Below are 55,926 nucleotides of genomic sequence, written 5' to 3'. Positions count from 1 at the left end.
CGAAATCGAACAAGGCGATTTCGTTGCGCTGGTCGGACCGAGCGGCTGCGGCAAATCCACCATCCTGAAGCTGGTGGCGGGCCTGATTCGCCCGACATCCGGTGCGGTGATCGTCGGAGGCCGCGAAGTCGGCGCCCCGGGCACCAAACCGATACGCATCGGGCTGGCGTTTCAGAATCCGACCATGCTGCCGTGGCTGACCATCCGCGAGAACGTGATGGTTCCGCTCAAGATCGTCGAACCGTTCCGGTCGCAATTTCGCCAGAAGCGCAAGGGCGAGTTCGCGGATCGCGCCGACGCCCTGCTGGCCCAGGTCGGCCTGAAGGAGTTCGGCCACAAGCGCCCGTGGCAGTTGTCGGGCGGCATGCTGCAGCGCGCGTCGCTGTGCCGGGCGCTGATTCACGAGCCGGAGCTGTTGCTGCTCGACGAGCCGTTCGGCGCGCTCGACCAGTTCACCCGGGAAGAGCTGTGGGACATCATGCAGACGCTGTGGATGAAGCGCAGGCCCACCGTGCTGCTCGTCACCCACGACCTGCGCGAATCGGCTTATCTGGCCAACCGGATCTGCGTGATGAGCTCGCGCCCGGGACGCATCCTCGAGGATCGCCATGTGACGTTCGACCGGCCGCGCACGCTCGAAGCGAGCTATGCCCCCGAATTTGCGACGCTGGTCCAGCAATTGCGCATGCGCATCGCGCAAGCACGTTCATCCGGGGTCGTCGCGGCCCGCGCGGCGTCGCCGGCCATCCCGATCGACACGCCGACATTCGAAGCAACGGAGCAAGCATGAGCCTCGGAACCGTGCGGCTTCGCCGCAACCTGCTGTCGTTGAGCGCACTGATCGGCTTTTTCGCGGCGTGGGAGCTTGCCTGCATCGCTTTCCACGTTTCCGATCTGGTCTTGCCGCGGCCCAGTCAGATCCTCGTCGTCATGGTCACCAAAATGCCGCTGCTGTGGCCGCACGTCGTGCAGACCGTGATGACCACGCTGATCGGCTTCTTCCTGGCCGTCGTGTTCGGCGTGCTGATCGGTGTGGTCATCGGCTCGTCGCGGCTTGCCTACGACACGGCGTATCCGCTGCTCGTGGGCTTCTCCAGCATTCCCAAGGTCGCACTGGTGCCGATTTTCGTGGTCTGGTTCGGTTCAGGCACGGTACCGGCGATCCTCACGGCGATGGTGATCAGCGTGTTCCCTGTCGTGGTCAACGTGGCGACCGGCCTGGCCACCACCGAACCGGAACTGGAAGACGTGTTCAGGGTGCTCGGCGCAAGCCGCTTCGATGTGCTCCGCAACGTGGGCCTGCCGCGTGCGATGCCGTATTTGTTCGCATCACTGAAGATTGCCATCACGCTCGCCTTCGTGGGCGCGGTGCTGTCCGAGACAGTCGCATCGAACAAGGGAATCGGCAACGTGATGATGATCGCGAGCGGCAATTTCGACGTGCCGCTGGTGTTTGCCGGCCTGTTCATTCTCGCGGTGCTGGGCGTCGTGCTGTATGCCATTTCGGCGCTCGTCGAGCGCCGGCTGACCGGCTGGACTCAGCGCAGGACCGACGGAGCCGTGTCGTGACCGGCCCCACCTCGCCAGCGCATTACAGCGTCGCCGTGTTCTGCGGTTCGAATTTCGGAACCCGTGCCGACTATGCCGAAGCCGCTCGCGAATTGGGCGATGCGCTCGGCCGGCGCGGTTGGCAACTCGTGTATGGCGGAACCGACAAGGGCCTGATGGGCATCGTCGCGCAGGCCGCGCTGGCGGCCGGCTCGCCCGTGCACGGCGTCATCACGCGGCGTCTGGCGGATCGGGGCCATCTCGCGCCCGGACTCACGCGGCACGAGATCGTCCCCGACATGTCGGCACGCAAACGGCGCATGGCCGCGCTGGCCGATGCGTTCATCGCATTGCCTGGCGGCCTCGGCACGTTCGAGGAATTATTCGAAGCCGCCACGCTCACTCAATTGGGCGAACATGCCAAGCCATGTGGCGTGCTCGATGTGTCGGGGTTTTTCGCGCCGATGCGCGCGTTGCTCGAACACGCAACGGCCGAGGGCTTTCTCAAACCCGAACATCGAGACATGATTGTCGCAACGTCCAATCCGGACGACCTGCTGAACCAACTCCAAGCCTGGATGCCTCCTGTCGTGAGCAAATGGATCGATCAACCCGACGCCTGATCACGGCTGCCATCCTGCCACCCCAAACCTGACCCATCATTCACCATGACTCGACTTCGCATTACTGCTGCCGGCCATATTTTCGAGGCGGAAACGCATCCGGATGCCCCTGAAACGGTTCGTGCCTTTCTCAAGCTGCTGCCTTATCGCCAAAAACTGATCCATGTGCGTTGGAGCGGCGAAGGATGCTGGGTACCACTTGGCGATTTCAAGCTGGAAAACGACGCAAAAGCGGTCGGATTCGAGAATCATACGAGCCACCCTTCCGTTGGCGATGTCCTTTTTTATCCTGGCGGATACAGCGAGACCGAAATCATTCTCGCCTACGGATCATGCTCGTTCAGCAGCAAGATGGGCCAATTGGCCGGCAATCATTTTCTGACGATCACAAAGGGGCGGGAAAACCTGCGCACGCTGGGCGTGGAAGTCCTGTGGAAGGGCGCACAAGATATATTGATTGAACTGATATGAAATCGCGATACGAGCTTGTCTGGCTGGCGATGGCGATCGACGCCAATGTACCGCCCGACCGGGTGTGAATCGCGCGGGCCGTCAACGCCTTGTCGATACCTGACGCCGCAGCGGTTATGTGCCTTTTATCGCGCCAAGGCAAAACCCTTCATGGTTGGCCGACGCCACCTCGTACCCTGCCGTACTGCAGAAAGCACTGTCTCGTAGCGGACAGACACGCCGCGCATTCGCAGGCAGCATCGTTGTCGGGCCACAGTGGCAAGCCGCGCATTGATGCGCGTGATTCAGGCCATGCCAATACCGTTAAAAATAACAAGCCGGCGCCTCGCCGGCTTCGACATCCGCCTCGCCAGGGCGGCTCCGCGCGCTGTTTGAGCGTGGAGAGGTTGGACGGTATCGGGTATCGAGCAGGCAACCCAGACAGCATTTGAATGCGGTTCATCGCCGCGCTTCCTTCGCGCGGCGTTTCTCCATTCAAGCAGCATCCGGATGCGATCGCATGACAGGCACCATGGCCCACACCGTCCGACGCGGATGGTGTTAGGCTCCGCCAATGACAGAGAGGTGTTCATGCAGAGGACGATCGCGTATCGCGGCTTTGAGATTCATGTCCAATTGACGCCAGCCGATCGGGATACGTTCGATGTGAGCTTCCAGATCAAAGGCGGCACAAACCTCGAAGTGCTGGGCGCGCGAGGAGGCCTGATCCCGGTGCACAACGGCCCCTTCACTTCTCGATGGGCTTACCTGGTCGCCGAAATCGCGGGCCAGGCGGCCATCGACGTGATCCTTGGCCCAGCCGGATGAGTCCTACGTTTCGCCCCGCCCACCTCCGCATTACCGTTTCGGTTCGTCATGCCGACCAAGCGCTGCCCGGTGTTCATCAGGTTCCGAAAGCTGTCGACGACATCCGGGCTTCCTGGCGGGCGCCCCCGGCCGAGGCATCGCGATGATGCATCGTCCGATCGCGGGGCAGGCCGACGAAAATGGGCGCGGTTGCCGCGCGCAACATCCGATACTCGACAACGACGATTCTGGACTCGACCGCATCAACATACCGTTGCCATCGCAGGATGCGTCACGGCCCACTCCATGAATTCCGCGCCTGGTGGCGCTTTTTCAACATCGAACAGAAGACGTGGGGCTTCGACAACTCGCGTGAAATCATCCATTTGATTTCATGATCGGCAGGCTTGCTCCCGTAACGCCTCCAGATCGAGCCATATACGCGCCAAACCACGGTCTTGTGAACGATTATTCACCCATCGCGTGCATGCCAAGCCGCTTTCGAGATTCGCAAATATGCTGCCCCGGACTGCGGGCGACGGGGACTTCCCACCATATCGGCTGCGCAACAGGCATACCATCATCGGTCGAACGCGCATCCGCCTCGATCTGTTGCATGATGTCGTCCTTCGTCGTACGGACAAGCTCCTTTTCCATCCAAATACGCCTTATTAACAATAGCCGGCTCACGCCCGCGATATTCGGCCGTCCCGCTTGCGCAGGGGAAATACGGCCGCTGCCGTTGAACGTACTCGCCGTTCTCGCCAGAGAGCTCATGTCAAAGGGTGTCGTCGAATCGTATTTCATCGCGCTCTCGAAACAGGGAATGGGGGAGATCTCGTGCCTACATGGCGGCACAAGCAGCATGAGTCAGATTGGCGCAGCAGCGTCTTGCCGTCGACGATGTCCGCGCTGAATTGCGCGGATGGAGTCGGGGCCGCGCGGAACCCTTGATACGTTGAACAGACCGGGCCAGCCTGCGCGCTTCGCTACCGATAAGCAAGAACAAATCCGGTCGGAAGCTGCCCACATGTTTTGCATCGAGATGCGAAGAGGGCCGAACGGCGCGACAGCCGGCATGCCCTCCGATCGTTAGGAGACCGTGGATACCCTTCCGCGTCACGCGCCGGTACCTCCATCAATCCGAGGAATTCGTACGATGCCGTACCGATTCAACGACCGGGTGCGCGCACAGTCGTTACTGAGCCTGCATGCGCCCGCGTTCGACAAGAACGCAGGCCGTTGATGGTCGACCCCGAGTGGGGCCGCCAGGTGCACGCGTATTATCAGCGCCGCCCTTACTGGCTCGCTGCCACACTTGGATCACCATGGCGACAGCAGCCGATGGTTTTCCTCGCGCACCACCTGATAGCACTCGCACACATGATGCTCCAGCGCGGCGCGATCGAGCACTTCGATCTTGCCGCTCGACTAGCGGATCAGGGCCGCCTCCTGGAGTTTTCTCGCGGTTTCCGTCACGCTTGCACGGCGCACGCCGAGCATGTCGGCGATCAGCTCCTGGGACATCTGCACGTCGCTTGAATCGAGCCGGTCGAGGCTCGGCAGCAACCAGCGGCAGAACTGCTGCGAAATCGAATGGTGCCGATTGCAGACGGCCGTTTGCGCCAGTCGCGTGATGAGCGCCTGCGTGCAGCGCAGGAACAGGCGCTGCACCGCACCGCCACGTGCGAACTCATCCTTGACGACCTGCCCGCCGAGTTTGAACGCATCGCCCCCGCTCTGGACGATCGCGCGATTCGGCATCGTCTCGCTCCCATGAACAGCGCCGCCCCCACGAGACCGTCGCGCCCCGCCACCGCGATCTCGGCCAACGCGCCGTTCTCCACCACGTCGCGCATCGAGATGATCGCGGTGGTCGGCAGGGCGATATGGCTGAGATGGTCGCCGGATTCGTAGACGACATGCCCGAGCGGCATCGTGATGGGCGCCAGATGCGGCTCGGTGCGCCGACGCGCGTCGCCGGGCAGCGCGGCCAGCAGATGATTGAGCTGCACCGACGGATCGCCGATTTCATACGGCGCCCGGCCTTCCTGTTCGTGGTAATCCCGGCTCGGCAGCAGGCTTTGCACCGACGTTCGCAACGTGTCATGGCCGAGTGCAGCCCGAGACTTTCCGCCACCTGTGCATCGCTTGCGAATCGCCCTCCGCGCTTCAATTCGTCGAACGTTTCAAACCAATCGAATTGCATGAGCCGATCATCAAAATGAAGTCAAATACATTTGACTTCATTCCCTGAATCAAACGCAATCAAGGAGCGCTATCGGCGTGTCAAATGCGTGGGCCATAGGTAGTCCATGCGCCTTTGTTCGCCACGCCGCTTTTGCGCGCACGTCGCGTTCGTGCATATTTTGAGATTCATGCATGAGCGATCCTCTTTCGTATTTCCGTTTGCCCGCCTCGTTGTCTCAGCAAACCGTTGCAGCCGTTCCCGCACCGATCGCCGACGACGAATTTTCCGCGTCCCAGGTCGATTTCATCCGTAACGTCTTCGCCTACGCGGAACATCTGCGCGAGCATGGACGGCCCACGCCACTCTCCGATGCCTTCCTCGGCGCGTTCGTCGGCCTGCTCGAAGTCATCGACATGAATTCGCGCGAAGACGCGGTGCGCTGTACGTCCCAATTCCGCGAGATCGTCGCACTGCTCGTGCCGGATGCGACGCCCGATGCCAAGCCGGCGGGCGTACCGCCCGCTCCGCCGTCGAAATAACCCGCTCCCCCGCGCTGCTTGCCCGTTGACGTCACGATGCGGCGACTTCATCGGCACCGCCATCATTCACACACACCGTACAGAACTCGCGCGCACACCCGCACACACTCACGTCGTACTCCCCACCCGTGGCTGCCCACCGAAGCACGGCCGCATCGCCGTCGATGCATGTCGCGCCGTACGTGCATTTAATCGGGACCGAATTCCGCTTGGTCGAGGCAGCCAGTCCCTTCCCGAACGAGCTCCCGCATGCCCCATATCTTGGTGGTCGACGATGATGAATCCACACGCGCGGCGATGTTCACGCTGGCTCATGCCCAGAACCTTGGGTGTGACACGGCCGCCACGCTAGCCGAAGCCCGACTGCGGATTGGCGAACGCCATCCGAGTCTGGTGCTGTGCGACCTGATGCTGCCCGACGGCAACGGCATGGCGCTGTTTGATGAATTAACCAAATTCGGCTGCGAGGTCGTGGTGACTACCGGCCATGCCTCGCTCGATTCGGCAATCCGCGCGCTGCGGCTGGGCGCCTCCGATTATCTGGTCAAGCCCGTCAACATGGAACGGCTGCAGGCCTTGCTCAACCGCGTGTCGCGCCACACGTCGCACAACGACATCCTGGTGAGGCTCACCAACGAGGTGCGTGAGACATCGCGCTTCGGTTTGATGCTCGGCCGCTCCGAATCGATGCTCGCCGTGTACGACGCGATTACGCGCGTCACCTCGACCAGCGCGTCGGTATTGCTGACTGGCGAATCGGGCACGGGCAAGGAGCTGGCGGCGCAGACGATCCATGCATTAAGCCCGCGGCGCGACGGACCGTTCATCGCGATCAACTGCGGTGCGCTGCCGGCGCGACTCATCGAAAGCGAGATGTTCGGTCATGAACGCGGTAGCTTTACCGGCGCCGATCGCGATCATCGCGGTTTTTTCGAACGCGCCGACGGCGGCACGCTGTTTCTAGACGAAATCGCGGAGATGCCGGTGGATCTGCAGGTGCGCTTGCTGCGCGTGCTGGAAACGCGTCGCGTGCGGCGGCTGGGCGGCTCGCACGAACGCGAGGTGGACGTGCGCATCGTGGCCGCCACCAACCGTGACCCGCTCGCGGCGGTCGACCTCGGCTTTCTGCGCGCCGATCTCTATCACCGCATCAACGTATTTCCGATCCCGCTGCCGCCATTGCGCGAACGCGGCTGCGACGTGGTGCTGCTCGCCGACGCGTTTCTCGCTCGGCTCAATGAGACGAGCGGCAGGTGCCTGCGCTTCTCGGAAGCGGCGCAGCGCGCGATGACGCAGCGCAACTGGCGCGGCAACGTCCGCGAGCTGCGCAACCTGGTGCAGCATGCAGCGATATTCTGCGAGGGCGACTGCATCGATGCGTTGCCGCTCCCCATTCTGGACGAGGCGTCGGATACATCGAGCGAGGTTGGCGAATCGGTGTGGGTGCCGTTGGCAACGCCGCTCGACGAAATGGATCGCCGCCTGGTAGCCGCCACGGTGGCGCATTGTGGCGGCGTCAAGTCATACGCAGCCGACATGCTCGGCATCAGCCTCAAGACGCTGTACAACCGGCTCGCCAACCCGTAACGAACGCAATGCAGTTGGCGGGCGACACATGGCCGTCAAGCGTGACATGCGCCTGCGGCATCGAGCACCGTGGCAATCGCCGCGTCCTGGTCAACAAGACCGTCGCGGCCAGGGCTGCGCCGCAACGACGAACGGTCTGCGCGCTGCAGACCTTCCGGTTCGGCCAGCAATCGTCATGAGCACGCCGATCGGCCTCTCGAACTCAATGAGCGGCGCTGCGGCACCGCTGGTCTCCCCGACATCTCTTGTTGCCGGTTCCGTGCGGTTTCGCAGCGCCTCGGAGCCCGATGCCTGTATGCCTTCCGATTCGATGCGGCGTTCCGGAAAAGGAGAATTGACACAAGCAAGTAAAAACGCTCTGCCAAACAGGCCCGCCTAGCCACATCGTCAAGCGCGAGCACGTTCCCGCTCAGGCAGCAGGTTTCTCCCGCGAGGCACATCCAGCGGGCGTCGCGAGCAGCACCGCGCAGCCGAATGCCGAATCGTCGAGATGCGGCGGGACCACGAACAGGGGCGAACGTCCACCGGGCTCCGGAGCCGCCGCAGCCGCACCGAGCGACAGTGGCGCGGCCAGCCAGTCCGGCGCGACACGGCTGTCGGCATCGGTGAAGGCCGGCCGGCGCGCGCCGAGCTGCAACAGGTGCTCCGCGCCGGCGGCGCGCGCCACGCCGACGTTGCGAGCCTCGACGCTCAAGGCCAGCACGTCGAACGCCACCGCGAGCCGCGCCGAGCCGTCACTGCAACCGACAACGCGCAGGCACCCGATACGTACTGGCGTCTGACACCGCACGACTCGTGGCCAACCTCCTGAAACAGCCTCCAGCCGAGGGACGACGGGTGCGTCAGTTCGCTATCGCACCAAGCCGCGAACCACGGCCGGGCATGCCCCGTGCGCCATTCATGGCGTCCCCATACGCCGAGAGGAGCTTGTCATGGCACACCGTAAAACCGTGGACGATCTGTTCATCCACATGCTGTCCGATATCTACAGCGCCGAGAAGCAACTGACGCGCGCGCTGGCGAGACTGTCTCGCGCGGCAACCGAGCCGGAACTCGTCGAGGCCTTCAAGACGCACCTCGAGGAAACCCAGGGCCAGGTGCAACGTATCGACCAGGTGGTCGAGACTTGCGGCCTGCGCCTGAAGCGCATGAAATGCGTGGCGATGGAAGGCCTCATCGAGGAAGGCCAGGAATTGATCGACGAGATCGAGAAGGGCCCGGTGCTGGATATCGGCCTGGTGGCGGCCGCGCAAAAGGTCGAGCACTACGAGATCGCCGCCTACGGCAGCCTTTGCGCCCTGGCCCGGCAACTCGGGCTCGACTCGGCGGCCACGCTGCTGGCCGAGACGCTCGAAGAAGAGAAGGCGGCCGATCTCAAGCTCACGAAGTTCGCCCAAACCTACGGCAACGCCAAGGCGGTCGGCACCTGAGTTCGACAGCGCCTGCCGGCACACATCTTGTGCAGCCGGCCCAGGTACCCCGCGCGACATCGACGTTCCGCCCGGAGCGCCGCAATCCCCAACGTATCACCGCCGGTTGACGATGGCCGGCGCTCCCTACAGTACCTGCCCGGAGGGCATATGTTCAGCCATCACTCGAAGCTGCAATACACCGTGCGCGTCGCCACCCCGAACCCGGGGCTGGCCAACCTGCTGCTGGAGCAATTCGGCGGACCGCAAGGCGAACTCGCCGCGGCCATGCGTTATTTCACTCAGGCCATCACCGAGGAGGACCCGGGCCGCAAGGACCTGCTGCTCGACATCGCCACCGAGGAACTGAGTCACCTGGAGGTGATCGGCTCGATGGTCGCGATGTTGAACCGGGGGGCGAAGGGCGAACTCGCGGAAGCGGTGGACACCCAGGCCGAGGCATACCGCAAGCTTCACGGGGCCGGCAACGACAGCCATCTCACGCAGGTGCTCTATGGCGCCGGCGCCCCGCTGACGAACTCGGCGGGCGTGCCTTGGTCGGCGGCCTACCTCGACACCATCGGCGAACCTACCGCCGACCTGCGTTCGAACATCGCGGCGGAGGCGCGCGCCAAGATCATCTACGAACGCCTGATCAACGTCACCGACGACGCTGGAGTGCGCGATGCGCTCGGCTTCCTGATGACGCGCGAAGTCGCGCATCAAAAGTCGTTCGAGAAAGCGTTGTACGCGATTTCCGCGAACTTCCCGCCCGGCAAGCTGCCGCCGGTCCCGCCATACGACCGGCTCTATCTGCGCATGTCGATCGACAGCCCGCCGGATCCGGGGCCCTGGAATAGCGGAGAGGAACTCGAATGGCGCTTCGGGGAACCGGCCATCGACGGCGGCGACGGCAGTGCTTCCGTCGATCTCGATGCCGAACAGGCCGCAGCGCTCGAAGCCATGGCCGCCCGCCTCGAATCGGATCCCGACTCGGACCCGATGACGGGTGCCGACCTCGGCGAAGGCAAGACGGCGTAAGCCCGCGGCGGAGCAGGCGCCTCGTGCCTGTGCCGCCGCCTCCGTGGTGCCTGCACGGCGCCCGCGGCGAGCATGGTGCGGCGCGTCCTGCCCATCTTTCCCTACCGCTCCGCCGCACCGGGGCCGCGATCCACCGCGCGCCGCAAGGCGCCCAGGATTCGCGATGGCGCCAGCGGCTTCGCACAATGCGCATCGAATCCTGCTTCGCGGGCCGTCGCCATGGCGGCACGCGAAGTGACCCCGGACCACGCGATCAGGATCGCCAACCGGGTATCGGCGCTGCCTCTCAGGCGACGCGCCACTTCGTAACCGTCGATGCCGGGCGAGCGGTTGCGCGTGACGTTCGCGCTCGATTGCCATGTCCGAGAAGCCATGAGCTGGGCGGCCACGACAGCCGGCCATAGCAACGACATTGAGTGCGACGTAATGCTGGCTGCCGTGGAACACCCATTCGGGAATGTGCTGCATACCAAGTCTGAAATCGAATGGCTGGGAGTCCGTTACAGCCAACCGCGCCGCAGGTGGAATAAAAACCAACAGCCAAGCGTTCGATAAGTCTATGGATGCTGCACGCCGTCCCTTGCACGGTGCATCAACATCCATTCGTGCAGCCTCGGCCCACCTAACGTGGATCGCTCGTATTGCCTAAGCAACGGCGCCTGTGAGCGTGGCGCTATATCGCCCCTACTTAGTATTGAAAGAGAAAAATGCACAAGTGCCTGAATTGCGGCCATCAGTTAGCGATGGTGAAGATCCGGTGTCCATCATGTGGCCGATTGGGGACAGTGCAGTTTGTGGCTGAGGAAAACGGCGGGCCGCCGTCGCTCCCGAACAGTGCGGGGACGATCTCGGATCCATCCGGTACGCAAGCGGGTAGAGTGTCTCCACGCCCAGCCGCGGCAATGTCGCAGCCCTCCCTTTCGGCTCCGATGCTGAGAGCGGCTGGTAGCAGTGCGACCGCCTCGCCACGGCCCCGCGTCGCTGGAGCCAATCCACCCGAGCCGACTTCCGGGCCGCCCCGCGTGCCACCGAAACCCTCTCACCTCTCGCCTCGACGTGGCCCGCCGTCTCCTGCAGCACAGCAGGGATCCGTGCCGACGGTGCGGATCCGATCCGACCTCGGCAGGGACCGTGCAGTGGAAATTCAGCGCACTTTTGAAGAGCACGGACTTTGGATACGCACTGTGCAAATGAAAAATTGTCAGTGCCTGACCGACGCCACTATTTCCTTTAACCAACGCACCCGCCTCGTCGGAAACCTAGATGGCGATTCGTGGACCTATGTGCATCCGACCATTCCCCAGTATTTGTACCAGTTTGCTCCGGACAATGGAAAACGGGCGGTCGCACTGATTGTCGACTGGACGAAGACCAAAGACCGGTTCGTCGAATACTCCCTGATCGACATGAGCTCGAACAAGCGTTTTCCCCCAAACACCCTGGCGAAAACGCCTGACGAAACTGAGAGGGACATGCGGAAGATGCGTGCCGAGCTAGCAGGCAAGACTCATATCGAACACAACGAAGTCCGTGCCTGCCAGATACGCAAGGATGCGCTTGTTGGATTGGTATGGAACCCTGTGACCAACGGAACCTCACTATCGGAAGGCCGCGCCACCTGGGAGGCAAGCAAACCGGCGTTTGAAAATTTTATTAAGAAGCTTCAGAAACACCAAGTGGCGGCAAGTGGCTTGCCTATTTTTATGTACAGCGTCAGCGGTGGAATGGCACTCCATTATTTGGACTTTATCTCCTAGGCGCCGGCTGGCCGAACTACGCAACTCCGTGCCGGTGTCTCCCAAGTTAGAACGTGCTCCAATTTTCTTGCTTTTCATTACGCCAAGGTGATAGACCAGCGACACGGCCTCCCTCAGCGATCGGCCGTGTCAACGAACAACTACGCCCGCTCTATTTTTAATTAGCAATCGAGCCAGAACTCAACAAGATCATTCCGTGTAGGGTCGACAGCAGTTGCTGCCACCCGACACCGTTCGCCGCAGCCTGACCATTGTTCAACATGGGCGTCAGCAAACTGCGCAAATCCTTCGATTCAGTCGTGCTATGAGGCGTCGTGACATCCGACGCCTTCACGCCGTGTAAAAATTGGGCAATCTTGGTAGATTCGTTCTCGGATTTTCGCAAGTTCGCATTTTTCAGCTTACCTTTCTCGGTCAGCAAGCTGACCGTGCTGCTCGCCTCGTCGCTGACATGGGCATAGTCGTAGCTCTGACTATTCGATGCGGCGCTAAGAGGTTTTTTCAGAGAACCGCCATCTAGTGCCGTGTGATAAGAAGCGCTCAGACGCGACTGCTGGTTTTGAGTGATCGCCCCCTGCGACGCTTGTCCATCAACTTGAGTAGTTTGGGAAACTTGGTAAGAAAAGTCATCAGTCTGCTTCGGTAGCACCGGGTTGGACTGCACCGGAGTGTCCGTGACCGATCCGGTGAAATCAGGCAATCCCGTCAGCATCGAATGCGCCGCTTGTTCAAGCCACGGTTGGTTGTCCGTGCCCGGAATTTGCTGCGATGGCGTGCTCATATTTCCGTTTAACTGTGTGAACGCGTCTTTAAAGAGATTCATCACAGCACTGTTCCCGCGACCTTCCTGGTTGGCATGATCGAATTGCGCCAAATAGCTCGTGATCGCGGCACTCTGCTGAGTGCTCGAACCCAATGCGGAAACGCTCGCAGCGTCAACGCTCAGGTTGACCGTACCTGCGGAATCCGTGATGTTGACAGTTCGCTTCGTGTCGCTTAACGAAATATTCGCCGAACGGTTGTCGGCTCCGTCACCGCTAACGCTGTACTGCAGATTGACTGATGACAGGACAGAAAAATCATACTGTGTCAGTCCAGTCAAATTGAGGGCGGGCGGTGAGCCGGACAAGCCATCAATGGCTTGCTGGAATCCGTCTGCCAATTTTGATAGCGCCGTGCGATCGGCATCGCTAAGTGTTCCAGTACCATTCACACTCACGCCCAACGTGCCATTTTTGCTGCTCAGCTCAATGCTCACGCTCGCGCCGCTCACTGTCTGAACGACCAGATTGATGTCACCCTGCACGCCTTGCGCACCAAGTGCATTTGCCGGGCTTCCATTGGCAGCAGAAACCGTCACGGACTGCGAAAAGTTACTTCCCGTGGACGTGAATCGCTCAAGCAACGCACTGCCTAGATTGTTGAATTGCCCCGATATCGAATTCGACATGTAGTCGGCCGCCATGACATCGGAAACGGGATCACCACCGTTATTCTGCCAATTGACGCTTGCGACCGCCCCTACCGCCGCATCAGGCCCGATGACCGTACCATCGGGCAGATATATATGGAGTGCTTGGCTGACTCGAGACGGAATAGTAACGATGGTCGAGCCACCACCACTGTTTACCAGTGGGCCCCCACTTCCCCCGGGGATTCCTGCTGCGCCCGGAGCCTCATATAGGGCCGAAAGTATTCCCGCATTCATTGATGATATTGTCGTCATGATCAAATATTTTTTTATTTAAAATTGGATTAAAAGGTGCCTGTTGCGAACCAGCCTATCCACCAATAACGGCACGACAATAAACAACGTTAGGCTTGGTGAGGATATTTTTAAAAATCAGTCCTGCACCTGAGGTTGACCGCACACAGTACACGGTGAAATTTTGCAAGACACGTACATGTTCACTCCAGTCAATCACGACCGCTCGCACCTCTCCAGGTAGCATGGCACCGTTGCGCCGCTCGGCATCGACATGCGTGCCACCGCGACGGGACTACGGAAAATGCTACGAATTACAGAACCTTGGTCCCCCATGATCACCCGCTAATATCACTGCAGCCGGGATTCAACATCCAATTTTTTGGATTGCCTTTCGGCAGCGCCGCAGCGTCGATCGGTAGCAAGGGATCAAAAGCGAAAGCCGGCAACCACCTCGCGCATCCTGTTCGCCTGTTGGTTCATCAATGATGATGCCGCAGCGCCTTCGTCCACTAGCGCGGCATTCTGTTGTGTCACCTGATCCATATGCGCGATCGCAGCCGTGACTTGCAGGATACCGTGGGCCTGCTCGCTGGATGCATCGGCGATCTCGCCGAGCAAATTCGCAACGCGGTCAGTTGACGCAAGCATGTCGATCATCTGACGGAACGCGCCATCCGCCTGCGTCGCGCCCCTCTTGACGCGCAACACTGACCCATCGATTTGCTCTTTGATCTCCTTGGCCGCGTTGCTCGATCGTTTCGCAAGCGCACGCACTTCAGTTGCAACCACGGCAAAGCCACGCCCGCGCTCGCCAGCGCGCGCAGCCTCCACCGCCGCATTCAAAGCGAGGATGTTTGTCTGGAACGCGATGCTCTCAATGACCGCGGTGATCTCGGCAATCGTCCCGGACCCTTGTTCAAGTTCCTTCATCGTCTTCGACAGCAGCGTCACTGCATCGGCAACGCCACGCGCACTGTGTTTAACCGCATCGGCAAGCAGGTTCGCTTCGCCCGCGCTCGCAGCGTTGCGTTGCACCGTCGCACTCAGTTCTTCCATGCTCGCGGCGGTCTCCTCCAACGAAGACGCTTGTCGCTCCGTTCGCTTCGACAGGTCGTCGCTGCCAGCGGCAATTTCCACCGCTGCATCGGCGACATGATCAACGCCATCGCGGACAGTCGAAACCGTATCTCGCAAGCTCATCTGCATACTGCGCAGGCTGCCCAGCAATGCGCCAAATTCGTCGGCGCGCACAATCTCGATATGCGACGTCAGATCCCCTTTCTCGATCGCTCCAAAGTGTCTAATCGCGGCCGAGAGCGGCTTGGCAATCGCGCGACGCAGCATGAACCAAAATCCAAATGCGCACAGCAACCCGACCAGCGTAGCGCTGATCGTGAGCGACGATGTCGTTTTCTCACGAGCTTCGCTTATCGCCAACAGTTCCGCAGAATCGTCGACCTGGAATTGCGAGAGTTTCCCGGTAGCGTCGCTGAACGGACGGTAAAGTCTTGGCATCGTGTCAAACAGTAGTTCGACCGCGGCATGCCTGTCGCCAACACGCAGCGCAGCAATCGTCGGCGTGAGCCCGATGTCGATCAGATCGCGACGCGTTCGCATGACAGCATCGGCGAGCCGCTTTTCGACGGCATCGGATGGATAGCGCAGATATGTGGCCCAAGCCTTATCTGATTGATCGATCAGTGCCTGAGCTGATCGCAACCTCGACTCCGCCATAGTGGCGTCGCCCGCGGCAGCCATTCGGTCAAGTTCGATCTGTGCCTGCGCGATGAACTCTCGTTGCTGCTGGACCGCGATGACGGTCGGCACGTTGTCCGATGTATCGGACAACGCACGATTGGTCGAGTGAATGCCGTAAACGCCGCCGAAGCCGACCAGAAACAAAAGCAATGCGAGCAGGGATAGGACAACCGCGAGAAGCGTCCGTATTTGAATGGTCGTTGCCATTTCAGCAGATTCCGAAAATGATGATTGATCTAACGGCAACTTTGGCAGGCTCGTTAAATCGCGTAGGGCGCTGCCGCCCCCGCTTTTGGACGGATATCAGACTCCGACGCCAGCTTGACGCACAGGTATCCAGGCAACTACGTGCCACGATCTGCGCTTTCCCGGATCAGGGTTTCTCCACTCATTTATCAATGGGCATGTCAATACTCACCGCCTGCTACCCGATCAACGATCGCTACAAGCCCGATTTTCAAGCTCAACATGCTTCCCGCATCAAACCAGCGTTTCATGCAAGAGTGGAATTCAATCGATTGGAGAGTAGTCGATATACCCTTGCGCATCCCCTTGGTAATATGTGCTGCGCTCGGACGACGCAATTGGCAAATTGCGTCGAAATCTCCGGACAAGATCAGGATTGCCAATAAAAGGAGTGCCGAAGGATACGAGGTCGGCCAGACCGGATTCAATGATTTCGCTGGCGGTAATCTGGTTGAAACCAAGATTCGCAATAAGCGCCCCCCTGTACCGAGCGCGGAAATACCTGACTGTATCCTGCAGCCTCTCTACCGGAGTGCCACTTAAATCACGTGCGGCGCGCACGATCTGCAAATAGGACAAAGGTAGGAGATCGAGCCGGCTGGCGAGGTAATCGTAGGTCGCCACGGTCTCCGAAGTCGGCCCGAAACCACCCATCTCGAAGACGGGAGCAACTTTGATCCCGATGCGGCCGGGTCCCCACTCCCTTATCAATGCATCAAGCACATCGAGAACGATACGTGAGCGGTTCTCCGCGCTGCCACCGTAATCGTCCGTTCGCAAATTCAATGCACTGTTGAGGAATTCCGGCAGCAAGTAGGTCGTGGCAGCATGCAGTTCTACACCGTCGAATCCGGCTATGCGGGCATTACGAGCGGCGGCGGCATATTCACCGATAGTCTCGCGAATGTCGGTCAGGGTCATTGCACGAGGGGTCACAGTTTGCTTGAACCCTCCTGGGGTGAACGATTGCAGCCGTGGGTTGATGGCCGAAGGTGCGAGAGGAAGCGCTCCGCCGAAGAAGTCGGGATGAGAAACAGCCCCTGAATGCGCAAGTTGCGCGTAAATCCGGCCACCTGCTGCGTGGACCGCATCCGTGACCCTGAGCCAGCCAGCGACCTGCTCTGAAGTGAACAGGCCTGGAACGTTGGTGAAGCCGATTGCCCTGGGACTGACCCAAACGGCCTCTGTCACGATCAGTCCAGCGGTGGCGCGCTGACTGTAGTACCGAGCATGCAACTCGGTGGGGACGAGGCCTGAATTTCGCGCGCGGCCGCGGGTCATCGAGGCCATGACGATTCGGTTCGGGAGATCTAACTGACCGAGTTTGAATGACGAAAAAAGTGACATTTGACGCGTGCTCTCATTTTGCATGCTCCGGGATTTCAGCCCCCCCGAACGCGGGATGGAAGTGGGCCAATCATCAACGGGATCGCGGGGCGGTGACTTGCGCCTATACTTGCATCATTTGAATTTTCGCTGTAGTACCAAATTCAGAGTAGGACTTATTCGAAAAATGAATGATAGGTTTCTGGCCCTTCAATTGTTTGTACGGGTCGCCCGGCTGGGAAGCTTCTCGTCCGTCGCACGAGAAACGGGGTACTCCCAACCCAGCGTGTCACGCATTGTCCATGAGCTGGAAAAGCGTGTCGGAGTCTCGTTGCTGACTCGGACAACGCGCGTTGTCACGCCCACCGATGCAGGGCTTGAATACCTCGCACGTGCTGAATTGATAATTGCCGCGATGGAAGAGGCCGACCACGCGGCCAGAGGAACAGGCGAACTGCGCGGTATCTTGCGCGTCGCCTTGTCGTCGTCGATGGCGGCTCGCACCATCTTGCCTCGACTGGCGCGATTTACCGATGCTCATCCTGCTCTTCGTGTCGAGTTCGTACTGACGGACGAGCGGCAAGATCTCGTTACAGACTCGATTGACATCGCGATACGGGTTGGCCCCCCATCCGATTCGACGGTAGCTTTCGCCAAGAAGATCGGAGTCATTCGTCGCATGGCTGTGGCGTCGCCCGCTTACCTGCAGGCGGCCGGGATACCGCGCAAGCCCTCGGATTTGGAGATGCACCGTCTCATCATCGGCTGCGCTGCGCGGGGGGCAGATGCGTGGACGTTTCGCAAGGGTGGCCTCCAAGCCACGATTCGTGCCCAGGGGAAACTGATAATCGGCGGGAACGAGGCCGTCATCGCCGCAGCCGTGGCAGGTCTTGGAATCGCCTCATCCGGTGAGCTAGGATTTCGGCACGATTTGGAAATTGGATCCCTGGTCAGGGTATTGCCGGCCTGGGAAATGGGATCGGCAGACGTCCATGTCATCTTGCCGGCTGGCCGCAGTTCAAAACCTTCGGCAAAGGCCTTTGCCAGCTTCGTCGCGACGGAATTTCGCGAGCTGCTAGAACACTGAGCGCTTCCGCAGCCGGAGGATTCGCCGAAGCTGCCTTTCGCGACTTCCCGCCACGATTTCTGCGTGAGGCCGAGCCCTGCGAGCGCCCAGACGCGCGTGCTCGAACTGACCGGAGGCGAAGGCGCCGATCGCGGCTGCGAATGCGTCGGCTACCAATGCAGTTGTCACGGCCGCGAATCCCGGCGTCACGATCGAGGTTCAGGTTGACAGCCCGGTATTGCCGTACACGGAACTGGGTCCGCATAGGGTTGACAGTAAGCGGTCACGGAATGGATTGACCGCCTCCCCGTTTCGCAGGACACACACACGAAGATCCCGCCGTGCCCAAGTGTCGGAAAGCCGGACCACCGAAACGACGGAATTCGTGCCATCGTCCATTGCCGAGCGCGCCACGATTCCGATCCCGGCCCCCGAGGAGACCAGCTTCACGATAGCCCCGTAGCTGGACACCTGGACTCGCACGTCGAGCCTTCCCCCTAGCGCGTGAGCATGGTTCATCAGGAAAGTATGCAGCGCGGCTCCGGGCTGCAGGCTGATAAATGGACGACTGAGACAGTCGGCGAACGTGATCTTCTCTCGCCGGCCGACATCGCTTCCCCGTGGGGCCACCACCACCAATTCATCCTCACGATACGGGATGAAGTCCAGATCGGGATGCACGGCTTCCAGCGCGACGATCCCCAGGTCCGCGCGTCCCGAAGCAACGGCCGACACGATATCGTGGCTGAGCCTTTCCTCCAGCGAGATCCGCACCTGCGGGAATACCTCGAAAAACCGAGCAAGGTCGTCGGGCAGATGAGAGCTGATCGCGTTGTTGTTCGCGAACAGGGTCACGTGGCCGATCAGCCCGTTCGTAAATGGCAACAAGTCAGCGTTCATCTGTTCCATTCGGGCAACACAGTGCCGGGCGTGCTCCATTACGATGCGTCCCGCGGCAGTGGGTACCACGCCGCGGGCGAACCGCTGGAGCAAAACAACTCCGACTATCTCCTCCAAGCCCTTGACTCGCAGGCTGACTGACGATGGCGCGAGATGACAGCGTTGCGCACCGCGCGTAACGCTACCCTCTTCCGCCACTGCGAGAAATACCTCCAGATCTGTCAGATCAAAGCGCATTGCCCTTCCCCCGGTTCGACGTGAATTGTGCTGTCTGCATTCGCGTTTGGCAAACGCCGAGTTTGAATCTTCTCGATGGTCCATCCGGCGAGTAAAACGGATACTCGCCTCACATCGACCGATTGGATGAAAACGAACATGAACAGCGACACCCGCACCGGCCAGCCATTGCCGCTCGCCGGCCTCACCATCGTGACGATCGAACAGGCGCTTGCTGCACCGCTCTGCACGAGTCGACTGGCGGACATGGGCGCCAGAGTGATCAAGATCGAGCGAGCCGAAGGCGATTTCGCGCGAGGATACGACGACGCCGCCAACGGTGACTCTTCCTACTTCCTCTGGACCAATCACGGCAAGGAGTCGATGGTGCTCGACTTCAAAAGACCGGAGGATGCGGCCCTGCTCCGCCGCATGATCGAACGCGCCGACGTATTCGTGCAAAACCTCGCACCGGGTGCACTGACACGCGCGGGATTCGACAGCGCGGCACTTCGCCAACGACATCCCCACCTGATTACCTGCGATATCACCGGCTATGGCGACAGTGAGGCGGTGGGGGCACTCAAGGCATACGACTTTCTCGTGCAATGCGAAAGCGGCCTGGTGGGCATCAGCGGCGCGCCGGAGGCCATCGGGCGCATCGGCGTATCAATCTGCGACATTGGTGCCGGCATGAACGCGACCATTGCGGTGCTGTCGGCGCTGGCGTTACGCGCCCGCACCGGCAAAGGCTCCGGCGTTTCGGTATCGCTGTTCGACGGTGCGGCCGATTGGATGACCGTGCCCTATGTACACGAACGCTACGGTCGAGGGGCGCCGTCACCGCAAGGACTCAAGCATCCTTCGATCGCGCCATACGGCGCTTACGGCACGAGCGACGGACGCCAGATCGTCATCAGCATCCAGAACGAGCGCGAATGGCGTCGATTCTGCACCGTGTTTTTGGGCGACGAGGCACTGGCAGACGACCCGCGCTTCGCCTCGAATAACGCACGGGTCAGCCATCGCGCGGAACTCGACGCACGGATCGGCGAGGCCTTCGCGCGCCGCTCGCTCAACGCGGCGCTCCAGCTCCTGGGCGAGGCAAACATCGCATATGGCCAGCTGCGCAATATAGCGGAACTGATCGAGCATCCGGCGCTGCGCACCTGGCCGATGCAGACCGACGGAGTGGAACTGCAGATGATCGCGCCACCCGTGCGTGCCCCCTGGGATGCGCAGCGCTTTGCTCGGGCGCCTCGCCTTGGAGAGCACACGGATCGGCTTCGCGCGGAATTCGCGAACACCAATAACGATATGCCTGTTTGAGCCGCACTGATTCTCGGCAAGCTGCGCGAATGGGCCAGCAAGACCATCGCCGGCAAGTTTCGGGGTTCTTTTATCTGATATCCGGTATGGCGCGGTGGACCGAAAGCGCCGGACATCGTCGATCATCGTCCGCAGCGGCGTAAAGGCCGGCCCCGAATCGGCGCCGGCCTGGACCAAGTCGTGAGAGCCGGCCTCAGCGGAATAGGGTCGTCGCCAGTTCCACCACCTCGTTGCCCTTCGCGTTCAGCACGGCCTTCAGCATGTAGAGGCTGAAGCCCTTCGCCTGCGCCCATTCGATCTTCGGCGGCAGCGCGATCTCCTGGCGCGCGATGCGCACGTCCACCAGCACCGGATGCGGACGCGAGAACGCATCCTTCAGCGCCGCCTCCAGTTCCTCCGAACGCTCGACGCGAATCCCGTCGATGCCGGCGCCGCGCGCGATCGCGGCGTAGTCGGTATCGGCCAGGCGCGTATCGTTGTCGAGATAACCGCCGGCCTTCATCTCCATCGACACGAAACCCAGCGAGCTGTTGTTGAACACCACCAGCGTGAGCGGCAGCTTCAACTGGCGCGCCGTCAGCAGCTCGCCCATCAGCATCGACAGGCCGCCGTCGCCGCACAGCGCGACCACCTGGCGCCCCGGCAGCGCCGCCTGCGCGCCGAGCGCCTGCGGCAATGCATTGGCCATCGAGCCGTGGTTGAAGGAGCCGAGCAGCCGGCGCTTGCCGTTCATCTCCAGGTAGCGCGCGGCCCATAGCGTCGGCGTGCCGACGTCGACGCTGAACACCGCGTCGTCGGCCGCCAGCTCGCTGACCAGCCGCGTCAGGTATTGCGGATGGATCGGCGCGTCGCCCGGCGAGGGCCGCGCGAGGCTGTCGAGCCCCTCGCGCGCGTCGGTATAGTGCTTGCGCGCGGCTTCCAGGAAGTGGCGGTCGGTCTTGCGCGCGAGGCGACCCTGCAAGGCCGCGAGCGTCGCCTTGACGTCACCGACCAGGCCCAGGTCGACCGGCACGCGCTTGCCGATCGCCGCGCCGTGATGGTCGATCTGCACCACCTTCGCGTCGGCCGGGTAGAAATTGCGATACGGGAAATCGGTGCCGAGCATCACCAGCGTGTCGCAGGACTTCAGCGCGTGATAGCCCGAGCTGAAGCCGATCAGGCCCGTCATGCCGACATCGAACGGGTTGTCCCATTCGACATGCTCCTTGCCGCGCAAAGCATGGACGATCGGCGCGCCGAGCGTGTCGGCCAGCGCCACCACCTCGTCGTGCGCGCCGGCACAGCCGCTGCCGCACAACAGCGCGATGCGCTCCGAGCCTTCGAGCAACGCCGCCAGCGCGTCGAGCCGGGCCGCCGGCGGCACGCTCGCCGTGACCTCGTAGCTGACCTGGCCCGGCGTGGCTTCGGGTACCGCCTCCAGCGCGATGTCGCCGGGCAGCACGATCACGGCCACGCCGCGTTCCTCGATCGCGGTGCGGATCGCCCGATCGAGCACGCGCGGGAACTGCTTCGGGTGGCTCACCAGCTCGACGAAGTGGCTGCATTCGCGAAACAACTCCTGCGGATGCGTTTCCTGGAAGTAGCCGAGCCCGATCTCCGAGGACGGGATGTGCGCCGCGATCGCGAGCACCGGCACATGGTTGCGCTGGCAGTCGAACAGGCCGTTGATCAGGTGCAGGTTGCCTGGGCCGCAACTGCCCGCGCAGACGGCGAGCTTGCCCGTCACCGCGGCTTCGGCGCCGGCCGCGAAGGCGGCGGTTTCCTCGTGACGCGTATGCGACCACGTGATCTTGCCGAGCCGGCGCAGGCTGTCGGAGAGTCCGTTCAGGCTGTCGCCCGTGACGCCCCAGATCCGTTCGACGCCAGCGTCGGATAGCGTTTTCGCCAAGTAATCGGCGATGGTTCGTACCATGGCAGCCTCCGCTCAGATAAGGTGAAGTTCTCGAGCCTGAGCCTGCAGCGCATCCCGGAAATCGGGATGCGCTAGCCGGATCAAGGCCATCGCCCGCTGGGTGGACGACAACCCCTTCAGGTTCGCAACGCCATGCTCGGTGACCACGAGGTGAGTATCCGTACGTGGTGTCGTGACTGGGCCCGCCAGGCGACCGACGATCTTGGAGACGCGGCCGCCCGACGCCGTCGAGGAAAATGCGATGATCGACTTGCCGCCGCGCGAGGCATAAGCCCCCCGAACAAAGTCGAGCTGGCCTCCGCTGGCACTGAATTGATGCCCATGGAGATGCTCGGAGTTGCAGGCACCAGTCAGGTCCATCTCGATGGTTGAATTCACGGAGATCATGTTGTCGTTGCGCGCGATGTTGGCAGGGTCGTTGACGTAATCGACCGGATGACTCTCGATCGCGGGATTGTCGTCCATGAAGTCGTACATCGCGCGATCGCCCATGGCGAACGTGAACACCGATTTACCGCGATCCAACGCCTTGCGGCTGTTGTCGACCACCCCGCGCCGGACGAGTTCGACAAGCCCAGGGGTCAGCAACTCGGTATGGATCCCGAGGTGACGATGATCGGCGAGCGCGCCACATACCGCATTCGGCAAGGCTCCGATGCCCATTTGCAGGCACGCTCCATCCGAGACCAGCTCGGCGATGCGCTCGCCGATCGCCTGTTCCAGCACCCCGGCCGGTTTGGGCTGAAGTTCCGGCAGGGGATCATGCGACTCGACGATCGCGTCGACTTCCGATATATGCAACAGCGACCGGCCGAACACGCGAGGCATGTTGGGATTGACTTCCACGATCAAGCGACGCGCGGATCGCGCCACCGTGCTCGTATAATCGTTGTTGGTCCCGAACGTGAAATAGCCGTTGCGGTCCATCGGCGACACCATCACGAGCATCGTATCGACCGGAATGTGATCCGCGAACAGGCGTGGAGCCTGGCTGAAAGAATTCGGTACGAAGAACACCACCTTGCGGCCGCCGTCCTTCTCACCCAGCTCGATCAGTTCGCGTTCGGGTTCGCCCATGAACATGCAGTGCGGAACAATGCGACCCATCAGCGAATAGCGCAGCAGGGACGTCCTGAGAAAGGACTCGGCGTGAAAGTAATAAACGTCGAGGTCGTCCACATCGCCGGCTTCCGCCCGCGCAGCCAGGGCGGTGAGCAGCGCCGGCGGCTGGGCCATGGCCATGCCCAGCGCGACGGTCGAGCCACTGCGCAACGACGAAACGGCTTCGGTCGCTGACGTGAGCTTCGCCACATAGGCGCCTTGAATGGAATCATTGCGTTTCATGGTGCCGTCCTCCATCAGTAATTCGCCTCGGACTCGGGCGAATGATCACGCTTGTAGACCAGCATGGTGCGTTCGAACGTCATCACGCCGACGCCATCCTGATTCACCCCCTTGGTTTCGACAGTGACGATGCCCTGGGTCGGACGGCTGCGCGATTCGCGACGCGACAGGACCGTCGATTCGGCATACAGCGTGTCGCCGGCGAACACCGGAGCGGTAGCTCGCACCTTGTCCCAGCCCAGATTGGCGACCACTTTCGCGCTGACGGTTCGCACGCTCATGCCGGTGAGCAAGGCGAGCGTGAAGGTGCTGTCCACCAGCAGTTTCTTCCACTCGGTCTTGGCCGCATAAGCGGCATCGAAATGAACCTGCTGCGTGTTCATCGTCAGCAGCGTCATCCAAATATTGTCGACGTCGGTGATGGTCCGCCCCGGCCGATGTTCATAGATGTTCCCGGGCTCGAAATCCTCGAAGTACAAACCCGAGGTTTCGCGGTAGCGCTGCGCACCGATCCGACGATAGGCTGAAATGTTTTCACTCATGATCGACTCCTGTTTCATATAGGGTTCAACAAGTTCTTATCCGGCCGCGGCGAGCACCCGCCGCGCCTCTCGCGCGATCGCCTCGTCGACCATTCGACCGTCGACGATGGCGACCCCTTTCGCGGCCGCGTCAACGACTCGACGTGCCCAGTCAATGCGTTCGGGCAGGACCGAAAAAATCTCGTTGATGGCGGCCAGATGGGAGGGATGAATCGCCGCCTTGGCAAGAAAGCCGTTGTCGGCGGCAAATCGCAGGTCATTGCGCAAGGCCTCGGGATCGCCGAGCGCGAAGCACGGGGCGTCGATCGCGAGACGCGCATTCGTCACACAAGCCGCCGCCACGCGGCTGCGAGCAACTTGCAGCGCGAAGGCGCCCGGCTGGGCCCCGACATCGGATGCGAAATCGGCCGCACCGAACATCAGTGCCGACACCCTCGGCGCGGCAACCGCGATCGCGGCCGCGTTATCGACGCCCGCGGCGGACTCGATCATCGGCACAATGTTGGAAACGAGCCCGGCATCAGCGAACAAGGCCGCAATCTGTTTGACCATTTCCGCGGACTCGACCTTGGGCACCAACACGAAACGCGGCGCCGCGTGTGCCTTGACCAGCATCAGAAGGTCCGACAAGCCCTCCGTCGAGGACGGTGAGTTGATACGAACCGCCAGGCACCGCAAGGGCACCGTGTCCCGGCCGTCCTGCCGACTCAGCACGCTGCTCACGTTGTTTCTCGCTATCGCCTTGTCGCTGGCTGGAACCGCATCCTCGAGATCCGCAATCAACACGTCCGCGCCGGAGGCCAGCGCCTTGGGGAATCTGTCCGGACGCGTGGCGGGAGTAAACAGCCAGCTACGGGACTGAATCGTGGGGATGCCATTGGAAGAAGACATGACCGTTGTTCCTATTGGTGAAAGCAACGGGTTCATTGTCGGCACGGCGCAGTGGACGAACAATGCGGCATTGCCGATCGCCACCTTTGGCACATCCATAGGCTCGGGCTGTCGACGCCATCGAACCGCCGCGTGCGGCGGCGAACATCGGGCAAGTCAATGCGATGGCACCAGATGCTCCAGCAACAGGCGGGCATAAGCCGGCATTGCATCGCGGTCAGCCACGCAAACGCGCATTTCCCTGACGGCCCAGTCGTCGAGCAACGGCAACAACCGGATCGACATCGTGCGCTGACAGCGACGCGCGGCGGACTCCGGTACGACCGAAACGCCCACACCGTTTTCGACAAGCCGGCAAATCGCGTCGAAGCTGCTGAGCCTGATGCGCGGCTCGATACGACGATGTAGGGCGCGAGCGTGGTCCTCGAGGTAGGTCTGGAGCGCCGATGCGGCCGCGTAAGCGATGAAGTCGTGGTCGAGGATGGTATTGAATGCGATGCCGCGCAAGGATGCGAATGCCGGCTCGGCCGATGGAACCACCGCGCACAACCGGTCGTTGGCAAAGGCAAAGGTTTGCAGATCACCCGTGCTGGCGCCCGTGGCCACGACGCCGATGTCCGCCACGCCGTCGATCAACGCGGCGACGATATCGGCGCTGAGCCTTTCCTCGAGCGCGACATTCACGTTGCGATGCCTGGCGAGAAAATGAGCGATCGGATCGGGCAGGAACTCAGTCATCGCGTTGGTGTTGGCAAGCACACGCACCGTGCCGCGCAGGCCCCTGGCGAACTGGCCAAGATCATCGGTAAGGCGCTGCATTGCCAGCAAGGTCGAACGCGCATGCTGCAGCAAGGTATGACCGACTTCCGTCGGCTTTACGCCCAGACGCTCGCGTGTGAGCAGCGGCACGCCTGCCGTCTCCTCCATCTGTCGCACACGAGCGCTGGCCGAGGGCAGCGAGAGATTCACGCGCGCAGCGCCGTGCGTGATGCTGCCGGCCTCCACCACGGCGACGAACAAACGCAAATCTGTCGTATCGAAGCGCACCGCTGTCTCCCCACGCGTTCGGGCTGCTGGTTTTCGCGATCGCCATGCCCGCCGAAACGACCCGCGCAAATCTCGCGTGCTGGAGCACGGCGAGTTCTCGATATTGCCGAGATCGTGCGTCGTTGGCTTTCCCTGACGGGCTCGAGTCGCGATGTCGGGATGGACGGCGTCGGCGCCCCTGCCTCGTCGCGAAGCATTGCATTTGTCCAAGTATCGCTGCTCGACCGCTCGCCTACCATCGGGACGATGCAAATGAAGCATTCGCCAAATGCGAATGCTCGCGGGTCATACCCGGGCGCCGGCGCCTCGCAGAAGCCAGCATCTTGCGATAGAGGCCAGATTTTTTCGACAAGGCCGGCCTGGGCGGCGGCCCAATATCGTTGCGCCTTTCTCGACAGGAAAGGGTGCTTGAACAAGCAAAGATTATCAACATGGCCGGAAAGCCGCACCATGTCGAGCAGACTTTGAACATGGATGGAGATACGCAAATGCAGCGACCGCTAGAAGGCATACGCGTCCTGGAATTGGGGCAGTTGATTGCCGGTCCGTTCGCAGGACGGCTGCTGGCCGAATTCGGTGCGGAGGTCATCAAGATCGAGCCGCCGTCGGCTGGAGATCCGTTGCGGAAGTGGCGAATGCTGCACCAGGGCACTTCCGTGTGGTGGGCTGTGCAGTCGCGCAACAAGCAGTCGATCACGCTGGATTTGCGTGCACCCGAGGGACAGGACGTGGTGAGGCGCCTGGTAGCCGATTGTGACGTGCTGATAGAAAATTTTCGGCCCGGCACGCTGGAGGGCTGGGGCCTCGGCTGGGAGGCCCTATCGTTGATCAATCCCGGCCTCGTGATGTTGCGGGTGTCCGGCTACGGCCAATCCGGGCCTTACCGCGATCGCCCCGGCTTCGGCGTGATTGCCGAGGCGATGGGCGGGCTGCGTCATCTCAGCGGCGAGCCCGGCCGCACGCCGGTGCGCGTCGGCGTCTCGATCGGCGATTCGCTGGCCGCGCTGCATGGCGTGATCGGCATTCTGCTGGCACTGCGACACCGGGAGCAACAAGGCGGCACGGGCCAGGTGGTCGATGTCGCGCTCTACGAAGCTGTTTTCAACATGATGGAAAGCCTGCTGCCGGAATATTCGGCGTTCGGCGCTGTGCGGCAGGCAGCCGGCAGCAGCTTGCCGGGCATCGCGCCCACCAATGCCTATCGCTGCGCCGACGGCCGCTATGCGCTCATCGCGGGCAATGGCGACGGGATCTTCCGGCGCCTGATGGACATCATCGGTCGAGCCGATCTTGGCGAGGATCCGGCGCTTGCGCGCAACGACGGGCGGGTGGCCCAGGTCGAGCGGATCGACGCGGCGATCGGCGACTGGACCGCTCGACACCCGCTCGACACGGTGCTCGCGGCCCTGCACGAAGGCCGGATCCCCGCCGGGCGCATCTATGACGTCGCCGATATCGCGACGGATCCACATTATCAGGCTCGCGACATGATTCTGGACACCGCGCTGCCCGACGGGACCCCCGTCCAGGTGCCCGGCATCGTGCCCAAGCTCGGTGCCACACCCGGTGCCGTCACCGCTCCCGCGCCCGAACTCGGGGCGGATACCGATACCGTGCTGGCCGGACTCGGCATCGACGCCGGCACGCGAGCCGACTGGCGAACGCGCGGCATCCTTTGATCCCGGATTCTCGAACAAGAGGCGAACATGCAAGCATCCCCCCGGCGTGTCTACATCCAGGAAGTCGCTACACGCGACGGCTTTCAGAACGAGGCACGCTTCGTCGACACCGACCAAAAGATCGCGCTCATTGATCGGCTGAGCCACTGTGGCTACGCCAAGATCGAAGTGACTTCGTTTACCTCACCGCGCGCCATTCCTGCACTGCGCGACGCCGAGGCCGTCATGCATGGGATCGCGCGCGCGCGCGGTGTCGTATACACAGTGCTGGTTCCCAACGTTCGCGGCGCGGAGCGCGCTTTGTCATGTCGTGTCGACGAGGTCAACCTGGTGATGTCGGTCAGCGAGACTCATAACCTCACGAACCTGCGTATGACGCGCGAGCAATCGTTCGCACAACTGGCCGACGTGATCCGGGTGGTCGCGCCGACCGGCACGGCAATCAATGTCTCGCTGTCGACCGTGTTCGGCTGTCCGATGGAAGGCGAGGTATCTGCCAATACAGTGCTGGCCTGGATGCAGCGCTTCGCTGAGCTGGGGGTACATGGCTTCACGCTCTGCGACACGACGGGAATGGCCTACCCTTCGCAGGTGGCCGCGCTGAGCCGACTGGCAGCCGACACCTTTGCGTCCCACGAGCTGACGCTCCATTTCCACAACACGCGCGGCATGGCGCTGGCCAATACGCTAGCCGCCCTGATTGAGGGTATCGACCGCTTCGACGCGTCGCTGGGCGGCCTTGGTGGCTGTCCTTATGCCCCCGGCGCGACCGGCAACGTCTGCACCGAGGAGTTGGTGCATATGCTTGCCCTCGACGGCTACCAGACCGGCGTGGATCTCGCCGCCACGCTCGCGGCGGCCTCACTATTGCCGGTCCTGGTTGGTCACGACGTACCGAGCCAGTTGCTCAAGGCCGGCCGCCGCCTCGATCTTCATCCGATACCGCGCAACGGAGCCGATGGTCGGCCCGAGCAGCGCGGTTGCATTGCCCAGGGAGCCTGACCATGCCTTTGATTGACCATCTTGACCATCTGGTGCTGACCTGCGTTGACCCCGACGCCACCCGGCATTTCTATACCGAGGTGCTGCAGATGCAGCTCGAGACCTTCGGTGCCGGGCGTCTGGCGTTCCGTTTCGGCAACCAAAAGATCAACCTTCACGTTCGCGGCGCCGAGTTCGAGCCGAAGGCTCACGTACCGGTTCCGGGCGCGCTCGACCTCTGCTTCATCGCCGCGGTGCCGCTGGCTCAGGTGATCGCACATCTGGAGCGCATGAACTGGCCGATTGTCGAGGGACCGGTGGAGCGCACCGGCGCGACGCAGAAGATCCGCTCGGTCTATGTACGCGATCCCGACCTGAATCTGATCGAGATTTCGGAACTGCTGTAAGCCCTAGCCGGCTGGCACCGACCTGGTGCCGCCGGCCATCGTCGTACCTCACGACATCGAGAAGACAAGCCGCCGGACCGGGCGTGAGCGGATGCACAGACATCCAGCCCGGCATACCGCGCGGTGATCCAGGAGACAAGACATGAACGGCAATCCGATCGGCATCGGCGGCCACGGCGCGGCGCCACCACACCTTTCAGCAAACCCACTTCCGGACACGGCCCGTGCGCCTGCAGCAAGCCTGGGCCAGGCAATGGACGACATGCCGGTCGGCAAGTTGCACCGTTTCGTGGTGCGCGTAATCGGTATCGGTCTGTTCTTCGACATGTTCGAGATCTTCCTGGTGAGTTCAATCGGGGTAGCCCTGCAAAACGAATACGGGCTCGATAGGCATAGCGTCGACTTCAAACTGCTACTGGCCTCTGCCTTCATCGGGATGTTCGTCGGCTCCTTGTGCCTGGGTAGCCTCGCCGACCGCATCGGGCGCCGACGCGCCTTCGTGCTGAACCTCGTCTGGTACAGCGCGTTCTCCCTGCTCGGCGCGTTCTCCGTCAATCCCGAGATGCTGGTCGCTTGCCGCTTCCTGACCGGCATCGGTGTCGGCGCGCTATATCCGGTGGCCGACACCTTTCTGTCGGAGATCCTGCCCAGGAATTACCGGGGGAGACTGGCGGCTTGGGCATATACGCTCTCCTATGTCGCGGTACCGGTGGTGGGTTTTCTCGCCGTATGGCTCAACCCGATCCATCTTGGCGTGGTCGCCGGCTGGCGCGTGATCCTCGCCCTCGGCAGCCTGGGCGGCTTGTTCATACTGCTGGTGCGGAACCGGCTGCCTGAAAGTCCACGCTGGCTACTCGCGCAAGGTCGGGTCGATGAGGCCATGGAGATGCTGCGCCGTTTCGCCGACGGCTCCGGCGTCGTCTTGCCGCCAATCACCCATGCCCTCGGGGGACGGGAGACCACGGCAACCGGCTTCCGGGAGCGGCTGGCAATCCTGCGTATGCCCTTGTATGGTCGCCGATTCGCGATGCTCGGCGTGTTTCACCTGTTGCAGGCCTTCGGGTATTACGGGTTCGGGACTTTGGCAAGCTTGGTGGTCAAAAGTCGAGGCTTCGACGTGACAGACAGCACGCTGTTCATGGCGCTGTCCTTTCTCGGTTATCCGGTCGGCTCGCTGCTGTCCATCCCGTTGCTGAACCGGATCGAGCGGCGCACCCTGGTGATCGCCGCGATCCTCTCGATCGCGGTATTCGGAATCGGCTTCGCCTATTCGAACCATACCGCGCTGATCATCGGGTTCGGCGTGTTGACCACCTGTGCCTCGAACGTTTTCAGCAATGCCTATCATGTCTACCAGGCCGAGATCTTTCCGGCGCGTGTGCGATCGACGGCGATCGGCAGCACCTATGCCCTGTCGCGTATCGTCAGCGGCGCGCTGCCGTTCATCCTGCTACCGGTACTCAATGACTATGGTGCAGGCGCCATGTTCGGCACCATCGCGGCCGCCCTGCTCACCGTGGCAATCGTGGTGCGCGCGCTGGGGCCGCTGACGACCCGGCGTAGCCAGGAAGAAATCAATCCGCTATGAGCGCGAGACTTCGGTAAGAAAGGCAACCAGCCTTGCCGCCTCCGGGGGCAAGGCATCAAACCTTCGGGCACCCAGCCACAGAGATCGGCGCGCCCATGAATCGGCCAGGCGCACCAAGGCCAGACCGGCAGCCACGCTTTCCTGCCTGACGGCCGCACGAGGCAGGATGCCGATGCCCAGGCCTGCCTCGATCATGCGGCAGATGCCATCGAAGCTCGAGACCTGGATGCGAAGTTTCAAAGGCCGCCCCGCGTCGAGCGCGGCATGCGTCATCAGGTCAAGCAGCGAACTGCCGGCATTCAGGCCGACATAATCCTCGTCCAGGGTGGCCGCGAAGGTGATGACGTCCAGCCCTGCCAGCCGGTGGCTGCGGGGCACCAGCAGCACCAGTTCGTCGTCGCGATAGTGGCGTCGCTCAATGCCCGGCGTGGCGACATTGCCGGCGAAAAGCCCGAGATCCGCATCAGCGTTGCGCAGCGCCTCGACGATCTCGCCGCTGAGCTTTTCCTCTAGGCTGATGCGAATGGTCGGATGAGCGGCCAGGAAAGATCCGAGATCCCATGGCAGGAACTGGACGATGGACGATGTATTCGCCCACAGGCGAACATGGCCCCGCACGCCGTTCGCGTAGTCGCCAAGCTCGCTGGCCATCGCATTCACCTGGTTCAATACCCGGCTCGCATGTTCATAGAGACCCCGGCCGGCCGGCGTCGGCATCACGCCGCGAGGATGGCGTATGAGCAGCCGGCAGGCTGCCACGTTTTCGAGTTCGGCGATGCGCTTGCTGATCGCCGACAACGTCAACTGCCCGGCCTCGGCGGCCTTTGTCAGGCTGCCGTGTTCAACCACGAGCAGGAACACCCGCAAGGATTGCAAATCGATATGGAGAGGATTGACCATGGCCGCAGTGGGTGGCTAGCGAGCTTCGCCACTCGGAAATCCAGCCGGTACCCGCGATGGGCGGTCCAGCGTGGGCTCGCAGGCAATTAGTCTAATCCACCGGCGCACGCCCGACTTTCCATTACGAAAAGCGGGCTTGAACAGAGGGCAAGCATGAGCCCAACGGATCTCGGCACAATGACCGGGAACGATTTCTCTTCCATGCCTCGATGACAGCGCCCAATGACCTCTCCTGACTCCCCGCTTCAGGTCGTCTTCCTCGATCGCGAGACGCTCCCCCCCAACGCGGTGCTCGCCGAGTTGCCCTTTCCTCATCGTCTGATCATTTATCCACGCAGCACCGCCGACGAAGCGGTATCACGGATCCGCGAGGCCGATATCGTGATCACCAACAAGGTCAGGATCGACGCCAAGGCCATCGCGGCCGCTCCGCGGCTGGCAATGATCGCGGTTGCAGCCACCGGGACGGACAACATCGACCTGCATGCCTGCGCGGCCCGCTCCATCGTCGTGAGCAATATCCGTGGCTATGCTGTCCACACGGTGCCTGAACACACGTTCGCCATGATCTTCGCGCTGCGCCGCAGCCTGCTTGCCTACCGCGACGCCGTGAGATCGGGGCGCTGGCAGGCTTCGGGGCAATTCTGCTTCTTCGATTTTCCAATCAAGGATCTGCACGGCGCAACGCTCGGTGTGATCGGCGACGGCACGCTGGGACGCGCGGTTGCGGAAATCGGGCGCTCGCTGGGCATGCGCGTACGACTCGCCGCGCGCAAGCACCGGCCCTGCCCCGACGATGGGCTTCATGTGCCATTCGAGGAGGTGATTTCGCAATCGGACGTAATCACTCTGCATTGCCCGCTGAACGACGCCAATCACCACCTGATCGGCGCGGCCGAGTTCGCGGCCATGACGCGCCGGCCGTTGATCATCAACACGGCGCGAGGCGGACTGGTAGACGAAGCAGCCCTGGTACTCGCGCTCGCGAGCGGAATAATTTCCGGCGCCGGCTTCGACGTGGCGAGCGAGGAGCCGATGCCGGCCGGACATCCGTTCCATAGCCTGGCCAACCATCCCGGCTTCATTCTCACGCCTCATGTGGCCTGGGCCAGCGAAGAGGCCACCCAGACGCTGGCCGATCAACTCGTGTCCAACATCTGCGCCTTCGTGCGCGGCTCGCCGGTCAATGTGCAGACGCCGAATCGAGACTCGGCCGCCCATTCCGGCGCTTGAGCCCGGCCATCGGCGCGGCAACACCACGAGGACCTCGATCGCATGTGCATCGTGGAATGCGCGGGCGAGTATGCGGGTTACAGCTTTGGGGAAATCCATGCAAAGACCGCGGTACTCGCCTCGATCGATGTGATACCTGAATGCCGCCGAACTGGCTTGGGACAGTTGCCGCTCAAGAAGTTCGTCTCGGACGCGAGGGCCAGCGGCATAACCGAAATATCGCTCGGCGCGAAGGCCGGCGACCCCGCGCGATACTTGTACAAGCAATCAGGATTCCTCCATAACCACGACGAGCGTGGTTATTGTCACTACACGCTGCCAATCGAGCGCGAAACCTGAGGCATGCCAGGGCGGCGGGGGATTGCCGTCCTCGCTGCGTCGAGCCGGAAGCCGACGTGCCGGCGTACGCGACGGGAACGGCTTGGGTGACGCTCGACACCGGTGTTCATGCCCGGCATTCGATCCGCATGACGGTGCCGATGCCCCCCGGCCCCTCTTCGATCCGCAGCGAGAATGCATGCAGTTCCAGGATTGCCGCGACGAGGCAGAGCCCAAGTCCGGTTCCCGGAATGTGGCAGGTACGCTCGCCCCGATAGAATCGACTCAGCACCTTCTCGCGCTCATGTGCGGGGATGCCGGGCCCTTCGTCCGAGATCGACAGTATCGGGCCAGCCGTTCCTGCGCGGAGTGCTATGCCGACCGCGCCACCAGGCGGGGAATACTTCACGGCATTGTCAAGCAGGTTGCCCACCGCCTCGAACAGCAAGTCACTGTCGCCGTGCAGCGGCATGACGGCATCGATGGCGGTCTGCCATCCGATACCGCGGTCTTCGGCCAGCGGTTCATACAATTCGGCGACGCTGCGCAGAAGTTGGGCAAGGTCGACAGTTCCGAAACCGTCGCGACGACGCGCACCGATTTCCGACATTCGGAGAATGGCGTGGAATCGCTGCAGCAACATGTCGACGTCCGCCAGCGCCTCTCTTACCAAGACTCGCTCCCGGGCATCGATCCCCCTGCCCTGCTCCTCCTGATTCGCCACAACGCTCGCAAGCCGGATGCGCATGTGCGCCAACGGTGTACGCAAATCATGCGCGATGCCATCACACGCACCCTTTACCTCGCCCATCAGATTTTCGATCTGGTCGAGCATTCGGTTCACGAGATGCGCCAGCATGTCGAATTCGTCGTCGCCCCCCGTCGGTAAGCGTCGCGCGAGATTTCCTCTTGCGATCTCGAGCGTCGACTGGCGCATCGACAGAAATCGCCGCCACTGCCGATAGCTGAGCCCGGCTCCGAGAGCAAAAGTACCCAACAGATAAGCGCTGCCTCCGCCGATCAAGGTATCCAGCATGGCGCGCCTGATCGACCTGAGTTGCGTCATGTTCCGGGCAATCACAAATGTGCTCCCGTCGGCGCGTCGCTCCGCACTGGCTCGAACAACCGGAGCGCCTGGATGCCTGTCGATGCGAAGTCCTTGCGTGAGCGTGCGCTTTTCCCCGTCCGCAGGCAGGGAACCTGGCCACTCGGAAATGTTGCCGGCCAGCCGTCGCCCGTCCGCCGCGAAAAGTCCGTAGTAATTCTGCTCCGGTGCGTCACGAGCGATACGGTCGGCGATCGCCTCCGGCAGTTTTTCGTCCTGAATGGAATGGAAATACATCCGCTCCCAGTGAAGGGAGGAATCGCTGACATCGTCGAGACGATGCGCGACCGTCCCGCCGACCAGTTCCGCCAATGCAAGCATCGAGAACGCGAACATCCCGGCGTAGATCGAGAGCCAGCGAAAAGTCGTGAAATGCCACGCATGCTCGGGTGCGTCGCCACGGCGGGCAGGTCGCGCAGGCGCTGCGCATCCGGCGCGATGTTCGTCGTTCAACCGTTTCCGCCGAGCGACGCGCAACCAGGGGCCCAGCATCACCAATGGACGAAGCGCAAGCGTATTGGGCAGAACAGGCATAGGAGATTCAGAAGAAGACATTCGACCAACGGTATGACTGACGCATATCGTCCCATTGACAGATTGTATGACAAACAGATAATGTACGCGACACGAAGACGTGGCAACGAACTCATGCCATGCGTTCCGGATCTCATCTTTTCAGAGAGGACAGGCAGATGGACAGAAGTTCGGCCGCCGCAAGCGGCAAGCTCCGATGGACTGACGGGCTCACCGCGATGCACTGGCGAACCTTATTCGGCAGCTTCCTCGGCTGGATTTTCGACGGCTACGAGGCCATGGCGCCGATCCTGGTGATGGCGCCGTTGCTGCACTCGGTGCTGACGCCGAGTCAAGCGGGAAACGCCGCCGTCTATGCGGGCGGTGTCCTCGGAATTGCCCTGGTTGGCTGGGGCGTCGGCGGATTGATCGGCGGCGTGGCCGCCGACTACTTCGGCAGGAAACGCGTCATGCTGGCCTCGGTTTTGCTGTACGCCCTGTTTTCCGGCGCCACCGCGTTCGCGCACAGCTTCGAGATGCTCGGCGCGATGCGATTTCTGACGGGGATCGCGATGGGCGGGGAATGGAGCACGGGGATCGCGCTCGTGTCTGAAAGCTGGCCTGACCACGCACGCGCAAAGGGCTTGAGTTTCCTGCAATCCGGCTACGGTTGGGGCACCCTGCTCGCCGCAGCGATCTGGTATGCGCTATCGCGTTACGCCCCGTCCTCCCAGGACAACTGGCGGATCATGTTTCTGATCGGCGCGCTGCCAGCCCTGTTCGTTCTTTACCTTCGACGCGGCGTCGACGAGTCCGAGAAATGGGCAGTCGCGATACGCAATCGTCAATGGTCGCAAACAGGCCCCGCAGGCACGCTCACGACAACCACGTCGCGACCGTTCCCGCTCAGGCAGTTGCTGGCATCCAGCGATACGCGCTCCCGCATGCTGCTGTCCCTGCTGCTCTCGATGGTCACGTCCACAGGGCTGTGGGCCGTGTCTTCCTGGTTGCCGGCACAGACCACCGCATTGGCAAAAGCCGCGGGGCTTCAGGATCCTGCCTTGTGGGGAACCAAGGTCTCGCTCGCATTTACGCTCGGCGCGATCGTTGCATACCTGATCGCAGGCTTCATCATCGACAGGATCGGCCGTCGCGCCTTCGTGTGTCTGACGTTCACCGGTTCCTTGATCATGACGATCGTCTCGTATCGGATCGCGAGCAATGCGCTGCAGCTCATGTGGCTCGCCCCGATCGACGGCTTCTTCACCCTGGGTTGCGCTTATGTGTGGATGGCAATCTATCCCGCGGAGCTATTCGTGTCTTCGGTACGGGCGAGTGCGATCAGCTTCATCTTCAACGGCGCCCGGTTGATCATCTGGGTATTCCCGATCGCGGCCGGTGCATTGGTACACCGACTCGGAGGTATTCCTCATGCCGCGTTGGCAATGGGCAGCATCTACCTGCTTGGTGTGATAGCCCCCTGGTTCCTGCCTGAAACCCGCGATCTGCCGTTTCCTGACTGACCCCGGAGAAATCAATGAAGCAGCCAATCGGCTTCGCCGGTCTTGGTGCCACGGGCTGGCCCATGCCGGCGGCGCCGGCGATACCGAAGACTCGGTCATCACCGTGCCGCAATACCGGGCTGCCATCGAGGTTCACTTCGGCGTTTCGGCGCCCTCATCGAAATAGAACACGTTCGACAAGGCTATGCGACGAAATTTCCGGCGGCGGTCAGGCGCACCGGCGGTCGTGCAGACCACTTTCATCATGGCGGCAGGCATACGGCCTCAAAACCCGGTGCACCGCTTCATTTCGTTGTTGAGGAAAACGCAACATGCCAATGCCTTCTGAATTTGATACTCCGCAGTTTGCAAAGGGACTTGCCGTGCGCCGTGAGGTACTGGGCGCCGCGTACGTCGACAGGTCGGTCAATCAAGTCGAGGACTTCATGAAGCCGATGCAGAAGATCGCCACGGAGTGGTGCTGGGGCGAAATCTGGACGCGCGAAGGGCTGGAGCGCCGGGTACGCAGCATGATCAACCTCGCCATGCTCACGGCACTCAATCGTCCACACGAAATCGCGCTGCACGTGCGCGGCGCATTGAACAATGGCGTTACCGTCGAAGAGATTCAGGAGGTGTTGCTGCAAGCATGCATTTACTGCGGCGTGCCGGCCGCGCTGGATGCATTCAAGGTTGCCGCTGACGTGGTTCGACAGTACCGCCACGATCCCGTGGATGGGCAATGAAACCGGGGCATTCAATGCGCTTCCATACAAACCGGATCGATAACCGAAACAATATGAACATGCAAGACCAGGCGCCCACCGCTTTGCGAATCGCGATTCTCGACGATACGCAGGATGCGGTCAGACATCTCGATGCCTTCCGAAAACTCGCGGGGCATACCGTAAGCATCCATACCCGATCGGAGAGAGACCCCGCTGCACTGGCCGCTCAGATCGGCAATGTCGACGTGCTGATTCCGATCCGGGAGCGAACCGTGATCAATGATGCCCTGCTGAGTGCGCTGCCTTCGCTGCGCCTGATCAGCCAGACGGGAAAAGGCGTCTCGCATATCGATACAGTCGCCTGCACGCGCCGGGGTATCGCCGTCGCGGCGAGCGGCGGCAATCCATATGCCCCGGCTGAATTGACATGGGCGCTGGTGCTCGCCTCCATGCGGCGACTGCCGTGCGAAGTCGAGAACGCGCAACGCGGAAAATGGCAGGCGGGCTCACTTGGCACGCAGCTGCGCGGTCGCGTTCTCGGCATTCTCGGCTATGGCACGATTGGCGCCATCGTCGCGCGTTACGGCGCGGCGTTCGGGATGCGCGTGATCGTATGGGGCCGCGACGGCTCGCTCGCTCGCGCGACAAGCGATGGCTTCGAAGTGGCGGCGAGCCGCGAGGCGTTCTTCAGCCAAAGCGATGTGTTGAGCGTGCATCTGCGGCTGACCGCGGACACCCGCGGCTGCATTCGTGCAGAGGATCTCGCGCTGATGAAATCCTCATCTGTTTTCGTGAACAGCAGCCGGGCGGAACTGGTTGAACCGGGCGCGTTGCTCGCCCAATTGCGCAGGGGCAATCCGGGCTTCGCGGCACTCGACGCCTACGAGGTCGAACCTGCTTACGCGGATCCATTGTTCGCTCTGCCGAACACCATTTGCAGCCCTCATCTGGGATATGTGGAGAAAGACACCTATGAGATTTTTTTCGGTGGAGCTTTCGACAATGTGCTGGCGTTTTCCGCAGGCCAACCAACCAATCTCGTCAATCCCGACGTGATTACGTCGCGAACGTAGGGCTTTTACATGGTCGGGCATGGCGGTTTATCATGTCGCTTTATCTGATTGTCAGACAGGGAGACATTCGACATGTCCGACAAAGTAGGCTTGCTGCGGCCAGAGACATTGCGACAGCAGGTCGAAAATGCGTTGCGCCAAGCGATCGTGTCCGGCCAGTTTGCGCCAGGAGCGCGACTGGTCGAAAGAGAACTCTGTGATTTGCTCGGAGTCAGCAGAACCTCGATCCGCGAAGCTTTGCGCAAGCTCGAAGGCGAGAAACTGATCAAGATCTTCCCGCACAAAGGACCAGTCGTCTCCGTCATGTCAAGACAAGAGGCGGCCGACATATATGCGATTCGTGCTTTGCTGGAAGGTCATGCCGCTGCAGGGTTTGCCCGTTTTGCCAGCGACGACCAGCTGAATCGCTTTAGCGAACTCATGCGCGTCTTGAAGGCCGCGGCGAAGGCCAACGACACCTCCGCCATACTGAAGGCCAAGACGGATCTATACGATACGCTGCTAGAGCATTGTGGCAACGCACTAGCCAAGGAGATGTTGCTGAGCCTGTACTCGCGTATCACCCTGCTACGTGCAACGTCGCTGATGCGGATCGAGCGCCTTCCAGCTAGCCTGCGCGAGCTCGATAAATTGCATAAGGCACTGAAGGAACGCGATACTGAGGCTGCCGAGCTGGCCGCACGTCGGCATGTAGAGGCGGCGCAGAAAGCCGCCATGCAAATGTTGCCCGCGAATTCCGAATAACGAGATACTCGCGACGGCATACCGCTCGCCCGAGTATTGAGTAGCCCGCCGCTCTCTGGAGGCGTGTCGGGCTGTAGTGGTTACAAAATTCCAGCGCAGGTAAGGGCCTCTATTGGTTAACCAAAAACAATCGCCGGCCTGCTCAATCGGCCTCAGCTGCATCATTCCCTTCTGATGAACATGGCGACGTGAACGAGCAAGCAGCAGAAGCTGCGTATGCGCGGCACGCTTTCGATACGGCATACGACGAGTTCGACGAAGCTGACGATGTCAGTTTCCACTTCGAGCGGCACAAGACAATGTCGCCGTCGTTTCGATCCGACAATTGCACTCGCGACAGCCTCTTCGACTCCACCGGATCTCCGGTCTTCGGACCGGCAACGCAAGAGTCATCGGCTTCCAATGTGGCACCTCGCGCGCCTGCGACGTCGGTGCTCCGCTGCCCACGCTGTTTGTCATCGCGTATCGACACGCGGAATCGAGCTCGCAAAGCAGGCAGCACGATCGGCAGCGTCGCAGGAGCAACCGGCGGCATGGCAGCGGCCCTGGCAGGGGCCGAAACCGGCGCGATCGTCGGGTCGGTGGCAGGCCCCATCGGGACCGTATTCGGCGGCCTGGCCGGCGGCTGTCCTTGCCGGACTCGTCGGCAACGCAGCAGGCTGTGCGGCGGGTTCCGCAGTGGGCGGCGCCATCGACGACAACGTGCTCGACAACCACCTCTGCCTCGCCTGCCGTCACGCCTTCAGCGCCACGTCCAACTAGACGCCGCACACCTTCGCTTTTCCCCCGACCATCATTTTCGTCCGGCGATAGCCGGGCTGTATGCCCTCGCCTATTTCCCATCAGCAGCACAGATGCATCTCGTTCACACCATGACCTACACCGACCAAGAACCTTGGCACGGCCTCGGCAATCGCCTCGCCCCCAACCAACCGATCGAAGTCTGAGCCGACAGCGCCGGCATGAACTGGACCAGTGAATCATCCGAAGTTCGCTTCGTAACGGGTGCCGCCGGCATCGGAGCGATTCACGCGTTTCCTGATCAAAAGGTGCTCTACCGCTCCGACAACAAAGCGCCGCTGTCGGTTGTCTCTGCGCGATACCAGGTCGTGCAACCCCGAGAGATCCTCGAGTTTTATCGAGACCTCACCGAGATCGGCGGCTTCAAGCTCGAAAGGCGACGTATGCTCACCTATCCCACGACCAACGTGGTCGATCGCGACGCACTTGCCGTGAACGAGCGGGCGATCAAGGCCGTCGCTCAGTTGTACGCTGGCCGAGGCAAAGGTTCCGATCTCGTATCGGCATCGAACACCGCCTGGGGCTTGGTAAATGCAGTGATCGAGTTTGTGGACCGTCACCGGCGCGCACGCAGCGGTGACCATCGTCGCGACGCGGCCTGGTTCGGCGCCGGTTCGCCTGCCGGGCCTTTCTCTTTTTGGAGACTCCATGAGTGCGACTCCAACCAATCATGGCGGATCGCGGCGTGGCGCAAATATCGAAGGCTTACGTCCGCGGCGAGCAGCTCGACCGCACCAAGACCAAGGTGGGGCACGCTTGGTCCGCCTGTCCTGACCACCTACTCGAAATGGATCGATGGAAGCCAGAACGACGTCGAGATGGATCGTCTCGAATCGTCGCTATCTTCCCGCCAATCTCCCCAGAAGGAGAGCGGATCGATGTAACCGATTGAGCTAAAAGGGAAAGGTATGGTGGGCCCGGCGGCAATCGAATTCGCCGGCCGATCCTTTACACGATAAGGATCGTTGGGGGAGACGATGAAAAGTTGCCCCCAATGTTGCCCCCAGATTTTTTGCTTGTAGTGAACTGCCAAGTCAACTCCGATCGGACGATTCCTCCCTTCTCGGCGACACCAATCTGGCCTGAGATTGTCGCATTTCGACAACGGTTTTTTAAGAATGCGAGCGGACCAAGTTCAAGCGAACGGTCGTCACGTTAGGGGCAACTAGGAATCGACAACCAACTCACGGCTTGAGTGGCCACAAATTCTGCCGTGGGTCACGACGCCTGCGAGAAACCTGCGGCTGGCCATCCCGAGCGGCGTCACGATCTCTTCGCGCAGCCACATATTTTCAAGTCCGCTTCGACGAAGCGGTTGTAACCCGCCGGCACCAGACGACGAACTACCCATCACGTTCGTCACTGGAATTCGGCATGCTGCTCCGTTTGCCTCTCGCCCTGTGCACCGGTTCCGTCGTGCTCGCCAGTCCCCACGGGTTCGCCGCCGCGCCGCGCCCTGTTGTCGTCAAACCGTATACGTCGCAAGGTTGCTCGTCGTGCCCGCCGGCCGACCGCTTCCTCTCCGAGCTCAGCGATACGCCAGTTGATGTGCTGCCGCTCGCGTTTCACGTGACCTACCGGAACCAGCTCGGCTGGAAGGACCCGTATTCGCTCGACGTCGCCACGGACAGACAGGCGCGCTACGCGCGTCTTGAATCTGCGCAGACACCAAAATTAGTCAGGGCAGGGAATAAAGTGGCCAATTCGCCTGTTCACCACCGATATGAATTTTTTCTTCAATAACGAACGCAAGTGTCTACTCAAAACCGATCACCGAATGAAATATCGATGAATGGTCAGAGCAAACCATCGTTGGCTCGAGACATTCCGAGCCAACCACCCTATCGAAACTCCAAGGAACAGCGAACCATGGTCGCAGTAACGCAACATACAGGGTCCGAAAATTTAAAAGATGTATTAGGTACGGGCGACCACACCGTCCATCTGAATGGTGTTGATCTCCACTACCACGTGCGCGGCGAAGGACCTCTCTTGTTTTTAATTTCTCCTGGATGGGGAGTTGGCAGCAGTTATTTACAAAGGGGCTTTCAATTCCTGCAGGAAAGATTTCGTTTAATTTTCATTGACACTCGGGGAAGTGGCTTGTCGGGTCGCCCGACGGATCCCATGAAGATGAGCAGCAACGACATGGCGGACGATCTTGAGGCGTTACGAGAGCATCTGGGGCTTTCCACCCTTCAAATTCTAGGCCATTCGAACTCCGGAGCCATCGCGCTCTCGTACGCCGAAAGGTACACGAATCACGTCTACAAGCTTGTGCTTGTCGACAGTCAGATGCTTGGCTTCAGTGCGAGCCATGACACGCAGGTATTCCTCGAAGCAAGATCTGACGATCCCCAGTACAAGACGGCGGTTCAGGCAGCAATCGGTCTGTTTTCCGGCAAAGCCAAACCGCTTACGAGCGATGCGGAGCTATCAGCGTTTGTCGCAGAGATTCTGCCGTTGTACCTTCGAAATCCGGAAAAAAATCTAGCGTCGGCTCAAGAGCAATTACTGGTCGAGCAAATCTCGCTTTATGCATTCCAAGCGCAGAACGCAGCAGACAAAGCGGCCGGCAGCGACCAAGCCGCCCTGCTCGATCAGGTGCGTGCTTCGACCTTGGTGATGGTGGGGAGACATGACTGGATCTGTCCCGTGCCGGTTTCGGAACGCTTGCATGCGGGCATCGGCAACGCCCGACTGGTTATGTTCGAAGAAAGTGGCCACATGCCGTGGATCGAAGAACCGGAAAAATTCTCGGCGGAGTTGATACAGTTTTTAGAAGAATGACGCGGGCATCAGTCGGCGAGGCCAGACGCTAAATTGTATTAGCCTGGACTGCGCCTGACAGGCATTCGAGAAAGCCGGGGAGAAACTGATTCAGTGAAGGATCAGTTTTTCCCTGGCTTCCTCAGTATCGACAGCATTGGCATTGCCTCGCGGTCGTCCTACGTTTTCGTCGTGTGCGGGCCGAGCTCTGCGCAAATGAATCTGTTCAGCCAGGCACTCGCACACGCACCACCGTCGCGCAATATCACGCGAGACGCAGCCCGATTCTTGGTAAAATCTGCTGCGTGACAATGAAACGATGCTCCTTCACCGCATCGTGGAACTTGCGATAATCGCTCGATTCGAATTCGGGCGTCCAGATCGGTTTCTGCTTACCGTCGTCGTCCGTTTCGATTCCGGTCGCAAGGTGCTTCCATGAACCCGCGCCCTTTGCGATGTATGTCGGGAGCGGCTCCTTGAGCCCTGGCAGCCGCCCACCAGCAATCGCGGCGCCAACGCCTGCAAGACGCGCGTCCACATCGGTGCTCGTGTTGGTCTTGAACAAGTCGGTTAGCGCGCTTTCCTGTGCAACCGTAAGCCCCTGTTCCGCTTCGAAATCGAGCCTGCCTCTTACGAACGCTTGCACGATACGACACGCCATGTTGGCCGCCGCTACAAAGTCGGGAAGGTTGTTTCGCGCTACAACTTCACCCTTCCCGTTGGTGTAAGACCAAACCGCCCACGGCTGATCCGGATAATGCAGCGCCGCACCGTGGCCAAGGGGTAACGCGCGCGAGATGACCTCCGTCTCCAAAGCACCCTCCAACTTCTCGGTGAAGCGCCCGAGCTGTTCCAGCCAACTCTCGTGCGTGCAATCGTGCGATTCGAGATGGCTGACACGGTTGTAGTCGGAATCGATACCCGAGAAACCTTGATGTGCCCAAGTATCAACGTAGGTGTGCAGCGTGGTGCCAAGGCGGTGAAGGACGTTGTCCGTTTCGCGATCACGCTCCAAGGTCCGACGCACGAGCTCCTTGGCTACCTCGCTGTTAGGACGGCAAATCGCGCGTTCTTCAAGGGTGTCGCCTTGGCCGGCCGGGAGGAAGTGAAACGGCACCCATGTGAGCCGATTCCCCCGATTGACCAAGTTGCGATAGTCGTCCATGGCGTGCGCGGCGGCGAATCGCTCGAATAGCTCGCCGCCTTTGAACTCAAGCAGGCTCGGTGTCGTCGAATCGTCGATGTACTGGCATGAGTGTGCGACTGTCGTCGCGTCGCCAGGTGGCAAACCACCGAGCCGAGCCATGGCATACACCACGCCATAATGAAAATCGATGTTCATATTGGTCTCACGCTATTTTTTTTGCTTCTATTGCTGCGCGGTGGGGATCCGCGAATAAACCAGTATGCCCGAAATCACAACCATCCAAGAGCTTATCAATTTGGCCGGCGGCAACCATGGACTCATCTCGCCGCTCGTCCAATTCCGAGCATTGAATATGCAAAAAATGAAGAGCTCCTCTCCAAAAAATGAGGAGGCGCGATTTGCACTGAAAAAAATTCGCCTTGGCTGTAACTGACGGCAGAAAGGCAACGAATTGATGAGCGTACCCAATGTGGGTGCGCCCACTCAATCCGGAGAACTTCATGTCGTCGAATACCAAAATCACGTCCGCCCTGCTCGCCGGCGCCGTCGCCAGCCTGCTCGCCTCCGTTGCGCATGCCGCCCCGCTGACCAAGGCCGAAGCCGGCGCAGCTGTGGCCGCGCACAAGGAAAAATGCTACGGCGTCGCACTCAAAGGCCAGAACGATTGCGCAGCCGGCCCCGGCACGACGTGCCAAGGCACGTCGACGACCGATTTCCAGGGCAACTCGTGGAAGTTCGTGCAAGGCGGCACCTGCGCCAGCATTCAAGTGCCGGGCGGTGGCCACGGCTCGCTCACGCCGATGAAGTCGTGATATAGCAGAAGGCGGCGCATCGCACCGCACGATCGGTGCGATTCACCGCCACGCTCCGTTGGCCGTGCATGACGTCGGCATCATGATCAGCCGCCCCTGGCCGCTCGATGTGCGCCATCTTGCCTGCCAAGCGCCGCTCCTGATTTCCGAACTCCAGTACGGCCGCCGCGGAAGCCGAGTCTTCATTGGCCTGCGGCCGTGTTCCCATTCGGCGTGGACGGACGCACCAGCCTTCCATCTGCCCGCCAACCTTGCCAGCGTGTTTGCCGCCGGCCTTTACCTCGATTCGCTCAGGAGCTTGACCATGATCTCGGATTCACGGAGCCAACCGCGCACGCCGCTCGCCACGCTCGCCCGCGGCATCGGATGCGCTCGCCGGATGGTCGAGCGCGTCGCGCAGCCGTCACTCGTACAACTCGTATTGCGCATCGCGCTGGCGGTGCCGTTCTGGAAGTCGGGCATCCTCAAATGGAGCGGGTTCCTGCAACTCAACGACACGGCGATCGACCTGTTCACGGATGTCTTCAAGCTGCACCTGCCGGGCGGCCCGTACCCGTTCCCCGCACCCGCCGTGTTCGCGTTTCTCTCGGGATGCGGTGAGGTGGCGTTTCCCGTGCTGCTGGTGCTCGGTCTCGGCACCCGCTTCGCCGGGCTCGGCCTGCTGCTGATGACCTGCGTGGTCGAACTGACGGTGCCGGACGGCTGGCCGATCCACCTGACTTGGGCCGCCATGGCGCTCGGCGTTGCCGCGTGGGGGCCGGGCAAGATCTCGATCGATTACCTGCTTGGCGACCGGCACGCGCGCTCATCGAGCACATCGAAGTAAGCCCCGCCATGCTGCTTCGCCTCTCCGCTTTCCGATGAGGCGAAGCAAGCGAAACATCTGCGGACCACTTTGAAGAACTGCCGAGCCGCCGCGTCACCCTTCTGCAACCACGTCCATCGCCTGAATTCGCAGATCGGCGCGGTCACGCGCACGACCACTCCGACTCGGAACAGCCGTGCACGCACCGGTACTACGATCCGTTTGACGACGGAGCATCCCGCCGATATTCCTCACCATTGATGCGACTGGAAATACTGATGTTGCTGGCCGGATGCTCGTGGATAATCACGTTGATGATTTTCGGGTCCGAGCCGATGGTGTCGTGCGTCACCTGAATGATGTCACGCATCAATTGCTCACGGCGTTCGAGCGTGAGACCTTGTTTAATATGGCATTCGATAAATGGCATGGCCGTCGTCCTTTCCGTTACCTATCAATTATTTGAGCCGGTCGATGAGTTCCTTGTCGTTGGCGGCGCCTTCGACATATTCAGGAAGATGCTGGCCATGCTCAACAAAGTTGATCCCTCGGCCTTCGCGAAAAACCAGGAAAATGTCATCGCGCGTCTCTCCCGTTGCGGCGCTGACCACCCGCAGCAGCCCCTCGGCAAGATCGCGCTTCTGTTGATCGGTTCGACCAAAACGCATGTCGCATGAAATAAGTGCCATGTTTCTCTCCTGACGTATCGTGGTTATTGAATTCCTGGATGAACTGCCGGGAATCGTTGAGTAGGACTCGCCTGCACCAGAAGTGCCATCAGCTGGCGAATCGAGCAATGCTCAATGTCGAGGACCATACCGATAATCTCGTCACGAAGGCTGCTGGAAACATAAGGCTCGGCAAGCCAATGGAATTTCTCGACGGTACGTTCCCATGTGAATGGATTGTCCAGGCCGCCTTCGAATCCCACGTGTTCCTTCGATACGACCCGGCCGTCCTTACAGCGGATCGTCACGCGAGTATTGAGCGCCTGAGGGTACTGAGCGCTGAAGGCCTCGTCGGGCCGCACGGTCACACGTGCAAGCAGGCGCTGCGCATCGTCGGCGCGAATTCGCTCGGGCTCGAGCTGCGCCGGCCCAACCACATCGTCGAGCAGCGCCGCAGCGATCAGGTACTTGAGGTTGTAGTCTGCCTGCTCCTTGGTTTGCGGCTCATCCTTCGCACCGAAACCGCCTCCACCCGCAATGTCGTAGCCCATTTGGAAAATGTCGCACACCACCGCCTCGACGTCTTCCGCCTGAATGCCGTTTGCCCGCTTGAGCGCCAGCGTTGCTTCCAACACCGGTTGCCCGTGGATCAACGAACAGTATTTTTTCATCACCGTCTGGTGAATGATTTCCAAACCGGGATCTTCCCAGTCGATATCGATCGGCTGTGCAAACATGCGCTCCAGCCCGTTCGGCCCCTCGAAGAGGCGAAGCGGCCCGGTGAACCCCCGCTTTGCGAGCGAAGCGGCATACACTGCTCGCATCCCGGTGATGCCGGGAGAAAAACCTTTCCATTGCGAAACCGGCTCGGAATGCACACACGTCAGTGAGACGTTGTCCACCGTGGCAATTGCTGCTGCGTGGGCCGATTGTTGAGCTGTCAGGCCAAACAATCTACCGGCGCCCGCCGCAGCGGATATCGCCAGTTGAATCGCATGGTTAAAGCCCTTGCCCATTACGGGAACAATGGCCGTAATCCGGGCCTGAATTTCATAAGCAACCGCCAGCGCGAGCAGAAAATCCTCGCCGTTCGCATTGGCGTGCTCTGCGGCAGCGAGAATTGCGCCGAAATTATCGCTGGGATGGCATAGCCCTCCGGGCGACATGTAGCTGTCCAGCAGGTCGACGTATCGCACGAGGGCCGAATTGTAAAGCGCGGCCTGATCGGGCGAGGTGCTGCCACCACCTATCAGGGAACACGTCCCGCCGACGCCGCGATACTCCTCGAATTGCGCCCGCAGTTCCACAAACGGCTTTCCTGGGAGTGCCGCCATCGCACAACCAAGACTGTCAAGAATGTTGCGTTTGAAAAGTCGTCTGGCGTCAACAGACAAATGCTCTGCATGCGCCGTAACGGCGAATCTGCCGATACGTTCGACGGTCGAGAGTTCACTCATGCCGTGCTGCCTCCTTATCGTTATCACGATCCATCCTCGAGCACGCAACGACATCCGTCGGGAGCCGAGAACGACGTCTGTATGACGCCGTTATCACATTCGCATCGATCGCGATTGGCATCCAATGAAAAGATCAGATAGGGATATCACTTCAAGAGATAGCCAGATACCGCCCCCAATCGAAATATCGCCCCATGAACCACGAGACAAGCTCATGTCGTCCGCCACCTCCATACAGAAAAAATACCGCCTTTTCATGAGCTTGGAGGAATTATCGATACCGGATCGAGAAAACGCGACATAGAGTGATCAGCGTCGGCTAGTCTGATCCGAACACTGGGGAGCAATCGAATCCGATCGCTCTCCGAGCAGTGGAAAAACGAACGTCCGCAAGGTAAATCATGGAGACGACCCGGTATCACGATGCGGAAATCGTTGCGCAACAGCGCAGCGGACGGAAGTCGTTTGCGGACTCTCTGGCGACGCGAATCTCCGACAGCTTGCTTCCCGACGCGATCGCCATTCTTACCTCGATGCCTTACCTGGTGCTTGGCGCCCTCGATGACACAGGCCGGCCGTGGGCATCGATCGTCAGTGGCTTACCGGGATTCGCTTCGGTCGACGCTGGTGTGATGAACGTCCGCGCCGTGCCCGCTGAAAGCGACCCGCTTTACCACACGCTCACGCAAGGCGGCGACGTCGGTATGCTGACGGTCAATCTGGCCGAGAGAATTCGTTATCGCGTGAACGGCAAAGTCGCGACACGGGATGGTTATTTCTCGGTCGAGGTCAACCAGTGCTATCGCAACTGCCCGCAATACATGCACGCCAGAGCGGCAAGCTACAAGGTCGACACCCGTGCACGAAACAACCCTCCACCCGCGCCGCGCCGCCATTCGCTGGATCCCGATGCCATCGATCTCATCGCGCGATCCGATGTGTTCTTCCTTGCCACGCACGGAAGCGGAACTGCCTCGGGCGACCCCAAGCTCGGCGCCGACGTCAACCATCGTGGCGGCAACCCGGGGTTCGTTCAAATCAGTGAGGATGGCAAACGGCTGTCGTTTCCCGACTATCCGGGAAACTACATGTTCAATTCCGTCGGCAACCTCGCGCGCTTCCCGCGTTGCGGAATGTTGTTTATCGATTTCGAAAGCGGCAGAACGCTTCATCTGACCGGCACGGCGGAAGTCGACTGGAGTATCGAGAGAACGAGCCAAACTGCTGGCGCGCAGCGGATCGTCGACGTCACGATCGAAGAGATGGTGTGGGGAGCCGCCTCCGCCAACCTGGCCTGGACATCGATTCAGCCGGCTCCGGATCTGCGTCGCTACAAAGCAATCGACACCGCTGCAACCGAGATCGACGATTTGCGGCACGAAGACGACGTCGCCGGGTTCCACAAAATGCTGGTGGCCGCCGTGGTTGAAGAAGGAGAAAACATACGGTCGCTGTACCTGAAACCCCTGGACGGGAAAGTGGCGGCGTTCAAGCCGGGTCAGCACCTGAAGCTTCGTTTCACCTTGCCTGGAGCAAAACAGGCGTCGATCCGACACTACAGCCTGTCGGACTACAACCCGGAGCGAAACGAATATCGGTTGGGTATCAGGAGGAGCAGCGAGGACTACCCCGGTTCGATATCGCGCTACATCCATGACAGCATTCGACCTGGCAACGTCATTCTGGCAAGCGACCCGCGCGGCGACTTTACGCTCGATACTGCCGGTGACCGACCGGTTGCGCTGATCAGCGCCGGCGTGGGCATCACGCCAATGCTCTGCATGCTCAAGGCGCTGGCCCGCGAGAACCCATCGAGAACAGTGTGGTTTGCACATGGAACACGCCACGCGCTCGAACACGCTTATGCATCGGAGGTGCGTCGTCTGACGGATCGATCGCAAACCGCCAGTTCGCACGTTCGCTTCACCCAACCCCGGCCCGGCGAATTCCATGGACGCGACTACGACAGCCTTGGCCGAATCGATCTCGAGCTGATCACGCAGCACATCACGACCGATTTCGATGTCTACCTGTGCGGGCCGAACGAGTTCATGACAAGTATCCGCGATGGCCTGAAAGAATGGGGAATGCCGGCCGAGCAGATCATGTTCGAATCGTTCGGCGGGCCATTGCCGGCCCACATCCAGAACATCGGCCTGAACGGGGCCAAGATCACGTTCCGTGATACGCAAACCGTCGCGGTATGGTCGAGCGATTCGACCAGCGTGCTCGATCTGGCGGAGCGGGCAGGCGTGGAAATCATGAATTCGTGCCGCTCGGGCGTGTGCGGCAGTTGCGAGCAAAAACTCGTGTGCGGTGGCGTGGGTTATGCCATCGCCCCCACATACACCGTTCGAGACGGGCATTTCCTGGCCTGCTGCGCACAGCCCATATCGGATATCACCGTGGCGTCACCCGACGACTAGCACGCCGTTCACTCAATACGCCGCAATGCGTTCCACCTGGGAATGACATGAAGCTCGCGGCAGCCGCTGGCCGGCGCCAACTTTCATCGGAAAAAACCAATAACAATGCAAGGTATCAAGCAGAATATTTCAGCCGACAGCGGCCAAGACGCGTCGAAGAACGGGTTGATGCCGGTGTACTGCATGGCGCTCGGCACCTTCGCGATCGGCACCGAGGTCTACATGATCGCGCCGTTGCTGCCACGAATGGCAGTGGATTTCGGACGCTCGATCTCGTCGGTCGCTTGGCTGATTACGATCTTCACGATCACGTTGGCGGTCAGTTCCCCTGTCCTGACCGTCTTTGGGGCGCGCGTCAACCGACGCAAGCTGCTCCTTGCGGCACTGGGTGTTTTCGCCGCCGGCAATATCGTTGCATGGGCCTCGACCAGCTTCGCCGGCATCCTGGTTGCCCGAATCATCCTTGCAATTTCCGCTGGCCTGTATGTGCCGAATGCGAGCGCACTGGCCGGAGCGACCGTCGCACCGAATCACCGTGCAACAGCGTTTGCCATCGTCAACAGCGGCACCACGATTGCGGTCGCGCTGGGGCTGCCGCTAGGGTCATTGGTGGGCAACGCTTTCGGCTGGCGCACGACGTTCCTTGCGGTTGGCGTGATGGCGGTGATCGCAACGATCGGAATCGCAATCGGTGTCCCGTCGAACGCCGGCAACAACCTGCGCGTGCCGGGATTCCGCGAACGAATCACCACGGCGACAAAGCCGGGCATCTGGCTCACCTTGATCGTCACGTTGCTTTGGGCAACGGCGGTCTACACCTCCTACCCGATGATTGCGCCGTTTCTGCATGAGGTCGCGAAAGTGGACGGTTGGAAGATCACCGCGCTGCTCTCGCTATGGGGCGTGTCTGCGGCCGTCGGCATGCTAACCAGCGGCAGATTCACCGATCGTCTGGGCTCGACGAAAGTCATCACCGGCTCATTGATCGCAGGAACGCTTGCGTTCCTCCTGCTCACAAGTGTTGCACTGGTCTCACCCGCCCATCCCGTCTTTCCCGTTGCCATTGGCCTGGTTTGCTGGGGTGTTTCGGCATGGGGCCTGGTCCCCGCGCTCATGGCACGTCTTGCCAAAGTCGGCGGGGTCGAAGAGGCGCCGATTTCACTTTCACTGAATTACTCCGTCATGTACGCGGGCTTCTCCCTGGGTAGTGCAATCGGCTCGCAAATCGTGGAACATGGCTCGGTCGCCGGCATCAATCTGGCAGCGGCATGCATCGAAGTCCTGGCCCTGATCGTCTTCCTGTGCACCAAGAACCAGGCCGCAAGAAATTAAGATCACGTATTCCGAAGTCAATTTCTCAAGACGGGTTCACCTCTCCACTTTCTGACGAGGCGCACCTCGATTTCTGACTATTCAACGACGGCGCAACGCGCGGCATGATACCTGCGGAGACTGTGGAGCCGTGACGGCCCCATCAATTGAGACAGTGTGGAGAACAGCATGCCGAAAGCGTATTGGGTCGATTCGATTCGACAGGTCGACAAACCGGAACAGCTCGTCGAATATTCGAAGCTCGCGGGCCCGGCGATCGCCGCGGGCAGCGGTCGTATCATCGCACGCGGCACCGCACAATACGCCTACTCCATATGAACCGATTCTTATTCAATGCCTTCATCCTCGCGAAGGTGCCGATTGCCAGGATTTCCGGCGTCAAGCTTCGCCACCTCGACAGCAACCACTGCCAAATGGAAGTTCGCTACGGATGGATCAATCGAAATCCATTCAAAAGCATGTTTTGGGCCGTAGAGGGAATGGCAGCTGAATTCTCGACTGGCGCCTTGTGCATTTCCAAGATCCGCCAATCCAATCAGCGTATTTCGTTGCTGTTGGTCGGGCTCGAAGCCAATTTTTCCAAGAAGGCAGTCGGCATCATCACGTTCAGTTGCGACCAAGGCCAGCAAGTCGATGCGGTGCTGAAGCAGGCTGGCGATTCGAACGAAGCACGGACACTTCGGATGCGCAGCGTCGGGGTCGATCAGCAGGGCGACCAGGTGGCGGAATTCTTCTTCACCTGGAGCTTCAGGGCGCGAAATACAAAATAACATCCGATACGGCAGTCAGACGTCATCGATTAAAGCGTCCTGGATGATCTTCACACAATCGTAGATAAACGAAGCGCTCAACCATCTCGCTTGCCGACAGCACGAACTCGACCGCCTACCTATCCGCATGCACTACAGCAGCAGGGTTCATCTCAAGGCGCTGCTGCTTACGTGCTGCGCAGCGCGCCTTTCAGTCAATCCAGATTCAACAAGGGAGATGTTGTGAAAATAATTCGCATGTTGCTCGCGGCAGCGGCATTAATATCAGTCAGCCACGTTTCTACGGCTGCCCCGATTCCGTCGGTCGCTTCAACCACGACTTATCACCGAGCCACGGTAGACAATATTTCAATATTCTATCGCGAGGCCGGCCCAGCCGACGCACCCACCATCGTTCTCCTGCACGGATTTCCATCATCGTCCAGAGAGTTCGACACACTTATTCCTCTCCTGGCGACGCGATATCACATCATCGCACCAGATTTTCCTGGTTTCGGGCAAAGCGACGCCCCGTCGCCGGCTACATATCGCTACACTTTCGATAACCTGGCAAAAACCACCGATCATCTGCTTGAGCAGTTACACCTCGAAACTTACTCGTTGTACCTGCATGATTATGGTGGCCCGGTTGGATTCCGTATCATGCTCGCGCATCCCGAGCGAGTGAAAAATTTGATTATCCAAAACGCAAATGCATACACGGCCGGATTGGGGCCCAAATGGGCTGCCATCGCCAAATTCTGGGAAAATCGCTCCGATCATCCCGAAGTACTGGACGCATTTATTTCACTCGGCGCAGCACAGCAACGACATACCGCAGGCACTTCCCATCCTGAACGCTACAATCCCGATACCTGGACTGACGAGTTTTCGCATCTATCCAAACCCGGTCAGCGAGAGATACAAGGTGACCTTCTGTACGATTATCGGAACAACGTAGCCTCATATCCGCAATGGCAAAATTGGCTTCGCAAACACCATCCCGCAACGCTGGTGGTCTGGGGCGCGAATGACCCTTCATTCATCGCGGCAGGCGGAAGCGCATTCAAGACAGATTTGCCCGACGCCGAGATCCATCTTCTCGATGCCGGACACTTCGCTCTCGATGAGCAAAATGACCAAATCGCGGCTTATATTCTCGACTTCATGAAGCAATAGCTTGATGTTGGAGGGCAGCTCGCGGCTGCAGGCTTTTTCCGTGGCTGCCCTTCAGGCTCTTGATAATTATCTTAAAATACTACGGTTGACCATCCGATTTGATTGATTTGAGAAACAAAGCCTCTCCCAAAATCTCTGCATCAGAAAAACTCCCGACAAGTTTATCGAAATATTTTCCGGCCGTGCCGATATCAGAGAATAGCCGTTGTTGTACTGCTCGACATGCCATCTGCTGTCGACCAGCATCGGTGCGAGCGAAAACATTTGACTGAGCCAGCCAATCCAGCGCGGCCGTTTTGATTTCCTTGTCGATGGAACGACGAACCATCCATCTTGCGAATACAAATGGCAGGCCAGTTTGGCGATACCACCAAGCACCGAGATCCGCAACAAAGGGCCACTCGTCCGTCACCTTGAACTCTCGCGCCTCATTGCCGATATATACTTTAGCCAATGCCTCGCTTTCATTCTCAGTTATAGTTGGTGAAACCGAAAATTCCTCAGCCCACAAATACTTGAAAAGAAGTACCGATGTCTCCGAATCCGCCGTCAAGAAAACCGGATACCGAGCAAGCGCCACCTCGGCCAAGCGTTGCCGCGATACACAGAGCACGCTCCCGACTGCACCAGTGCAAGCAATGCCGAAATTCCCCAGCGGCTCCATCACATCCGCCACATCGCCGCACCTTGCCAGTGAAATCAGTACGATATCGGCATGCCGTTGTTGCGCTGCTCGCCATGTTCGAGATGGCGCCAACTCTCGAACTTCCGACGCAAATTGCGGGGGGATCAACCGATAAGGCTCGGCCGAGAGATTGTTGACCAACATCACTGTAGTCATGGCCTCAGGTCCTGTCGAGAATTGAAGTGTTTCCCTCCGATGTGCGGTCGTACCTCGAAACGCCGAATGAGCCGCTTCGCCGCTGTGGAATTTGCCCTGCTGCCTTGATCAGGGTGTCCATATTCGCAGCCTGCATTCGAGCTGGCGCTTCCGTCCTGGCCAGCTGCATAATGCGCTCCAATCCGAGTGTGCCGTCCATATCGTCGGCACCGAATGTCAACGCTGCGGATGCTGTTTCCAACTGCAACGTCGGCCAGTAGGCCTTGATATGAGGAATGTTGCCCAATACCAGCCTCGACAGGGCAATGATCCGAAGACAACGTTCGGGCGAGGCGACACGGTCCACGAGGCGTGTCGTGCCGGGTTGGTAGGCAAGCGGGATCATGGCATCGAATCCTGCCGTCTCTGCCTGCAGGTCTCTCAGCTTGAAGAGGTGATGGATAATCTCTTCATCGGTTTCTATATGGCCAAAAAGAAGCGTGCTGTTCGTCGGCAAACCGAGTGAATGGCTGATTCGATGTATTCGAAGATATTCATCAGGGCCAATCTTGTCCGCATAAAGAATTTTGTGGATTCGATCGCTCAGCACTTCCGCGCCGCCGCCGGGTAAAGCATTGACTCCTGCTTCCTTCAGGCTCGCCAGGACAGACTCGATGGACATTTGTTCCAGTTTTGCGAAAAACGCCACCTCGACGGCAGTGAATGCCTTGATCCATACATCGGGCATTTCGGCACGCAAGCTCCGAATAAGATTCAGTGATCTTCCGAACCCCCATGTCGGCCACAAACCACCCACGACATGCACCTCGTCCAACTCCAGGTTTTGAACCGAATCCAATATTCCGGCTTCATCGAGCGAATAAGCATGTGCCGCTTTCGGCTTCGCTGCAAAATCACAAAATTTACACGCATGTATACAGAGATTAGTCGGGTTGATGTGACGATTTACGGTGTAGGTGACAATGTCTCCGTGACGCAAACGTTTCGCCTCGAAGGCCAAACGACCGAGCTCTTCCAGTGGAGTACGTTGTAACAATTCGAGAGCTTGCGAAAAATTCATTTTCAAAACTCCTGTGTGCGACGACTGTTCATTGAGGAAGCGCATCCTGCTTGGCCGGTTGAGCTCGCGACGGATTCACAAGCGGTCGCGGACGACACGGTGGTCGCCAGCCGCACCAGCTATCCATCTATTCGTGGAGTTCAACTCGTTGGTTACAGGCGAAGAAGAATCATTCCTCAAATGAGGCTCGGCCAGGAACGTCGCCCTATTAACACCGAAAAATTACATCCCGATGTTGGAACGACGATAGCCAGCACACACTACGAAGCAGCGCGCATGAACCGACGATGCGGCATGGATCACGCCGTTCGTTCAGGAATCGAAATTGCGAGTTCCGCTGAAGATGCAGCGGAACGGAGAGAGAGAAAATTAGAAGAACAGATATAGATGCTTGGCGAAATCAAACCATCGAGCGTGCTGATAATGAAAGCGACGCGTCACACTCAAGACTTCACGCCGAACAGCGTCAACCCTTCCTGATCGAGTGCGCGCTGCACGGCCGGCCGCTGACCGAGCCGCTCGGCGTGCGCGTGCCATGCCGGATACAGGTTCCGGCCGTCGATGCCGATCCGGACCACCCAGCGGTAGACCGCCAGCAAATACGGATCCGCGATCGTGAAGCGGTCGCCCGTGCCATAGCCGTTCGTCGCGGACAACATCGCCTCGATCGTCTCGGACGATTCGTCGATAATGCGCCGGCCGTTCTCCTTCACCGCTTCGTACTGCGACGCATCGCCGATGAAACGGTGAGGACGCCACAGTTCCGTCCAGCCCATGCCGTGCACCCAGCCGGCGATCCAGTTGAGCAGTTCGTGGCAACGGGCTTCCTCGAGCGGGTCGGCGGGAACCAGGCCTGCGTCGGGATACTGCCT

The 55,926-nt window shown here is 60.5% G+C and carries 57 protein-coding genes and 3 pseudogenes (1 of these 60 only partly in view); 36 read left to right on the top strand and 24 right to left on the bottom strand.

Going from position 1 to position 55,926, the window contains the following annotated elements:
• From ACYP33_RS23485 to ACYP33_RS23465, 5 genes are all read left to right on the top strand, one after another.
• Positions 1 to 790, top strand: partial view of an ABC transporter ATP-binding protein gene (locus ACYP33_RS23485; protein WP_459624131.1) — the 3' portion only. It extends 86 nt beyond the left edge of the window; only the last 790 of its 876 coding nucleotides appear in the window; its start codon lies off the left edge, out of view; its stop codon occupies positions 788 to 790.
• Positions 787 to 1,569 carry an ABC transporter permease gene (locus tag ACYP33_RS23480; protein WP_459624130.1) on the top strand — a complete coding sequence of 261 codons (783 nt, stop codon included), beginning with the start codon at positions 787 to 789 and terminating at the stop codon, positions 1,567 to 1,569. The genes ACYP33_RS23485 and ACYP33_RS23480 overlap by 4 nt, the downstream gene beginning before the upstream one ends.
• Positions 1,566 to 2,171, top strand: a complete 606-nt coding sequence (locus tag ACYP33_RS23475) for an LOG family protein (RefSeq protein WP_459624129.1) — start codon at positions 1,566 to 1,568, stop codon at positions 2,169 to 2,171. The genes ACYP33_RS23480 and ACYP33_RS23475 overlap by 4 nt, the downstream gene beginning before the upstream one ends.
• Before the next feature lie 45 nt (positions 2,172 to 2,216).
• Complete coding sequence (locus tag ACYP33_RS23470) at positions 2,217 to 2,642, top strand: DUF3830 family protein (RefSeq protein ID WP_459624128.1); 426 nt, start codon at positions 2,217 to 2,219, stop codon at positions 2,640 to 2,642.
• Positions 2,643 to 3,212: 570 nt separating this feature from the next.
• Complete coding sequence (locus ACYP33_RS23465) at positions 3,213 to 3,449, top strand: hypothetical protein (protein WP_414439801.1); 237 nt, start codon at positions 3,213 to 3,215, stop codon at positions 3,447 to 3,449.
• Between the two features lie 242 nt (positions 3,450 to 3,691).
• Here ACYP33_RS23465 and ACYP33_RS23460 read toward each other — a convergent pair whose 3' ends face one another.
• The 3 genes and pseudogenes from ACYP33_RS23460 to ACYP33_RS23450 form a co-directional block, all read right to left on the bottom strand.
• On the bottom strand, positions 3,692 to 3,814 hold the full coding sequence (locus tag ACYP33_RS23460; protein WP_459624127.1) for a hypothetical protein: 123 nt from the start codon (positions 3,812 to 3,814) through the stop codon (positions 3,692 to 3,694).
• A gap of 82 nt (positions 3,815 to 3,896) precedes the next feature.
• Positions 3,897 to 4,235 carry a hypothetical protein gene (locus ACYP33_RS23455; protein ID WP_459624126.1) on the bottom strand — a complete coding sequence of 113 codons (339 nt, stop codon included), beginning with the start codon at positions 4,233 to 4,235 and terminating at the stop codon, positions 3,897 to 3,899.
• Between the two features lie 516 nt (positions 4,236 to 4,751).
• A pseudogene (locus tag ACYP33_RS23450) lies at positions 4,752 to 5,365 on the bottom strand (Crp/Fnr family transcriptional regulator).
• Between ACYP33_RS23450 and ACYP33_RS23445 the strand changes: the two are divergent.
• The 3 genes from ACYP33_RS23445 to ACYP33_RS23435 all read left to right on the top strand — a co-directional run bounded on the left by ACYP33_RS23445 (position 5,318) and on the right by ACYP33_RS23435 (position 7,745).
• Positions 5,318 to 5,656, top strand: a complete 339-nt coding sequence (locus ACYP33_RS23445) for a hypothetical protein (protein WP_459624223.1) — start codon at positions 5,318 to 5,320, stop codon at positions 5,654 to 5,656. The pseudogene ACYP33_RS23450 and the gene ACYP33_RS23445 sit on opposite strands and share 48 nt — an antisense overlap.
• A 154-nt stretch (positions 5,657 to 5,810) precedes the next feature.
• Positions 5,811 to 6,158, top strand: coding sequence for a hypothetical protein (locus ACYP33_RS23440; protein WP_459624125.1), 348 nt, complete (start codon positions 5,811 to 5,813; stop codon positions 6,156 to 6,158).
• A 249-nt stretch (positions 6,159 to 6,407) separates the two neighbouring features.
• The gene (locus tag ACYP33_RS23435) at positions 6,408 to 7,745 is read left to right on the top strand and encodes a sigma-54-dependent transcriptional regulator (protein ID WP_459624124.1); all 1,338 of its coding nucleotides are present in this window, start codon (positions 6,408 to 6,410) and stop codon (positions 7,743 to 7,745) included.
• A 409-nt stretch (positions 7,746 to 8,154) separates the two neighbouring features.
• On the opposite strand, the gene ACYP33_RS23430 is transcribed toward ACYP33_RS23435, so the two are convergent.
• Positions 8,155 to 8,460 carry a hypothetical protein gene (locus tag ACYP33_RS23430; protein ID WP_459624123.1) on the bottom strand — a complete coding sequence of 102 codons (306 nt, stop codon included), beginning with the start codon at positions 8,458 to 8,460 and terminating at the stop codon, positions 8,155 to 8,157.
• Between the two features lie 217 nt (positions 8,461 to 8,677).
• Between ACYP33_RS23430 and ACYP33_RS23425 the strand changes: the two genes are divergently transcribed.
• Positions 8,678 to 9,175, top strand: a complete 498-nt coding sequence (locus ACYP33_RS23425; protein ID WP_459624122.1) for a YciE/YciF ferroxidase family protein — start codon at positions 8,678 to 8,680, stop codon at positions 9,173 to 9,175.
• Positions 9,176 to 9,325: 150 nt separating this feature from the next.
• Entirely contained in the window at positions 9,326 to 10,195 is an 870-nt protein-coding gene (locus tag ACYP33_RS23420) for a manganese catalase family protein (RefSeq protein ID WP_414439807.1), read from the top strand.
• 101 nt (positions 10,196 to 10,296) lie between these two features.
• Here the strand turns inward: ACYP33_RS23420 and ACYP33_RS23415 are convergent, their stop codons facing one another.
• A complete protein-coding gene (locus ACYP33_RS23415) occupies positions 10,297 to 10,584 on the bottom strand; it encodes a response regulator (RefSeq protein ID WP_459624222.1) in 288 nt (95 codons plus the stop codon).
• Between ACYP33_RS23415 and ACYP33_RS23410 the strand changes: the two are divergent.
• Together ACYP33_RS23410 and ACYP33_RS23405 are read left to right on the top strand one after the other, a co-directional pair.
• A pseudogene (locus ACYP33_RS23410) lies at positions 10,517 to 10,687 on the top strand (IS3 family transposase); the annotation flags it as partial. The gene ACYP33_RS23415 and the pseudogene ACYP33_RS23410 overlap by 68 nt on opposite strands.
• Before the next feature lie 644 nt (positions 10,688 to 11,331).
• Positions 11,332 to 11,952 (top strand): hypothetical protein, encoded by a 621-nt coding sequence (locus ACYP33_RS23405; protein ID WP_414439809.1) that lies wholly within the window; start codon positions 11,332 to 11,334, stop codon positions 11,950 to 11,952.
• Positions 11,953 to 12,109: 157 nt separating this feature from the next.
• Here the strand turns inward: ACYP33_RS23405 and ACYP33_RS23400 are convergent, their stop codons facing one another.
• From ACYP33_RS23400 to ACYP33_RS23390, 3 genes are all read right to left on the bottom strand, one after another.
• On the bottom strand, positions 12,110 to 13,660 hold the full coding sequence (locus ACYP33_RS23400; protein WP_459624121.1) for a hypothetical protein: 1,551 nt from the start codon (positions 13,658 to 13,660) through the stop codon (positions 12,110 to 12,112).
• A gap of 426 nt (positions 13,661 to 14,086) precedes the next feature.
• Positions 14,087 to 15,625: a methyl-accepting chemotaxis protein gene (locus tag ACYP33_RS23395; RefSeq protein WP_414439811.1), complete on the bottom strand. Its 1,539-nt coding sequence runs from the start codon at positions 15,623 to 15,625 to the stop codon at positions 14,087 to 14,089.
• 303 nt (positions 15,626 to 15,928) lie between these two features.
• Entirely contained in the window at positions 15,929 to 17,035 is a 1,107-nt protein-coding gene (locus tag ACYP33_RS23390; RefSeq protein WP_414439812.1) for an alkene reductase, read from the bottom strand.
• A gap of 142 nt (positions 17,036 to 17,177) precedes the next feature.
• Between ACYP33_RS23390 and ACYP33_RS23385 the strand changes: the two genes are divergently transcribed.
• On the top strand, positions 17,178 to 18,077 hold the full coding sequence (locus ACYP33_RS23385; protein WP_459624120.1) for a LysR family transcriptional regulator: 900 nt from the start codon (positions 17,178 to 17,180) through the stop codon (positions 18,075 to 18,077).
• A gap of 198 nt (positions 18,078 to 18,275) precedes the next feature.
• On the opposite strand, the gene ACYP33_RS23380 is transcribed toward ACYP33_RS23385, so the two are convergent.
• Positions 18,276 to 19,193, bottom strand: coding sequence for a LysR family transcriptional regulator (locus ACYP33_RS23380; protein WP_459624119.1), 918 nt, complete (start codon positions 19,191 to 19,193; stop codon positions 18,276 to 18,278).
• Positions 19,194 to 19,331: 138 nt separating this feature from the next.
• Between ACYP33_RS23380 and ACYP33_RS23375 the strand changes: the two genes are divergently transcribed.
• Positions 19,332 to 20,501: a CaiB/BaiF CoA transferase family protein gene (locus ACYP33_RS23375; RefSeq protein ID WP_459624118.1), complete on the top strand. Its 1,170-nt coding sequence runs from the start codon at positions 19,332 to 19,334 to the stop codon at positions 20,499 to 20,501.
• A 193-nt stretch (positions 20,502 to 20,694) separates the two neighbouring features.
• Here ACYP33_RS23375 and poxB read toward each other — a convergent pair whose 3' ends face one another.
• From poxB to ACYP33_RS23350, 5 genes are all read right to left on the bottom strand, one after another.
• Positions 20,695 to 22,413, bottom strand: coding sequence for a ubiquinone-dependent pyruvate dehydrogenase (gene poxB / locus ACYP33_RS23370; RefSeq protein ID WP_459624117.1), 1,719 nt, complete (start codon positions 22,411 to 22,413; stop codon positions 20,695 to 20,697).
• A gap of 12 nt (positions 22,414 to 22,425) precedes the next feature.
• Positions 22,426 to 23,757: an acetyl-CoA hydrolase/transferase family protein gene (locus ACYP33_RS23365; RefSeq protein WP_459624116.1), complete on the bottom strand. Its 1,332-nt coding sequence runs from the start codon at positions 23,755 to 23,757 to the stop codon at positions 22,426 to 22,428.
• Between the two features lie 14 nt (positions 23,758 to 23,771).
• Complete coding sequence (gene ripB / locus ACYP33_RS23360) at positions 23,772 to 24,299, bottom strand: (R)-specific enoyl-CoA hydratase RipB/Ich (RefSeq protein ID WP_414447047.1); 528 nt, start codon at positions 24,297 to 24,299, stop codon at positions 23,772 to 23,774.
• Between the two features lie 36 nt (positions 24,300 to 24,335).
• Positions 24,336 to 25,190, bottom strand: coding sequence for an HpcH/HpaI aldolase/citrate lyase family protein (locus ACYP33_RS23355; protein ID WP_414439817.1), 855 nt, complete (start codon positions 25,188 to 25,190; stop codon positions 24,336 to 24,338).
• Between the two features lie 156 nt (positions 25,191 to 25,346).
• Complete coding sequence (locus ACYP33_RS23350; protein ID WP_414439818.1) at positions 25,347 to 26,237, bottom strand: LysR family transcriptional regulator; 891 nt, start codon at positions 26,235 to 26,237, stop codon at positions 25,347 to 25,349.
• Positions 26,238 to 26,725: 488 nt separating this feature from the next.
• Between ACYP33_RS23350 and ACYP33_RS23345 the strand changes: the two genes are divergently transcribed.
• From ACYP33_RS23345 to ACYP33_RS23330, 4 genes are all read left to right on the top strand, one after another.
• Positions 26,726 to 27,916 carry a CaiB/BaiF CoA transferase family protein gene (locus tag ACYP33_RS23345; protein WP_414442005.1) on the top strand — a complete coding sequence of 397 codons (1,191 nt, stop codon included), beginning with the start codon at positions 26,726 to 26,728 and terminating at the stop codon, positions 27,914 to 27,916.
• 27 nt (positions 27,917 to 27,943) lie between these two features.
• The gene (locus tag ACYP33_RS23340; protein ID WP_459624115.1) at positions 27,944 to 28,918 is read left to right on the top strand and encodes a hydroxymethylglutaryl-CoA lyase; all 975 of its coding nucleotides are present in this window, start codon (positions 27,944 to 27,946) and stop codon (positions 28,916 to 28,918) included.
• 2 nt (positions 28,919 to 28,920) lie between these two features.
• The gene (locus ACYP33_RS23335; protein ID WP_036033441.1) at positions 28,921 to 29,304 is read left to right on the top strand and encodes a VOC family protein; all 384 of its coding nucleotides are present in this window, start codon (positions 28,921 to 28,923) and stop codon (positions 29,302 to 29,304) included.
• 142 nt (positions 29,305 to 29,446) lie between these two features.
• Complete coding sequence (locus ACYP33_RS23330; RefSeq protein ID WP_459624114.1) at positions 29,447 to 30,892, top strand: MFS transporter; 1,446 nt, start codon at positions 29,447 to 29,449, stop codon at positions 30,890 to 30,892.
• Here ACYP33_RS23330 and ACYP33_RS23325 read toward each other — a convergent pair.
• Entirely contained in the window at positions 30,887 to 31,792 is a 906-nt protein-coding gene (locus tag ACYP33_RS23325) for a LysR family transcriptional regulator (protein WP_414447045.1), read from the bottom strand. The two genes, ACYP33_RS23330 and ACYP33_RS23325, sit on opposite strands and share 6 nt — an antisense overlap.
• A 222-nt stretch (positions 31,793 to 32,014) precedes the next feature.
• On the opposite strand from ACYP33_RS23325, the gene ACYP33_RS23320 reads away from it, so the two are divergent.
• A complete protein-coding gene (locus ACYP33_RS23320; protein WP_459624113.1) occupies positions 32,015 to 33,025 on the top strand; it encodes a D-2-hydroxyacid dehydrogenase in 1,011 nt (336 codons plus the stop codon).
• Positions 33,026 to 33,067: 42 nt separating this feature from the next.
• On the top strand, positions 33,068 to 33,364 hold the full coding sequence (locus ACYP33_RS23315) for a GNAT family N-acetyltransferase (protein ID WP_459624112.1): 297 nt from the start codon (positions 33,068 to 33,070) through the stop codon (positions 33,362 to 33,364).
• A 106-nt stretch (positions 33,365 to 33,470) separates the two neighbouring features.
• Here ACYP33_RS23315 and ACYP33_RS23310 read toward each other — a convergent pair whose 3' ends face one another.
• Complete coding sequence (locus ACYP33_RS23310) at positions 33,471 to 34,982, bottom strand: sensor histidine kinase (protein ID WP_459624111.1); 1,512 nt, start codon at positions 34,980 to 34,982, stop codon at positions 33,471 to 33,473.
• Positions 34,983 to 35,140: 158 nt separating this feature from the next.
• Here ACYP33_RS23310 and ACYP33_RS23305 point away from each other — a divergent pair, with 158 nt between their 5' ends.
• The 8 genes and pseudogenes from ACYP33_RS23305 (at position 35,141) to ACYP33_RS23270 (ending at position 42,599) form a co-directional block, all read left to right on the top strand.
• Positions 35,141 to 36,484 carry an MFS transporter gene (locus tag ACYP33_RS23305; RefSeq protein ID WP_414439825.1) on the top strand — a complete coding sequence of 448 codons (1,344 nt, stop codon included), beginning with the start codon at positions 35,141 to 35,143 and terminating at the stop codon, positions 36,482 to 36,484.
• Between the two features lie 311 nt (positions 36,485 to 36,795).
• Positions 36,796 to 37,209, top strand: a complete 414-nt coding sequence (locus ACYP33_RS23300) for a carboxymuconolactone decarboxylase family protein (protein ID WP_414447040.1) — start codon at positions 36,796 to 36,798, stop codon at positions 37,207 to 37,209.
• 83 nt (positions 37,210 to 37,292) lie between these two features.
• Entirely contained in the window at positions 37,293 to 38,264 is a 972-nt protein-coding gene (locus ACYP33_RS23295) for a D-2-hydroxyacid dehydrogenase family protein (RefSeq protein WP_459624215.1), read from the top strand.
• Positions 38,265 to 38,336: 72 nt separating this feature from the next.
• Positions 38,337 to 39,008 (top strand): GntR family transcriptional regulator, encoded by a 672-nt coding sequence (locus ACYP33_RS23290; RefSeq protein WP_414447039.1) that lies wholly within the window; start codon positions 38,337 to 38,339, stop codon positions 39,006 to 39,008.
• A 188-nt stretch (positions 39,009 to 39,196) separates the two neighbouring features.
• A complete protein-coding gene (locus ACYP33_RS23285; protein WP_459624110.1) occupies positions 39,197 to 39,955 on the top strand; it encodes a hypothetical protein in 759 nt (252 codons plus the stop codon).
• 15 nt (positions 39,956 to 39,970) lie between these two features.
• Positions 39,971 to 40,426: pseudogene (locus ACYP33_RS23280) on the top strand (DUF932 domain-containing protein); the annotation flags it as partial.
• A 757-nt stretch (positions 40,427 to 41,183) separates the two neighbouring features.
• The gene (locus ACYP33_RS23275; protein WP_459624109.1) at positions 41,184 to 41,552 is read left to right on the top strand and encodes a DUF1223 domain-containing protein; all 369 of its coding nucleotides are present in this window, start codon (positions 41,184 to 41,186) and stop codon (positions 41,550 to 41,552) included.
• A gap of 126 nt (positions 41,553 to 41,678) precedes the next feature.
• Entirely contained in the window at positions 41,679 to 42,599 is a 921-nt protein-coding gene (locus ACYP33_RS23270; RefSeq protein WP_459624108.1) for an alpha/beta fold hydrolase, read from the top strand.
• Positions 42,600 to 42,843: 244 nt separating this feature from the next.
• On the opposite strand, the gene ACYP33_RS23265 is transcribed toward ACYP33_RS23270, so the two are convergent.
• Positions 42,844 to 43,920, bottom strand: a complete 1,077-nt coding sequence (locus ACYP33_RS23265; RefSeq protein ID WP_459624107.1) for a DUF6765 family protein — start codon at positions 43,918 to 43,920, stop codon at positions 42,844 to 42,846.
• A 7-nt stretch (positions 43,921 to 43,927) separates the two neighbouring features.
• A complete protein-coding gene (locus ACYP33_RS23260) occupies positions 43,928 to 44,227 on the bottom strand; it encodes a hypothetical protein (RefSeq protein WP_459624106.1) in 300 nt (99 codons plus the stop codon).
• Here ACYP33_RS23260 and ACYP33_RS23255 point away from each other — a divergent pair.
• On the top strand, positions 44,226 to 44,537 hold the full coding sequence (locus tag ACYP33_RS23255) for a BufA1 family periplasmic bufferin-type metallophore (protein WP_459624105.1): 312 nt from the start codon (positions 44,226 to 44,228) through the stop codon (positions 44,535 to 44,537). The two genes, ACYP33_RS23260 and ACYP33_RS23255, sit on opposite strands and share 2 nt — an antisense overlap.
• 304 nt (positions 44,538 to 44,841) lie before the next feature.
• Positions 44,842 to 45,363: a DoxX family protein gene (locus tag ACYP33_RS23250; protein ID WP_459624214.1), complete on the top strand. Its 522-nt coding sequence runs from the start codon at positions 44,842 to 44,844 to the stop codon at positions 45,361 to 45,363.
• 190 nt (positions 45,364 to 45,553) lie between these two features.
• On the opposite strand, the gene ACYP33_RS23245 is transcribed toward ACYP33_RS23250, so the two are convergent.
• Genes ACYP33_RS23245 through ACYP33_RS23235 form a run of 3 tightly spaced genes read right to left on the bottom strand, consistent with a single transcriptional unit; the run spans position 45,554 to position 47,467 of the window.
• A complete protein-coding gene (locus tag ACYP33_RS23245; protein ID WP_459624104.1) occupies positions 45,554 to 45,772 on the bottom strand; it encodes a tautomerase family protein in 219 nt (72 codons plus the stop codon).
• 28 nt (positions 45,773 to 45,800) lie between these two features.
• Positions 45,801 to 46,031, bottom strand: coding sequence for a tautomerase family protein (locus ACYP33_RS23240; RefSeq protein ID WP_459624103.1), 231 nt, complete (start codon positions 46,029 to 46,031; stop codon positions 45,801 to 45,803).
• 23 nt (positions 46,032 to 46,054) lie between these two features.
• A complete protein-coding gene (locus ACYP33_RS23235; protein WP_459624102.1) occupies positions 46,055 to 47,467 on the bottom strand; it encodes an MmgE/PrpD family protein in 1,413 nt (470 codons plus the stop codon).
• 401 nt (positions 47,468 to 47,868) lie between these two features.
• On the opposite strand from ACYP33_RS23235, the gene ACYP33_RS23230 reads away from it, so the two are divergent.
• From ACYP33_RS23230 to ACYP33_RS23210, 5 genes are all read left to right on the top strand, one after another.
• Entirely contained in the window at positions 47,869 to 49,893 is a 2,025-nt protein-coding gene (locus ACYP33_RS23230; RefSeq protein ID WP_459624101.1) for a 2Fe-2S iron-sulfur cluster-binding protein, read from the top strand.
• Between the two features lie 105 nt (positions 49,894 to 49,998).
• A complete protein-coding gene (locus ACYP33_RS23225) occupies positions 49,999 to 51,225 on the top strand; it encodes an MFS transporter (protein WP_459624100.1) in 1,227 nt (408 codons plus the stop codon).
• Between the two features lie 168 nt (positions 51,226 to 51,393).
• Entirely contained in the window at positions 51,394 to 51,543 is a 150-nt protein-coding gene (locus tag ACYP33_RS23220; RefSeq protein WP_459624099.1) for a DUF1330 domain-containing protein, read from the top strand.
• The gene (locus tag ACYP33_RS23215) at positions 51,540 to 51,995 is read left to right on the top strand and encodes a DUF4442 domain-containing protein (RefSeq protein ID WP_459624098.1); all 456 of its coding nucleotides are present in this window, start codon (positions 51,540 to 51,542) and stop codon (positions 51,993 to 51,995) included. Before ACYP33_RS23220 ends, ACYP33_RS23215 begins: the two co-directional genes overlap by 4 nt.
• 222 nt (positions 51,996 to 52,217) lie before the next feature.
• Positions 52,218 to 53,153 (top strand): alpha/beta fold hydrolase, encoded by a 936-nt coding sequence (locus tag ACYP33_RS23210; RefSeq protein WP_459624097.1) that lies wholly within the window; start codon positions 52,218 to 52,220, stop codon positions 53,151 to 53,153.
• Between the two features lie 79 nt (positions 53,154 to 53,232).
• Here the strand turns inward: ACYP33_RS23210 and ACYP33_RS23205 are convergent, their stop codons facing one another.
• Together ACYP33_RS23205 and ACYP33_RS23200 are read right to left on the bottom strand one after the other, a co-directional pair.
• The gene (locus tag ACYP33_RS23205; protein WP_459624096.1) at positions 53,233 to 53,994 is read right to left on the bottom strand and encodes an MqnA/MqnD/SBP family protein; all 762 of its coding nucleotides are present in this window, start codon (positions 53,992 to 53,994) and stop codon (positions 53,233 to 53,235) included.
• 4 nt (positions 53,995 to 53,998) lie between these two features.
• A complete protein-coding gene (locus tag ACYP33_RS23200) occupies positions 53,999 to 55,054 on the bottom strand; it encodes a CofH family radical SAM protein (RefSeq protein ID WP_459624095.1) in 1,056 nt (351 codons plus the stop codon).
• On the opposite strand from ACYP33_RS23200, the gene ACYP33_RS23195 reads away from it, so the two are divergent.
• Entirely contained in the window at positions 55,040 to 55,441 is a 402-nt protein-coding gene (locus tag ACYP33_RS23195; protein WP_459624094.1) for a hypothetical protein, read from the top strand. The two genes, ACYP33_RS23200 and ACYP33_RS23195, sit on opposite strands and share 15 nt — an antisense overlap.
• A gap of 56 nt (positions 55,442 to 55,497) precedes the next feature.
• On the opposite strand, the gene ACYP33_RS23190 is transcribed toward ACYP33_RS23195, so the two are convergent.
• Positions 55,498 to 55,926, bottom strand: a 429-nt coding sequence (locus ACYP33_RS23190; protein ID WP_459624093.1) for a glutathione S-transferase C-terminal domain-containing protein, incomplete at its 5' end; no start/stop codon positions are given.

This window comes from Burkholderia sp. 3C (assembly GCF_054589155.1).
This window is presented reverse-complemented; position numbering and strand designations above follow the sequence as displayed.

What these genes read in the sequence shown, in the direction of transcription:
- ACYP33_RS23330 (WP_459624114.1), top strand. Translation starts at nt 29,447, where the DNA reads ATGAACGGCAATCCGATCGGCATCGGCGGCCACGGCGCGGCGCCACCA.
- ACYP33_RS23435 (WP_459624124.1), top strand. Translation starts at nt 6,408, where the DNA reads ATGCCCCATATCTTGGTGGTCGACGATGATGAATCCACACGCGCGGCG.
- ACYP33_RS23300 (WP_414447040.1), top strand. Translation starts at nt 36,796, where the DNA reads ATGCCAATGCCTTCTGAATTTGATACTCCGCAGTTTGCAAAGGGACTT.
- ACYP33_RS23215 (WP_459624098.1), top strand. Translation starts at nt 51,540, where the DNA reads ATGAACCGATTCTTATTCAATGCCTTCATCCTCGCGAAGGTGCCGATT.
- ACYP33_RS23320 (WP_459624113.1), top strand. Translation starts at nt 32,015, where the DNA reads ATGACCTCTCCTGACTCCCCGCTTCAGGTCGTCTTCCTCGATCGCGAG.
- ACYP33_RS23380 (WP_459624119.1), bottom strand. Translation starts at nt 19,193, where the DNA reads ATGCGCTTTGATCTGACAGATCTGGAGGTATTTCTCGCAGTGGCGGAA.
- ACYP33_RS23395 (WP_414439811.1), bottom strand. Translation starts at nt 15,625, where the DNA reads ATGGCAACGACCATTCAAATACGGACGCTTCTCGCGGTTGTCCTATCC.
- ACYP33_RS23220 (WP_459624099.1), top strand. Translation starts at nt 51,394, where the DNA reads ATGCCGAAAGCGTATTGGGTCGATTCGATTCGACAGGTCGACAAACCG.
- ACYP33_RS23340 (WP_459624115.1), top strand. Translation starts at nt 27,944, where the DNA reads ATGCAAGCATCCCCCCGGCGTGTCTACATCCAGGAAGTCGCTACACGC.
- ACYP33_RS23255 (WP_459624105.1), top strand. Translation starts at nt 44,226, where the DNA reads ATGTCGTCGAATACCAAAATCACGTCCGCCCTGCTCGCCGGCGCCGTC.
- ACYP33_RS23200 (WP_459624095.1), bottom strand. Translation starts at nt 55,054, where the DNA reads ATGAATTTTTCGCAAGCTCTCGAATTGTTACAACGTACTCCACTGGAA.
- ACYP33_RS23465 (WP_414439801.1), top strand. Translation starts at nt 3,213, where the DNA reads ATGCAGAGGACGATCGCGTATCGCGGCTTTGAGATTCATGTCCAATTG.
- ACYP33_RS23325 (WP_414447045.1), bottom strand. Translation starts at nt 31,792, where the DNA reads ATGGTCAATCCTCTCCATATCGATTTGCAATCCTTGCGGGTGTTCCTG.
- ACYP33_RS23335 (WP_036033441.1), top strand. Translation starts at nt 28,921, where the DNA reads ATGCCTTTGATTGACCATCTTGACCATCTGGTGCTGACCTGCGTTGAC.
- ACYP33_RS23235 (WP_459624102.1), bottom strand. Translation starts at nt 47,467, where the DNA reads ATGAGTGAACTCTCGACCGTCGAACGTATCGGCAGATTCGCCGTTACG.
- ACYP33_RS23225 (WP_459624100.1), top strand. Translation starts at nt 49,999, where the DNA reads ATGCAAGGTATCAAGCAGAATATTTCAGCCGACAGCGGCCAAGACGCG.
- ACYP33_RS23420 (WP_414439807.1), top strand. Translation starts at nt 9,326, where the DNA reads ATGTTCAGCCATCACTCGAAGCTGCAATACACCGTGCGCGTCGCCACC.
- ACYP33_RS23455 (WP_459624126.1), bottom strand. Translation starts at nt 4,235, where the DNA reads ATGAAATACGATTCGACGACACCCTTTGACATGAGCTCTCTGGCGAGA.
- ACYP33_RS23470 (WP_459624128.1), top strand. Translation starts at nt 2,217, where the DNA reads ATGACTCGACTTCGCATTACTGCTGCCGGCCATATTTTCGAGGCGGAA.
- ACYP33_RS23315 (WP_459624112.1), top strand. Translation starts at nt 33,068, where the DNA reads ATGTGCATCGTGGAATGCGCGGGCGAGTATGCGGGTTACAGCTTTGGG.
- ACYP33_RS23265 (WP_459624107.1), bottom strand. Translation starts at nt 43,920, where the DNA reads ATGAACATCGATTTTCATTATGGCGTGGTGTATGCCATGGCTCGGCTC.
- ACYP33_RS23400 (WP_459624121.1), bottom strand. Translation starts at nt 13,660, where the DNA reads ATGAATGCGGGAATACTTTCGGCCCTATATGAGGCTCCGGGCGCAGCA.
- ACYP33_RS23205 (WP_459624096.1), bottom strand. Translation starts at nt 53,994, where the DNA reads ATGACTACAGTGATGTTGGTCAACAATCTCTCGGCCGAGCCTTATCGG.
- ACYP33_RS23445 (WP_459624223.1), top strand. Translation starts at nt 5,318, where the DNA reads ATGGCTGAGATGGTCGCCGGATTCGTAGACGACATGCCCGAGCGGCAT.
- ACYP33_RS23480 (WP_459624130.1), top strand. Translation starts at nt 787, where the DNA reads ATGAGCCTCGGAACCGTGCGGCTTCGCCGCAACCTGCTGTCGTTGAGC.
- ACYP33_RS23460 (WP_459624127.1), bottom strand. Translation starts at nt 3,814, where the DNA reads ATGGATGATTTCACGCGAGTTGTCGAAGCCCCACGTCTTCTGTTCGAT.
- ACYP33_RS23425 (WP_459624122.1), top strand. Translation starts at nt 8,678, where the DNA reads ATGGCACACCGTAAAACCGTGGACGATCTGTTCATCCACATGCTGTCC.
- ACYP33_RS23390 (WP_414439812.1), bottom strand. Translation starts at nt 17,035, where the DNA reads ATGCAAAATGAGAGCACGCGTCAAATGTCACTTTTTTCGTCATTCAAA.
- ripB (WP_414447047.1), bottom strand. Translation starts at nt 24,299, where the DNA reads ATGAGTGAAAACATTTCAGCCTATCGTCGGATCGGTGCGCAGCGCTAC.
- ACYP33_RS23250 (WP_459624214.1), top strand. Translation starts at nt 44,842, where the DNA reads ATGATCTCGGATTCACGGAGCCAACCGCGCACGCCGCTCGCCACGCTC.
- ACYP33_RS23310 (WP_459624111.1), bottom strand. Translation starts at nt 34,982, where the DNA reads ATGCCTGTTCTGCCCAATACGCTTGCGCTTCGTCCATTGGTGATGCTG.
- ACYP33_RS23440 (WP_459624125.1), top strand. Translation starts at nt 5,811, where the DNA reads ATGAGCGATCCTCTTTCGTATTTCCGTTTGCCCGCCTCGTTGTCTCAG.
- ACYP33_RS23260 (WP_459624106.1), bottom strand. Translation starts at nt 44,227, where the DNA reads ATGAAGTTCTCCGGATTGAGTGGGCGCACCCACATTGGGTACGCTCAT.
- ACYP33_RS23345 (WP_414442005.1), top strand. Translation starts at nt 26,726, where the DNA reads ATGCAGCGACCGCTAGAAGGCATACGCGTCCTGGAATTGGGGCAGTTG.
- ACYP33_RS23385 (WP_459624120.1), top strand. Translation starts at nt 17,178, where the DNA reads ATGAATGATAGGTTTCTGGCCCTTCAATTGTTTGTACGGGTCGCCCGG.
- poxB (WP_459624117.1), bottom strand. Translation starts at nt 22,413, where the DNA reads ATGGTACGAACCATCGCCGATTACTTGGCGAAAACGCTATCCGACGCT.
- ACYP33_RS23305 (WP_414439825.1), top strand. Translation starts at nt 35,141, where the DNA reads ATGGACAGAAGTTCGGCCGCCGCAAGCGGCAAGCTCCGATGGACTGAC.
- ACYP33_RS23230 (WP_459624101.1), top strand. Translation starts at nt 47,869, where the DNA reads ATGGAGACGACCCGGTATCACGATGCGGAAATCGTTGCGCAACAGCGC.
- ACYP33_RS23365 (WP_459624116.1), bottom strand. Translation starts at nt 23,757, where the DNA reads ATGAAACGCAATGATTCCATTCAAGGCGCCTATGTGGCGAAGCTCACG.
- ACYP33_RS23245 (WP_459624104.1), bottom strand. Translation starts at nt 45,772, where the DNA reads ATGCCATTTATCGAATGCCATATTAAACAAGGTCTCACGCTCGAACGC.
- ACYP33_RS23290 (WP_414447039.1), top strand. Translation starts at nt 38,337, where the DNA reads ATGTCCGACAAAGTAGGCTTGCTGCGGCCAGAGACATTGCGACAGCAG.
- ACYP33_RS23355 (WP_414439817.1), bottom strand. Translation starts at nt 25,190, where the DNA reads ATGTCTTCTTCCAATGGCATCCCCACGATTCAGTCCCGTAGCTGGCTG.
- ACYP33_RS23375 (WP_459624118.1), top strand. Translation starts at nt 19,332, where the DNA reads ATGAACAGCGACACCCGCACCGGCCAGCCATTGCCGCTCGCCGGCCTC.
- ACYP33_RS23275 (WP_459624109.1), top strand. Translation starts at nt 41,184, where the DNA reads ATGCTGCTCCGTTTGCCTCTCGCCCTGTGCACCGGTTCCGTCGTGCTC.
- ACYP33_RS23270 (WP_459624108.1), top strand. Translation starts at nt 41,679, where the DNA reads ATGGTCGCAGTAACGCAACATACAGGGTCCGAAAATTTAAAAGATGTA.
- ACYP33_RS23240 (WP_459624103.1), bottom strand. Translation starts at nt 46,031, where the DNA reads ATGGCACTTATTTCATGCGACATGCGTTTTGGTCGAACCGATCAACAG.